The 57,671-nt window shown below is 44.4% G+C and carries 57 protein-coding genes (2 of these 57 running past the window's edge); 24 read left to right on the top strand and 33 right to left on the bottom strand.

Annotation, left to right across the window (positions count from 1 at the left end; all coding sequences use genetic code 11):
* On the top strand, positions 1 to 936 hold the end of the coding sequence (locus JMA39_RS02115; RefSeq protein WP_202720182.1) for a translocation/assembly module TamB domain-containing protein. Its footprint begins 3,108 nt before the window's first position; only the last 936 of its 4,044 coding nucleotides appear in the window; its start codon lies off the left edge, out of view; the stop codon is at positions 934 to 936.
* Between the two features lie 72 nt (positions 937 to 1,008).
* Here JMA39_RS02115 and fadR read toward each other — a convergent pair whose 3' ends face one another.
* Positions 1,009 to 1,728, bottom strand: a complete 720-nt coding sequence (gene fadR, locus JMA39_RS02110) for a fatty acid metabolism transcriptional regulator FadR (protein WP_202720181.1) — start codon at positions 1,726 to 1,728, stop codon at positions 1,009 to 1,011.
* 296 nt (positions 1,729 to 2,024) lie between these two features.
* Here fadR and nhaB point away from each other — a divergent pair, with 296 nt between their 5' ends.
* Positions 2,025 to 3,611 carry a sodium/proton antiporter NhaB gene (gene nhaB / locus JMA39_RS02105; RefSeq protein WP_202720180.1) on the top strand — a complete coding sequence of 529 codons (1,587 nt, stop codon included), beginning with the start codon at positions 2,025 to 2,027 and terminating at the stop codon, positions 3,609 to 3,611.
* Positions 3,612 to 3,703: 92 nt separating this feature from the next.
* Entirely contained in the window at positions 3,704 to 4,213 is a 510-nt protein-coding gene (gene dsbB, locus JMA39_RS02100; protein ID WP_202720179.1) for a disulfide bond formation protein DsbB, read from the top strand.
* A 120-nt stretch (positions 4,214 to 4,333) separates the two neighbouring features.
* Here the strand turns inward: dsbB and JMA39_RS02095 are convergent, their stop codons facing one another.
* From JMA39_RS02095 to JMA39_RS02085, 3 genes are all read right to left on the bottom strand, one after another.
* Positions 4,334 to 4,774, bottom strand: a complete 441-nt coding sequence (locus JMA39_RS02095; protein ID WP_202720178.1) for a YcgN family cysteine cluster protein — start codon at positions 4,772 to 4,774, stop codon at positions 4,334 to 4,336.
* A 208-nt stretch (positions 4,775 to 4,982) separates the two neighbouring features.
* Complete coding sequence (locus tag JMA39_RS02090; protein WP_202720177.1) at positions 4,983 to 5,978, bottom strand: lytic murein transglycosylase; 996 nt, start codon at positions 5,976 to 5,978, stop codon at positions 4,983 to 4,985.
* A gap of 43 nt (positions 5,979 to 6,021) precedes the next feature.
* Complete coding sequence (locus tag JMA39_RS02085) at positions 6,022 to 6,303, bottom strand: YcgL domain-containing protein (protein ID WP_202720176.1); 282 nt, start codon at positions 6,301 to 6,303, stop codon at positions 6,022 to 6,024.
* A 120-nt stretch (positions 6,304 to 6,423) separates the two neighbouring features.
* Here JMA39_RS02085 and minC point away from each other — a divergent pair, with 120 nt between their 5' ends.
* From minC to minE, 3 genes are read left to right on the top strand one after another with little or no spacing between them, the layout of a single operon-like run.
* A complete protein-coding gene (minC, locus tag JMA39_RS02080) occupies positions 6,424 to 7,089 on the top strand; it encodes a septum site-determining protein MinC (RefSeq protein WP_202720175.1) in 666 nt (221 codons plus the stop codon).
* A 30-nt stretch (positions 7,090 to 7,119) separates the two neighbouring features.
* Positions 7,120 to 7,929, top strand: coding sequence for a septum site-determining protein MinD (minD, locus tag JMA39_RS02075; RefSeq protein ID WP_202720174.1), 810 nt, complete (start codon positions 7,120 to 7,122; stop codon positions 7,927 to 7,929).
* Between the two features lie 3 nt (positions 7,930 to 7,932).
* A complete protein-coding gene (minE, locus tag JMA39_RS02070) occupies positions 7,933 to 8,193 on the top strand; it encodes a cell division topological specificity factor MinE (RefSeq protein WP_202720173.1) in 261 nt (86 codons plus the stop codon).
* A 92-nt stretch (positions 8,194 to 8,285) separates the two neighbouring features.
* Here minE and rnd read toward each other — a convergent pair whose 3' ends face one another.
* The 7 genes from rnd to tsaB all read right to left on the bottom strand — a co-directional run bounded on the left by rnd (position 8,286) and on the right by tsaB (position 14,939).
* Positions 8,286 to 9,395 carry a ribonuclease D gene (rnd, locus tag JMA39_RS02065; RefSeq protein WP_202720172.1) on the bottom strand — a complete coding sequence of 370 codons (1,110 nt, stop codon included), beginning with the start codon at positions 9,393 to 9,395 and terminating at the stop codon, positions 8,286 to 8,288.
* Between the two features lie 95 nt (positions 9,396 to 9,490).
* Positions 9,491 to 11,158, bottom strand: a complete 1,668-nt coding sequence (gene fadD, locus JMA39_RS02060) for a long-chain-fatty-acid--CoA ligase FadD (protein WP_202720171.1) — start codon at positions 11,156 to 11,158, stop codon at positions 9,491 to 9,493.
* Between the two features lie 186 nt (positions 11,159 to 11,344).
* Complete coding sequence (locus tag JMA39_RS02055) at positions 11,345 to 12,220, bottom strand: alpha/beta fold hydrolase (protein WP_202720170.1); 876 nt, start codon at positions 12,218 to 12,220, stop codon at positions 11,345 to 11,347.
* A gap of 8 nt (positions 12,221 to 12,228) precedes the next feature.
* Positions 12,229 to 13,053, bottom strand: coding sequence for a class I SAM-dependent methyltransferase (locus tag JMA39_RS02050; RefSeq protein WP_202720169.1), 825 nt, complete (start codon positions 13,051 to 13,053; stop codon positions 12,229 to 12,231).
* A gap of 74 nt (positions 13,054 to 13,127) precedes the next feature.
* Positions 13,128 to 13,871 (bottom strand): M50 family metallopeptidase, encoded by a 744-nt coding sequence (locus JMA39_RS02045; RefSeq protein WP_202720168.1) that lies wholly within the window; start codon positions 13,869 to 13,871, stop codon positions 13,128 to 13,130.
* A complete protein-coding gene (locus JMA39_RS02040) occupies positions 13,864 to 14,172 on the bottom strand; it encodes a hypothetical protein (RefSeq protein WP_202720167.1) in 309 nt (102 codons plus the stop codon). Before JMA39_RS02040 ends, JMA39_RS02045 begins: the two co-directional genes overlap by 8 nt.
* 50 nt (positions 14,173 to 14,222) lie before the next feature.
* Positions 14,223 to 14,939, bottom strand: coding sequence for a tRNA (adenosine(37)-N6)-threonylcarbamoyltransferase complex dimerization subunit type 1 TsaB (tsaB, locus tag JMA39_RS02035; protein WP_202720166.1), 717 nt, complete (start codon positions 14,937 to 14,939; stop codon positions 14,223 to 14,225).
* A gap of 360 nt (positions 14,940 to 15,299) precedes the next feature.
* Between tsaB and JMA39_RS02030 the strand changes: the two genes are divergently transcribed.
* Positions 15,300 to 15,725 (top strand): hypothetical protein, encoded by a 426-nt coding sequence (locus JMA39_RS02030; protein ID WP_202720165.1) that lies wholly within the window; start codon positions 15,300 to 15,302, stop codon positions 15,723 to 15,725.
* Here the strand turns inward: JMA39_RS02030 and JMA39_RS02025 are convergent.
* On the bottom strand, positions 15,718 to 17,643 hold the full coding sequence (locus JMA39_RS02025; RefSeq protein ID WP_202720164.1) for an ATP-dependent DNA helicase: 1,926 nt from the start codon (positions 17,641 to 17,643) through the stop codon (positions 15,718 to 15,720). The genes JMA39_RS02030 and JMA39_RS02025 overlap by 8 nt on opposite strands.
* 341 nt (positions 17,644 to 17,984) lie before the next feature.
* A complete protein-coding gene (locus tag JMA39_RS02020; RefSeq protein ID WP_202720163.1) occupies positions 17,985 to 18,230 on the bottom strand; it encodes a hypothetical protein in 246 nt (81 codons plus the stop codon).
* Between JMA39_RS02020 and hisG the strand changes: the two genes are divergently transcribed.
* From hisG to JMA39_RS01975, 9 genes are all read left to right on the top strand, one after another.
* Positions 18,229 to 19,128, top strand: a complete 900-nt coding sequence (gene hisG, locus JMA39_RS02015; protein WP_202720162.1) for an ATP phosphoribosyltransferase — start codon at positions 18,229 to 18,231, stop codon at positions 19,126 to 19,128. The genes JMA39_RS02020 and hisG overlap by 2 nt on opposite strands.
* Before the next feature lie 5 nt (positions 19,129 to 19,133).
* Entirely contained in the window at positions 19,134 to 20,465 is a 1,332-nt protein-coding gene (hisD, locus tag JMA39_RS02010) for a histidinol dehydrogenase (protein ID WP_202720161.1), read from the top strand.
* Positions 20,462 to 21,529, top strand: a complete 1,068-nt coding sequence (gene hisC / locus JMA39_RS02005) for a histidinol-phosphate transaminase (protein ID WP_202720160.1) — start codon at positions 20,462 to 20,464, stop codon at positions 21,527 to 21,529. Before hisD ends, hisC begins: the two co-directional genes overlap by 4 nt.
* A 99-nt stretch (positions 21,530 to 21,628) precedes the next feature.
* The gene (gene hisB, locus JMA39_RS02000; RefSeq protein WP_202720159.1) at positions 21,629 to 22,708 is read left to right on the top strand and encodes a bifunctional histidinol-phosphatase/imidazoleglycerol-phosphate dehydratase HisB; all 1,080 of its coding nucleotides are present in this window, start codon (positions 21,629 to 21,631) and stop codon (positions 22,706 to 22,708) included.
* Positions 22,705 to 23,448: an imidazole glycerol phosphate synthase subunit HisH gene (gene hisH / locus JMA39_RS01995; RefSeq protein ID WP_202720158.1), complete on the top strand. Its 744-nt coding sequence runs from the start codon at positions 22,705 to 22,707 to the stop codon at positions 23,446 to 23,448. The genes hisB and hisH overlap by 4 nt, the downstream gene beginning before the upstream one ends.
* Positions 23,445 to 24,182 carry a 1-(5-phosphoribosyl)-5-[(5-phosphoribosylamino)methylideneamino]imidazole-4-carboxamide isomerase gene (gene hisA / locus JMA39_RS01990; protein WP_202720157.1) on the top strand — a complete coding sequence of 246 codons (738 nt, stop codon included), beginning with the start codon at positions 23,445 to 23,447 and terminating at the stop codon, positions 24,180 to 24,182. Before hisH ends, hisA begins: the two co-directional genes overlap by 4 nt.
* Positions 24,164 to 24,937: an imidazole glycerol phosphate synthase subunit HisF gene (hisF, locus tag JMA39_RS01985; protein ID WP_202720156.1), complete on the top strand. Its 774-nt coding sequence runs from the start codon at positions 24,164 to 24,166 to the stop codon at positions 24,935 to 24,937. The genes hisA and hisF overlap by 19 nt, the downstream gene beginning before the upstream one ends.
* 51 nt (positions 24,938 to 24,988) lie before the next feature.
* On the top strand, positions 24,989 to 25,630 hold the full coding sequence (gene hisIE, locus JMA39_RS01980; protein WP_202720155.1) for a bifunctional phosphoribosyl-AMP cyclohydrolase/phosphoribosyl-ATP diphosphatase HisIE: 642 nt from the start codon (positions 24,989 to 24,991) through the stop codon (positions 25,628 to 25,630).
* A gap of 241 nt (positions 25,631 to 25,871) precedes the next feature.
* Positions 25,872 to 26,975 carry a phosphoribosylaminoimidazolesuccinocarboxamide synthase gene (locus JMA39_RS01975; RefSeq protein WP_202720154.1) on the top strand — a complete coding sequence of 368 codons (1,104 nt, stop codon included), beginning with the start codon at positions 25,872 to 25,874 and terminating at the stop codon, positions 26,973 to 26,975.
* Between the two features lie 152 nt (positions 26,976 to 27,127).
* Here the strand turns inward: JMA39_RS01975 and lpxM are convergent, their stop codons facing one another.
* The 4 genes from lpxM to pheS all read right to left on the bottom strand — a co-directional run bounded on the left by lpxM (position 27,128) and on the right by pheS (position 31,832).
* Positions 27,128 to 28,066, bottom strand: a complete 939-nt coding sequence (lpxM, locus tag JMA39_RS01970; protein WP_202720153.1) for a lauroyl-Kdo(2)-lipid IV(A) myristoyltransferase — start codon at positions 28,064 to 28,066, stop codon at positions 27,128 to 27,130.
* A gap of 77 nt (positions 28,067 to 28,143) precedes the next feature.
* Positions 28,144 to 28,440, bottom strand: a complete 297-nt coding sequence (gene ihfA / locus JMA39_RS01965) for an integration host factor subunit alpha (protein WP_012142935.1) — start codon at positions 28,438 to 28,440, stop codon at positions 28,144 to 28,146.
* Between the two features lie 4 nt (positions 28,441 to 28,444).
* Positions 28,445 to 30,832, bottom strand: a complete 2,388-nt coding sequence (pheT, locus tag JMA39_RS01960) for a phenylalanine--tRNA ligase subunit beta (protein ID WP_202720152.1) — start codon at positions 30,830 to 30,832, stop codon at positions 28,445 to 28,447.
* 16 nt (positions 30,833 to 30,848) lie between these two features.
* Positions 30,849 to 31,832 carry a phenylalanine--tRNA ligase subunit alpha gene (gene pheS / locus JMA39_RS01955; protein WP_202720151.1) on the bottom strand — a complete coding sequence of 328 codons (984 nt, stop codon included), beginning with the start codon at positions 31,830 to 31,832 and terminating at the stop codon, positions 30,849 to 30,851.
* A 442-nt stretch (positions 31,833 to 32,274) separates the two neighbouring features.
* On the opposite strand from pheS, the gene JMA39_RS01950 reads away from it, so the two are divergent.
* Together JMA39_RS01950 and JMA39_RS01945 are read left to right on the top strand one after the other, a co-directional pair.
* The gene (locus JMA39_RS01950; protein WP_202720150.1) at positions 32,275 to 33,771 is read left to right on the top strand and encodes a methyl-accepting chemotaxis protein; all 1,497 of its coding nucleotides are present in this window, start codon (positions 32,275 to 32,277) and stop codon (positions 33,769 to 33,771) included.
* Between the two features lie 192 nt (positions 33,772 to 33,963).
* Entirely contained in the window at positions 33,964 to 36,573 is a 2,610-nt protein-coding gene (locus JMA39_RS01945) for a PDC sensor domain-containing protein (RefSeq protein WP_202720149.1), read from the top strand.
* A gap of 81 nt (positions 36,574 to 36,654) precedes the next feature.
* Here the strand turns inward: JMA39_RS01945 and JMA39_RS01940 are convergent, their stop codons facing one another.
* The 8 genes from JMA39_RS01940 to speA form a co-directional block, all read right to left on the bottom strand.
* Positions 36,655 to 37,530 carry a putative ATP-dependent zinc protease gene (locus JMA39_RS01940; RefSeq protein ID WP_202720148.1) on the bottom strand — a complete coding sequence of 292 codons (876 nt, stop codon included), beginning with the start codon at positions 37,528 to 37,530 and terminating at the stop codon, positions 36,655 to 36,657.
* Positions 37,531 to 37,718: 188 nt separating this feature from the next.
* Positions 37,719 to 37,991: a hypothetical protein gene (locus JMA39_RS01935; RefSeq protein ID WP_237732531.1), complete on the bottom strand. Its 273-nt coding sequence runs from the start codon at positions 37,989 to 37,991 to the stop codon at positions 37,719 to 37,721.
* Positions 37,992 to 38,114: 123 nt separating this feature from the next.
* Positions 38,115 to 38,468, bottom strand: coding sequence for a DUF3802 family protein (locus JMA39_RS01930; RefSeq protein ID WP_202720146.1), 354 nt, complete (start codon positions 38,466 to 38,468; stop codon positions 38,115 to 38,117).
* Positions 38,469 to 38,715: 247 nt separating this feature from the next.
* On the bottom strand, positions 38,716 to 39,300 hold the full coding sequence (locus JMA39_RS01925; RefSeq protein ID WP_202720145.1) for a YceI family protein: 585 nt from the start codon (positions 39,298 to 39,300) through the stop codon (positions 38,716 to 38,718).
* 197 nt (positions 39,301 to 39,497) lie between these two features.
* Positions 39,498 to 40,136: a pyridoxamine 5'-phosphate oxidase gene (gene pdxH, locus JMA39_RS01920; RefSeq protein WP_202720144.1), complete on the bottom strand. Its 639-nt coding sequence runs from the start codon at positions 40,134 to 40,136 to the stop codon at positions 39,498 to 39,500.
* Positions 40,137 to 40,278: 142 nt separating this feature from the next.
* The gene (gene speB, locus JMA39_RS01915; RefSeq protein WP_202720143.1) at positions 40,279 to 41,208 is read right to left on the bottom strand and encodes an agmatinase; all 930 of its coding nucleotides are present in this window, start codon (positions 41,206 to 41,208) and stop codon (positions 40,279 to 40,281) included.
* 24 nt (positions 41,209 to 41,232) lie between these two features.
* On the bottom strand, positions 41,233 to 42,153 hold the full coding sequence (locus tag JMA39_RS01910; RefSeq protein WP_202720142.1) for an adenosylmethionine decarboxylase: 921 nt from the start codon (positions 42,151 to 42,153) through the stop codon (positions 41,233 to 41,235).
* A gap of 287 nt (positions 42,154 to 42,440) precedes the next feature.
* Complete coding sequence (gene speA, locus JMA39_RS01905) at positions 42,441 to 44,354, bottom strand: biosynthetic arginine decarboxylase (RefSeq protein ID WP_202720141.1); 1,914 nt, start codon at positions 44,352 to 44,354, stop codon at positions 42,441 to 42,443.
* A gap of 624 nt (positions 44,355 to 44,978) precedes the next feature.
* Here speA and JMA39_RS01900 point away from each other — a divergent pair.
* The 4 genes from JMA39_RS01900 (at position 44,979) to JMA39_RS01885 (ending at position 48,424) form a co-directional block, all read left to right on the top strand.
* Entirely contained in the window at positions 44,979 to 45,812 is an 834-nt protein-coding gene (locus JMA39_RS01900) for a CvfB family protein (RefSeq protein ID WP_202720140.1), read from the top strand.
* A gap of 119 nt (positions 45,813 to 45,931) precedes the next feature.
* Positions 45,932 to 46,588: a YceH family protein gene (locus tag JMA39_RS01895; protein ID WP_202720139.1), complete on the top strand. Its 657-nt coding sequence runs from the start codon at positions 45,932 to 45,934 to the stop codon at positions 46,586 to 46,588.
* Positions 46,589 to 46,712: 124 nt separating this feature from the next.
* A complete protein-coding gene (locus tag JMA39_RS01890) occupies positions 46,713 to 47,522 on the top strand; it encodes an ABC transporter permease (protein WP_202720353.1) in 810 nt (269 codons plus the stop codon).
* Positions 47,519 to 48,424: an ABC transporter ATP-binding protein gene (locus tag JMA39_RS01885; protein WP_202720138.1), complete on the top strand. Its 906-nt coding sequence runs from the start codon at positions 47,519 to 47,521 to the stop codon at positions 48,422 to 48,424. The genes JMA39_RS01890 and JMA39_RS01885 overlap by 4 nt, the downstream gene beginning before the upstream one ends.
* Before the next feature lie 771 nt (positions 48,425 to 49,195).
* On the opposite strand, the gene JMA39_RS01880 is transcribed toward JMA39_RS01885, so the two are convergent.
* Complete coding sequence (locus JMA39_RS01880; RefSeq protein ID WP_011865413.1) at positions 49,196 to 49,402, bottom strand: cold-shock protein; 207 nt, start codon at positions 49,400 to 49,402, stop codon at positions 49,196 to 49,198.
* A gap of 304 nt (positions 49,403 to 49,706) precedes the next feature.
* Positions 49,707 to 50,513 carry a 23S rRNA (guanine(745)-N(1))-methyltransferase gene (gene rlmA, locus JMA39_RS01875; RefSeq protein ID WP_202720137.1) on the bottom strand — a complete coding sequence of 269 codons (807 nt, stop codon included), beginning with the start codon at positions 50,511 to 50,513 and terminating at the stop codon, positions 49,707 to 49,709.
* A gap of 552 nt (positions 50,514 to 51,065) precedes the next feature.
* On the opposite strand from rlmA, the gene sbcB reads away from it, so the two are divergent.
* Together sbcB and cdd are read left to right on the top strand one after the other, a co-directional pair.
* On the top strand, positions 51,066 to 52,478 hold the full coding sequence (gene sbcB / locus JMA39_RS01870) for an exodeoxyribonuclease I (protein WP_202720136.1): 1,413 nt from the start codon (positions 51,066 to 51,068) through the stop codon (positions 52,476 to 52,478).
* A gap of 96 nt (positions 52,479 to 52,574) precedes the next feature.
* On the top strand, positions 52,575 to 53,465 hold the full coding sequence (gene cdd, locus JMA39_RS01865; RefSeq protein WP_202720135.1) for a cytidine deaminase: 891 nt from the start codon (positions 52,575 to 52,577) through the stop codon (positions 53,463 to 53,465).
* Positions 53,466 to 53,548: 83 nt separating this feature from the next.
* On the opposite strand, the gene JMA39_RS01860 is transcribed toward cdd, so the two are convergent.
* The 6 genes from JMA39_RS01860 to fabG all read right to left on the bottom strand — a co-directional run.
* Positions 53,549 to 54,424, bottom strand: a complete 876-nt coding sequence (locus JMA39_RS01860; protein ID WP_202720134.1) for an NAD(P)-dependent oxidoreductase — start codon at positions 54,422 to 54,424, stop codon at positions 53,549 to 53,551.
* A 137-nt stretch (positions 54,425 to 54,561) separates the two neighbouring features.
* On the bottom strand, positions 54,562 to 55,053 hold the full coding sequence (locus JMA39_RS01855; protein WP_202720133.1) for an acyl-CoA thioesterase: 492 nt from the start codon (positions 55,051 to 55,053) through the stop codon (positions 54,562 to 54,564).
* Positions 55,054 to 55,118: 65 nt separating this feature from the next.
* Positions 55,119 to 55,487: a hypothetical protein gene (locus JMA39_RS01850; protein WP_202720132.1), complete on the bottom strand. Its 369-nt coding sequence runs from the start codon at positions 55,485 to 55,487 to the stop codon at positions 55,119 to 55,121.
* Positions 55,488 to 55,726: 239 nt separating this feature from the next.
* A complete protein-coding gene (gene fabF, locus JMA39_RS01845) occupies positions 55,727 to 56,965 on the bottom strand; it encodes a beta-ketoacyl-ACP synthase II (protein ID WP_202720131.1) in 1,239 nt (412 codons plus the stop codon).
* A 242-nt stretch (positions 56,966 to 57,207) separates the two neighbouring features.
* Positions 57,208 to 57,441 carry an acyl carrier protein gene (gene acpP, locus JMA39_RS01840; RefSeq protein ID WP_011496723.1) on the bottom strand — a complete coding sequence of 78 codons (234 nt, stop codon included), beginning with the start codon at positions 57,439 to 57,441 and terminating at the stop codon, positions 57,208 to 57,210.
* Positions 57,442 to 57,597: 156 nt separating this feature from the next.
* Positions 57,598 to 57,671, bottom strand: the end of a protein-coding gene (fabG, locus tag JMA39_RS01835) for a 3-oxoacyl-ACP reductase FabG (protein ID WP_220741554.1). Its footprint extends 673 nt past the window's final position; the window shows 74 of its 747 coding nt (coding positions 674–747); the start codon falls outside the window, past its right edge; the stop codon is at positions 57,598 to 57,600.

The following is a 57,671-nucleotide window of genomic DNA, read 5'->3' as shown; positions in this document are numbered from 1 at the left end:
GCCGTGATCCAGCCGCCACTTGCTATCTTAAATGTAGCAACAGATTTACAAGTCAAGTTCACCGAAAACTCTGTTCATATTGGTGGTGATATTAATGTCCCATCAGGTCACATCACCATAGTACAACTACCAGAGGGCGGTGTTGCACTTTCTAAAGATGTTGTGTTTACCGACAGTCAAGCGTCTGAACAAGTTAAAGTGTCACCACTTGCCGTATCTGCAGAAGTAAACCTCAATGTCGGTAATAACCTACGCGTCGATGGCATGGGATTAACGGGTAAGCTGCAAGGTCAGCTAGAGTTAAAGCAAGAGCCATTTAGGCCACCTTTACTCTTTGGTGAAATAAAAGTTGTTCAAGGTAATTACAAGTTTATGGGGCAAACCCTAGACATTCGAGCTGGTGAATTACAATTTGTCGGCCCTGTTGACGTGCCTAACTTGAATATTGAAGCAGTACGTGAAATTAAAGATGAAGATGTGGTTGCTGGCGTACGCATTACAGGTACCCCACTGAAGCCCGTTGTTAACCTTTTCTCCAATCCAGCCAAAGAGCAGGCAGAAATTCTCAACTATATTGTCAGAGGTACTGGACTGAGTAATAACAGCATAGATCAAAATAGCGGTTTAATGATGGGAGCAGCATTGTCATTAAGTAGTCAAATTGATGGTGGTGCTATTGGCAACTTAGGTAATACTGCCGCCAATATGATTGAGAAGATCGGTTTCTCTAATGTGCAGCTCGATGCAAATGATGATGGCCGTTTCGCCATCAGTGGCTTTATTGGTGACAAACTCATGATTAAGTATGGTGTGGGTGTCTTTAACCCAGGTTATGAGATGACAGTCCGATACTACCTGTTATCGCAACTGTACCTTGAAAGTGTATCCGGCTCTATTGAGCAGTCTCTAGACCTCTATTACCGCTTTGATCTCTAGCTAACGATGGCTCAGAGCTGAAAACAAAAAAGCCATCTTTACGATGGCTTTTTTTTAACACTAACTGCGCATTTAGGTATCTGAATGACCTAACTCGACTGGCATATCGTCACGCAGACTTTGCCACATCACACCGCTATTAATGCCATAAGTTCGCATTAACGCTGGAACATCTAGATAGTTTTTATCAATAGCAAGTTGTTGTAGCTGCTTATAAAAATCCATTGCCAACGCGCGTGCTTCCGCACTAGAGAAATAGTAACGCCCCACTCGGCTATATAAGCCTTTAAATCCATTTAAGATCAAAACATAAAGTGGATTACCTGAAGAGAAGGCTAAGGTATGCTGTAATTGATAGTCAAACTCAGCATACGCCAGAGCGGTATCTTCAAGCTCATCGAGATGAGATAAAGCTTCTATCGCTTCCTCAGGATTATTGCGGATGGCACCTCTGAAATAGATGGCACTAACACTGCTTCTTGCCGACAATAACTGATCCACTAATTCAGGGAAACCATCTGGATTCAACTCGGCAATCGTCTCTAAGATATTTAAACCTGAAGTTTCCCAGAAATTATTCACCCTAGTTGGTTTACCATGTTGAATTGTCAACCAGCCATCACGGGCGAGACGTTGTAACACTTCTCGCAATGTCGTACGGGTTACACCGATCAGTTCTGAAAGCTCGCGTTCTGCGGGCAGAATAGAGCCTGGCGGAAACTTATTTTCCCAGATGGATCGTACAATATACTTCTCTGCGAAACTCGCAGGACCTTTGGCATTGATGATCATTAACCTACTCTATCCAATTATTAGTGTTGTTCTTCGACAGATCATACCAGAGCGGCGAAAAATGAAAACCAAAACAGACAGATTCAATGCCCTCTATATGAATAAATCTATAAAAGTGCTCATTTTTCACGCTAACAATGGGTTTTAACTGATATTTTTTTGATATAGATAGCTGTTTCGTCATAATGGGCGGCTTAAGTCATCAAAAAAGCTTTTACCTTTTCATTATCGCTAGTAGCATACGGTGCAAATTTGTTTGCTACTCGTAAATATAGAAAATCAATAGAGAGGATTCCATGCCTGTGACAATGAGTCGGGCGATTCTTGACAACTTCCTGGGTAATTCACCGAAGTGGTTCAAACTCGCGATCATATCGTTTTTGGTGATCAACCCAATCGTATTTTACTTTAATCCGTTTATTGCAGGCTGGCTATTAGTTGTCGAGTTTATCTTCACCTTAGCTATGGCTCTAAAATGTTACCCACTGCAACCCGGTGGTTTATTAGCGATTGAAGCTGTGGCTATCGGCATGACGTCGCCAAGCCAGGTGCTACATGAAATTGAAGCAAACTTAGAAGTAGTACTGCTGCTGGTGTTTATGGTCGCCGGTATCTACTTTATGAAGCAACTGTTGCTGTTCGTCTTTACCAAGATGATCACTAAGGTCCGCTCAAAAGTTGCTGTTTCTCTGCTGTTCTGTATGGCATCTGCATTCCTATCGGCTTTCTTAGATGCACTGACAGTTATCGCGGTTATTATTACTGTTGCAGTCGGTTTCTACTCGATTTACCACAAAGTCGCATCGGGCAAGACCTTTGGCGAAACTCACGATCACACCTCTGACGGTCACCCTCAGCTATGTGAAGAAGAGCTTGAATCATTCCGCGGCTTCTTACGTAACTTGCTAATGCATGCTGGTGTGGGTACTGCGTTAGGTGGTGTGTGCACCATGGTTGGTGAACCACAAAACCTAATTATTGCAGCACAGGCAAACTGGCAATTCGCTGAATTTGCGATTCGCATGTCTCCAGTGACAGTTCCTGTATTCTTTGCGGGTATTACAACCTGTTTCCTTGTCGAAAAGTTTAAAGTTTTTGGCTACGGTCAACAGCTACCTGAAGCCGTTCATAAGATCCTATCTGATTACGATGCTCATGAAGATGCAAACCGAACTAAACACGATAAAGTAAAGCTTCTAGTCCAAGCTTTTATCGGCGTATGGTTAATCGCAGGTCTTGCGCTGCACTTAGCTTCTGTTGGTTTAATCGGTCTATCAGTGATTATTCTAGCCACTGCATTTAACGGTATCACTAACGAACACGCACTAGGTAAAGCCTTCGAAGAAGCCTTACCATTCACCGCGCTACTGGCTGTATTCTTTGCCATCGTAGCCGTGATTATCGATCAGCAGCTATTTGCTCCGGTTATTCAGTGGGCACTAAGCTATGAAGGTAACACCCAGTTAGTGATCTTCTATATCGCAAACGGCCTACTTTCGATGGTCAGTGACAACGTATTCGTAGGTACCGTTTACATTAACGAAGTGAAAGCCGCGCTACTTAACGGCCAGATCACTCGTGATCAGTTCGATCTACTTGCCGTTGCCATTAACACTGGTACTAACCTACCTTCTGTCGCAACACCAAACGGTCAGGCTGCGTTCCTATTCCTGCTAACATCGGCGATTGCTCCACTCATCCGTCTTTCTTACGGAAGAATGGTATGGATGGCGCTACCGTACACAATCGTATTGTCTATCGTTGGTGTTCTCGCTATCCAGTTAGGCGCACTCGAGCAGATGACTCAATACTTCTATGACAGCCAAATGTTAATCCATCACTCTGCTCAAGCAGCGGTAGATGGTGTAGTATCATCACATTGATAAGCATTTTGTGAACTATTTAACACATAGTTAGTCATATAAAACGCCCTATTCAATAGGGCGTTTTTTTATTTGCAATGGAGACACTGTCGTTGAATGCACTAATTCGTTTTTCCCACTCTAGAGCCGCTTGGCTAACCTTGATGCTCTCTGCACTCGCGCTTGAACTCGCGGCGCTTTTTTTCCAGCACATCATGAAGCTAGATCCATGCGTTATGTGTATCTATCAGCGCGTAGCAGTATTTGGTTTACTCTTTGCAGGTATCCTTGGTGTCGTGGGTTACCGCTCTCGCATCGCTCGCGCTGCAGGTGTTATCGTATGGGGCATAAGCGCTATTTGGGGATTAAAGCTTGCACTAGAACTTGTCGATATGCAGATGAACCCATCTCCGTTTGCAACCTGCTCCTACCTTCCTGAGTTCCCAAGCTGGCTCCAGCTACATGAATGGCTACCCTCTATCTTTATGCCTACAGGTATGTGCACAGACATCCCTTGGGAGTTTATGGGCGTGACCATGGGCCAGTGGATGATTGTCGCCTTTAGCGGTTACCTGCTCGCTTTAGCCATCTTCTTCATTCCAGCGCTGAAGAAGTCTATTTAACCCCTTGCCATTGAATCAGTACAGCTATAAAAAACGCCCTATTAGATAGGGCGTTTTTTATATATAACAGACTCAAATATCTAATGAGTTATTTAAGTCTGTCATGAGATCAGTAATTGATTATTCAATATCTTTCATTGGCCAGAGTACAATATGATCTTCAATATCTCGGATCTTGGTTTCGCAGGTCACCTTACCCGCCACCGACATGCCAGCTAAGATCATCGCCTCTTTTGATCCCGTTCTCAGCGGATGCCAACTTGGCAGCTCTCGCCCCATAAATAAACGGCGGTAAGCGCAGCTATCTGGCAACCAAGTCAATGACGCGATATTTTCAACCGTGACCTTAGTGCAAGATGGCACAAAGCTAAAGCGCTGTAGATAGTTCTGACAGTGACCCGCTTTATTATCGAGTAACTGACAAGCGGCATTTGTGTAGTACAGTTGCTCAGTTTCATCATCGATTAATTTATTTAAACAACACTTACCACAACCATCACATAACGACTCCCACTCTTGGGTGCTCATCTGTGCTAAGGTTTTTTCATTCCAAAACGCCATGCTTAAAATCATCTACTCATATAAACCGATTAGCCGAGCATTATACAACGCACACGCCACTTGGTGCACTAGTGCCAAGGCGGTCGATATGAATCGTATTGAAATTTGTGACCTTGATGGTCAAAATTACATCATCAGCAAGTTGTCGAAACAAAAATAGCGACCAAGGCCGCTATTTATTTTTACTTGCACTCACCAAAACGGAAAATTAGATGATCGGAGGATACTTAATTCTTTCTGAAAGATAAGTTACTGAAATGGCAAAATAGTCCGAAGCGTTCCATTGCAGTAGCCCCCGATAATTATCATAAACTAAGTATTTGCGGCCACTTATGCCATCGGGCATCACCATAGAGATCTGCATATCTTCACGCTTAGGTAAGTCACTGCCATCAAAACGTCTCACGCCCATAGCCTGCCACTCATTGAAAGATTTCTTGATGCTTAGACTAGCAACTGTTGGCTCAAACTGCTTGGGAACCCAGACTTGTCGGCCCCAGGTTTCGGACGCCTTCCAGCCTGACTGCTGTAGATAATAGGCCACAGACGCTAAGGCGTCACTGCTATTACCCCAGATGTCCTTCTTACCATCCCCATCACCATCTTGAGCATAGGTAAGGTAGGCGCTAGGTAAAAAAAGTGGCTTCCCCATCGCTCCCATCGAGTTACTTTTCAGCTGCGCAAAACTGCTCTCGCCTTGCTCGACAATCTTTAACGCAGCAAAAAACTCTTTACGAAAATATGCTTCTCGATGCCCTTCATAGGCAAGGGATGCGGTGACCGATAACACGGGATAGTTTGCAGGAGACTGACCAAAATTAGACTCTATGCCTAATAACGCCACAATAAAGCGTGGCTGCACTCCATAACGTTTGCCAATTATCTCAAGCTCAGCGTCATGCTGTTTATAGAAGGCTCGAGCCAGGTCAACCTTAGATTGAGGCACGACCTGCGGAAGGTAAGTTTCAAGGGTAATAGGGACTTCGGCGGGGTTATTATTTGCAGCCTGCGCCTTTTTAAACATTTTTATTTTAGGGAAAACCGCATCGATGGTTTGCTGACCGAAACCTTTATCCATTGCTTCTTGTTTTAACGCCGCAACATAGTCAGAAAAGCTTACCTGAGTGTCACTTTGCGCCATCGTTGTGGTTGGCCATAAACTTAAACAACAGGCTAAAGCCAGAATCTGTTTCCCTAAAACCATAAATCCCCTTATCCGAGACCTCTTTATAGACTTAATCGCTGACTTACTCAGGGTTAAAGCCGATCTCTTTCTTATGCTGTTCTAATAAATTAACAACAGGAGGTGGTAACTGTAAATAGAATCCTTTTTCTTTCAGTTCAGATCTCACTTTTTTAATATCAGCAAAACCCAAATGATCTCTTTTATCAATCGGCAACATCATTACTAATTGTGGCTCACCAAACATCGCCATTAATGCTTCAGGAACACGCTCAAAATCGTTGCGTTTTTCAACGAAAAGGTAACTTTCAGCCTTTCTTAGGCTTTTATATACTGCACAGATCATATACGACTCAATTTCCAAACTATTCAACTTGCCAGCTAAGGGAGCACACTATACCATGGTCCGTTAGGAATATAATGGATATCGGCCCTCGGCTGACTTTTTCTAGAGAGCAATACAGGAATGCAAACACCTAGCCTCGAATTAAAAGGCTCTTCTTTTACTCTTTCTGTACTGCATATCAACAGTGATGATATGGCAGTTATTGCGGCGGAGTTAGATGCTAAGCTCGCTATTGCACCGCAGTTTTTTTTAGGTGCACCTTTAGTGGTCAACCTGAGCGCCATTCAGACGAGTAATTTTGACATACTTGGCTTAAAAGAGATATTAACCAGTCGTCAATTGATCATCGTTGGGATCACAAGTGCGTCAGCTGAACTCACTAAACAAGCTAAGGCTATTGGTCTTGCCACAGTAAAATCGGGCAAGGAATCCAATTCACAACCTCAACTGCCTAAGACCACCAAAATCGTTAAGCAAAATGTCCGCTCAGGACAACAGATCTATGCTAAAAATGCCGATCTAATTATTGTTGGCGCAGTAGGAAATGGGGCAGAAGTGATCGCTGATGGCAGTATCCATATATACGGAACTTTACGTGGTAAAGCGATGGCTGGCGCGTCGGGCGACAGACATGCCGTTATCATGGCAAAAAAACTTGAAGCAGAACTGGTGTCGATTGCAGGTCAATACTGGTTAACTGAGAACCTTCAGCAAAACGGAGCCGCACCAAGCGGTTGTATTCGTCTAGAAGGCGAGTCGCTTACGGTTGAATCATTGCCTCTTTAAAGAGCGCAAATATAGAAAGGATTATAATAAATGGCACAAATTATTGTTGTCACATCGGGTAAAGGTGGCGTGGGTAAAACCACCTCAAGTGCTGCAATTGCCACAGGTCTTGCAATGAAAGGCCATAAAACGGTTGTTATCGATTTTGATATTGGTCTGCGTAACCTAGACTTAATCATGGGCTGTGAACGCCGAGTGGTCTACGACTTTGTCAACGTAATTAACGGTGAAGCTAACCTTAATCAAGCCCTTATCAAAGATAAGCGCTGTGCAGATCTTTTTGTATTACCCGCCTCCCAGACTCGTGATAAAGATGCCTTGACTAAAGAAGGTGTGGGGAAGGTTCTTGAAGATTTAGCCAAAGATTTTGAATACATCATCTGTGACTCACCTGCGGGTATCGAAACTGGCGCTATGATGGCGCTTTACTTTGCCGATATCGCTATCGTTACCACTAATCCAGAAGTCAGCTCTGTGCGTGATTCAGACCGAATCCTTGGCATGTTACAGAGTAAGTCTAAGCGTGCAGAGGAAGGTTTGGAACCTGTTAAGGAGTATCTACTGCTGACACGTTACTCACCTGCCCGCGTGACAACTGGCGAAATGCTAAGTGTACAAGATGTCGAAGAGATCTTAGCGATTCCACTGCTGGGGGTGATCCCGGAATCTCAAGCCGTATTAAAAGCCTCTAACTCTGGTGTACCTGTGATTATCGATCAAGAAAGCGATGCAGGTATGGCCTACAGCGATGCTGTAGAAAGGTTATTAGGTGAAGAACTGCCTTTCCGATTTCTTACGGAAGAGAAGAAAGGTTTCTTAAAACGAATTTTTGGTAGCTAACTTATGTCCCTTCTTGATTATTTTAAAACGAAAAAGGAACCAAGCACTGCGGTCACAGCAAAGGAACGACTGCAGATTATCGTCGCACATCAACGAGGTGAGCGTGATGCTCCTGATTACTTTCCTCAAATGAAACAGGAAATTATCGAGGTGATCCGTAAGTATGTTCAAGTAGGACCAGACCAAGTCTCGGTTCAACTCGAGCAAACCGACGACCATTTTTCAGTGCTTGAGCTGAATGTGACTTTGCCAGAGCAAAATTAATCCTCTGTCGATATTGATACTGACATTTACGCCATTCATAAAAAATGCCCGCTTTTGCGGGCATTTTTATCGATATATTAAGGGTAAAGGTGTTACAGCTTTAGCTCTGACAAGGGCTGAGCAACAATCGCTTCTCTCCACCCCGTTAAAATAAGCGGCTTATCCCCCTTTTTAGCATCCCAAATCCACTGAAGGTATTCATGAATGTACTTCTTAGAACCTAATAATTCCAAGGGGACATTATTCGCTTCAGCCTGCTCTGTTATACAGTTTTTAATGCTCTTAAATGCATTTTTATAACCCGTTTTAAGGGCGATGACATCGAGTGGCTTAGGCGGATTATCGTAACTCACATTACTGATAATTTTGATGATCTCTTTACCGTGAATACGCTTTTCCTGCTCGGTAAGCTCAGTCATCTTAAATAGTTCATTCGTCGACTTCGGCTGCTTCTTGGCCAAGCCAATCAGAGCATGATCTTTAACGACAAAACCCAAAGCTAAGTCTTTTTGTAGGGCACGCTTTAGGCGCCACTGAGATAAGTCTCTTAATACTGCAAGCTGATTTGAGCTAAGCTGGAAGGCATTCTTCACCTTTAAATAAGCCGTTTCTGGATCGGGAGTCTCTAAACGCCCTTGCGTCATACGCGCGCCTTCTTCATAAACCCAATCGAGTCTACCCTGCTCTTCTAACAGCTTAACCAGCTGCGGATAAAGCTTATAAAGATAGTAAACGTCATTAGCGGCGTAATTAAGCTGCGCCTCCGTTAGTGGACGTTTTAACCAATCGGTACGTGACTCACCTTTATCAATGCTGACTTGCAGAGTCTGCTCGACAAGCTTTGCATAGCCTAAGCCATGCCCCATTCCAGCGAGGCCCGCTGCAATTTGACTGTCGAATAGATTAGCAGGCTGACACTGACCATAACGCGCAAAGACCTCTAAGTCTTCACTGCATGAATGCAGCAACTTTACACAGCCCTCTTTACTAAGCAGCTGCCAAAATAAGTCCAGGTTATTGACTGCTAAAGGGTCAATCAATGCAAGCGTCTTTCCATCATAGGCTTGGATTAAGCCCAATCGTGCATAGTAGGTACGAGTACGAACAAATTCAGTGTCTAGCACCAATAAATCAGCTTCTTGGTATTGCTCCACAAGCGCCGCTAAACTGGCATCATCTTCAATATATTGAAACGCTAACAAAGTTGTCTACTCCATAAATATGCAAAAGCCGGCAATTGCCGGCTTTGGTTTTATCAAAAGTGGCAATCACCACTTAATGACTGATGAGGCTGCTCTTACTTGGCCTCATCTCTCAATTCCCTACGCAGGATCTTACCTACGTTGGTTTTAGGCAGTTCATCTCTAAATTCTACCAGCTTAGGGATCTTATAGCCCGTCAAATGCACTCGACAATGCTTGATTACGTCCTCTTTGGTTAAAGATTTATCGTTTGCAACGACAAATACCTTAACCAACTCTCCAGACACTTCATGAGGTACACCAACAGCAGCGACTTCAATCACTTTAGAGTGCAATGCAACCACTTCTTCCACTTCATTAGGGAACACGTTGAAACCTGATACTAAGATCATGTCTTTCTTACGGTCAACGATGTAGAAGTAACCTTGCTCATCCATATAACCGATATCACCAGTGGCTAGATAGCCATCTTTATCGATAACCTTACTCGTTTCTTCAGGACGCTGCCAATAACCCGCCATAACCTGAGGGCCTTTCGCAAATAACTCGCCTGTTTCACCTTGAGCCAGTACATTGCCTTCATCATCACGCACCTGCATATCGGTGTTAGCAACAGGGAAACCAATTGAGCCATTGTAGCCATCGAGGTTGTAAGGACAGCAGGTTACCAATGGTGCCGCCTCTGTCAGACCATAACCTTCAAGAAGACGGGTCTTAGTTAATCCCTGCCATTTGTCAGCAACGGCACGCTGCACCGCCATTCCGCCGCCAATCGATAACTTGAGTTCTGAGAAATTAAGCTTCGTGAAATCTTCGTTGTTAACCAGCGCGTTAAACAAGGTATTTACACCCGTTAGAACAGTAAACGGATGCTTGTCTAACTCACTAATGAATGCTGGCAGATCTCTAGGGTTGGTGATCAACAGGTTGTTCGCCCCCTTATGGATAAACAGCAAACAGTTAACCGTCAATGCAAAAATATGGTATAGCGGCAGTGCGGTCACCACAAACTCTTTACCATTATCAAGCATAGGCCCGTATGCGGCGTCAGCCTGTAAAAGGTTGCTCACAACATTACTATGACTAAGCATGGCACCTTTAGAAACGCCAGTTGTACCACCGGTGTATTGTAAAAAGGCTAAATCATCTCTTTTCACACTAGGCTTAACGTACTGTAAACGGCGACCTTTATAGAGTGCCTTCCGCATAGAGATAGCATGTGGCAGATGGTACTTAGGCACCATCTTCTTGATGTACTTAACGACAAAGTTAACCACGGTACGCTTAGGCGCACTTAACAGATCGCCTAGCCCTGTCAAAATAACGCTTTCAACAGGCGTATCGTCAACCACTTTCTCTAGGGTATGAGCAAAGTTAGATACGACAACAATTGCTTTAGCGCCAGAGTCTGTTAGCTGGTGCTTGAGTTCGCGTGGAGTATACAGAGGGTTGACGTTCACGACAACCATACCGGCACGTAAGATACCAAACAGGGCGATAGGATATTGCAGCAGGTTTGGCATCATAATAGCGACACGGTCGCCTTTATTTAGCTTTAACTCATTTTGGAGATAGGCTGCGAAAGCTCGGCTACGTTCTTCCAGTTTACGGTAAGTTAAAGTTGCGCCCATATTAACAAACGCAGGCTGGTCCGCATATTTCGCCACTGAAGTTTCAAATAGATCAACAAGTGATGCATATTGTTCTACATCAATTTCAGAAGGCACATCATCTGGTAGATTATTAATCCAAAGTTGGTTCACAAAAATCTCCTAATATCTCCACCTGCGGTGGAAACAATACCGCAATGGTCGTTAGCAGCTTGCCAATAAGCAAGCTAAAACACTGTCTATTCATTATATTTATTGCAAACGCCAATAAATCATACAAGCGTTTAAATTTTGATTATCATCACATAAATGAAACAAAAAACCTAGTCTCTTTTTCGCTTACGTTTTTAGGAAAGCACGAATTAGCTTTGACACCTTTTCCGCACTCCCCATATGAAGATGGTGATCTCCCTCCACCTCTATATTTTGTAACCGCTCAAACCAGCGATTAGCCATAGGGATCGCCTCTCGCAACTGAGCAAAACCTCGGCTACCAGAAATTAATAGGGTATTGACTTTATGGGCTTGCATTAAGGCATCGACTTGCGAAAAAGTCAGTCTTAAAGGGGAGTCTAATTTTAAACGAGGATCACTGCGCCAGCATACCCCAGAATCGAGGGTTTGCATATTGCGCTGTGTCAATAATTCGCACCATTGCAGCTCTAGTGCGGTTAATTTGTGCCGTGCTTGCGCGGCAACAGCCATATCACGATAGATACTGACAGGTTTTGCCATAGAGGCAAGAAAACGCCGATGACCGCGAAAGCTATTATCTAATCTATTTTTGGCTTTAGTCTCATCTTCATATAACGGTGACAAGGCCTCTATCAAGATTAAATTTTGCACTTCATCTGGGAATGCAGCCGTATATGCAGACGCTATAATCCCGCCGAGGGAGTGTCCTAAAATGGCCACAGGGGCTTGGCTCCTCGAGAGCACCGATAGCAAGGCATCGAGATCGTAGAGATAATCTATCCAATGTAGTGGATAAGCGCCGGGACGATGCTCAGAGCCACCATGACCCGGCCAGTCGATAGCCAAAATTTGATAATCGGTTAAATAGTCACTCAAAGGCTGAAAGCTATTAGCGTTATCTAACCAACCGTGTAGTGTCAATATAAGCGGTTTGTCGGCCGCCCCCCATAAACGCCCAGCTAACTTAATATGAGGTAACTGAATGCTAACTTCATCGCCAAATTCATGCACTAAGCTCATCTATGCTCTTACTTTTTAACAAATTTCAGCGTCATTCTATCGCTTTCACCGATAGCGAGGTACTTTTCTTTATCTTGTTCTTCAAGGGCCAGCCTTGGCGGCAGTGTCCACACCCCTTTGGGGTAATCTTTTGTGTCCTTAGAGTTGGCGTTCACCTCTGAACTCGCGACAAAGGTAAAACCCGCTTTCTCGGCTAATTTAATCACTTGATTTTGGTCCATATAACCCGTTTTAGCATCCATTCCAGGCTCGCCTCTGTGTTCAACAATACCAAAGATACCACCAGGCTTTAGCACCTTATAGGCCGAGTCAAATACAGGCGCTAAATAACCTTTCATCGCCCAGTTATGCAAATTTCTAAAGGTCAGTACCACATCGGCGCTGTTGTCAGGGCCCATAGCATAATAATTTGGTGGATCGAAGGTCACCGTGGTTGCGGCACCAAGCTTTGCTTTATTATCTGTTAACCAAGCTTCAAACTTCTTACCCACTGTGGGGCGATAACCGCTACGTGCCTTTTCATCGGCAGGTTCGGTATCGAAATTGCCCGCAATATAATGGCCCTCTTTAGCTAAATAAGGCGCCAAGATTTCCGCATACCAGCCTCCACCTGGCCAGAGCTCAATAAGGGTATCGCTAGGCTTGATATCAAAGAAGTTAAGAGTTTGCTCTGGATGGCGGTACTGATCACGGGCGCTATTTTTTGCTTGTCTAAAATCACTACTCACTGCGGCTTCTAAGGCATTATTCTCATGAGCATTGACCGTGGTCGTTAACGCTAGGCTACAGGTGCTTGCAAGCATGACGCTTGCCGCTAACATTGTCTTTTTCATTGTAATTCCCCTTTTGATGACAGGCATCAACCTAGCAGTCGGTTAACAAAAAACCAACCGCTATAAACAGAGAGTTACATTTTAATCTTGTTACTGCGCCTTTCTGCCGCCCCATCGACTCTGCGCCAACATAGGTAGAGCATCAAAGCGCTAGTAGCAAGCCATATAGCAACCCAAAACCAAGCTGGCAGCCAACTCTGCTGAGCCAGCATATTGGCATCACCTTGACCATCGAGTCCAAGTAGTACAACTGGGCTTGCAAGTGCATTTAGAATTATCATCAAGGCGATGACTCTTAGGCCACTGGCGAGAAATCGGTTTTGCTTAAGTTTTAGCGGTAATAAAAACAACACCGCTAACGTAACAAGGATGGAAATAGTAAGCAGATCTCGCGCCCAAAGCAGAGTTGTCAGCACCACGGCACCGCCCAGTATCGCGAAACTCACTCGAATACCCCGGGGCCAAGTTGCAAACATAAAGATAAGGTAGCCCCACAGCGCGGCACCAAAGTAACCTGCAAACCCTATCAACAATGGCCAACCACCTTGACTAAAACATAACCCTGCGCCGTTGGGAAACAACTCAATATGGCTAACGGCACCTCCGCTTATGATGGTTGCTAGGCCATGGGAAAGTTCGTGGAAGTAACTTTCTAACCATTTAAACGGCACACTGATAACAGGCAAGCGAGTGACTAAGAAGGCGATAAAGAGTTCGACTAAAAAACGGGTACGACTGGGAGCGCCTGAGGCAGCAGGTACTGTCGTCGAGTGGCTTAAGCTACTATCTAGGCTCGAATTAGGCTGATATCTAGGCATAAGTATCTATGCCTACCATTTGCTGGATCTCGTCACGTTTTGCGGCATGTTGGTTAATCAGATATTCCGCAACGGCCCCACGTTGGCCACCCGTTTGGTTTTCATACTCAATATGGGCGCCAAGACGGGACTTTAGGGCTGCTGCATCTTCATGATAATCATTTAAAACAAGCGCTTGTTCAGCCTTAGCAGGCAATACAGATTCAACACTGTCACGAACAACGGTTTGCGCCTGTACCGAGGCTGTAGCCTTGTTGCTATCAAGCTTGTTAGCGACAACTTGATTGGTGTTAATCTGCATTCAATCGTCCTTAATTAACTCGATATAGGCTTGCTTTCTACCTAGTAATACTACTCTCTACCCGGCAATTTTTGCCATGTGACCGTATCACGTAAATAGACGGGGGCTAAGTCATCAACGCAAGTGCTATGACCTTGATTTACGCCATCTTGAGCCAACGCCAGCATAAATTTAGCCTCAGGGAATTTAGCCGCTTCACAAAGCTCCATAACAGGCACTAACTCAAGTAGCTGCGGATAAGCATCAAATCCAGTTCCACAGGCAACAATAGCTGAAGACTCATCTAAGCTTAGCACTATCGCCTCAGGCGCACTAACCACTTCTTCATTAACTAAGGTAGCTAATCCATCGACAGCAATATATTGGCCCCAATACACTTCCCCCATACGAGCATCGATAGCGGCTAAAACTTGTTTTGCCCCTTTATCGATAGCCGATTGAGCCATGGCTGCTAGAGTGGAAATGCCAATGACGGGAAGTTCCTGACCGAGGGCTAGACCTTGAGTGATACTGGTACAGATGCGGATCCCGGTAAAACTTCCGGGGCCTCGACCGTAAGCAATTACATCGACATCTTGCAGCTTTAACTGAGCTTGAGCCAAAACCGACTTAACCATTGGCAACAAGCGCTGGCTATGTTCACGCGGAGCATCGGCTTGCTCACTATAGACAACACCTTGATGGATAACCGCTGCAGAACACGACTCAGTGCAGGTATCGAGCGCAAGAATACTCAGCGGTGTCGTATCGTTAGATTCTTTTGTCATGAATTACTTACCAAACCTATTATTTATCTGATTTACCATCGCAACGAGGTGTAAAGTTCACGTAGTAAAAAGGCGATGATTAAAGAACCAAGTCAATTCGCTTCAATGCACGACTTGGTTAATGTCAATTCTGGCAATTATACCTCAACTTAAACCAAAGCATTAAGCCTTAAGACCAAATTACTGACCTTGGAGTCTAATCTCTGCACTAGCTCAACTGATAAACTTCATAATCAACATTATTCACTCAAAATTAGCTGCACAATTTACAGATAAACCTAGGCTAAAAGCGAAGAACTAATCTAAATTTAATTAACTCCTCCAAGATAAAATGTATGGGCATGCGTGAAGGGAGGCTCAATGAGGCAGATCACCATAGATTGGTTTCGTCTATTTCGTTACTCACTGCTGTTTGTCATTTTTTCCATGTTAATGACCATTTTTATACTTATCTGGTTTTCAAACAGCCTTGAGGAAGCTTGGCAAAGAGGCTTGATGTTAACCTTTTCAGAGTATGAGATGAGCGTCGAACTGACACTAACACTGCTTATATACATTAGCTTTCCCGTGTTACTGTTTCGATTCCTGTACTACTTCTCTAAAATGCTCTATCGCGGTCGCAACCCAGGAGTTGCAATCATTAGCCACAAAACATTATTTAACCCATTAAATTTTTTGCTGTTTCCAAGCTTACTCAATCCGCAGGGACTCACTTATCGTCGGCGCTGTTTATTGGCACTCATCTTACTGATCGCCATCTACTTAACTATTTTGCTGATCACTTGATCTGCTCTAAAAATGCGGTCGCCTTATCAAGATCACGGGTTCTGGCCATGGGTGGTAAAGAGTTTAAAAAAGCTTGCCCGTACGGTTTATTAACGATTCTGTTATCACACAAAATAAGTACGCCTCTGTCTTTCTCGTCTCGAATCAAGCGCCCTACTCCCTGATTCAAGGTAATCACCGCCTGAGGTAGCGAGATTTCACTAAAAGGATCTTTGCCCTCCCGCTCGATACTTTCACTGCGCGCACGAAACAAGTTATCATCGGGTGAGATAAAAGGCAGTTTATCGATGATCACGCAGCTAAGCAGTCGGCCACGTACGTCGACTCCCTCCCAAAACGCGCCAGTACCAAGCAGCACCGCATTGCCAAGCTGGCGATACTTTTTCAATAGACTCTGCTTACCCGCTTGCCCTTGCACCAACAGTGGATAGGCTACTCGTCTTTGCAGCGCAGGAGCCACTAGGTTGAGCATTCTATGGCTCGTAAACAAGATAAAGGTGCGCCCTTTCGCGGCATTAATAGCCTTAACGCAGACATCGACAAACTGTGACAGCGCCGCATGATGGTTACTCACACTGGCTAGGTGGCGAGGCACACAAAAAAGCGCGTTATTGGCGTAATCGAACGGACTCTCCAATAGCATCTCTTGGCTCTGAGTTAAACCGAGTTGTCTAGTAAATAAGCTCAGATCGCGATTAATCTGCAGTGTCGCGGAGGTAAAAATCCACGAAACGTTAGAGTCGAACAGTTTACGACACTCCTTTGCCACATCGATTGGCGCAATACGCAGCACCAAATAACGATGGCCATAGTCGATACTGTAAGCAGCCTGATTGTTCTCACATAAGAAAAATAGCTCTAACTTATTGGTCACAACTTCAAGTTTTTCGATGACCTCATCGAGGTTATCGCTGCGTCCAGCATGACCAATCAACAGGCTCTGAAGCACTTTAATCTCTTTGATTAATGACCAAGACAGAATCGACAACGCTTTATTACCTAACAAACGTCGCCAATCGCCATCACCTAACTCAAATAGCACTTGATGCCACTCATTTAAAAGCGCTGCGCAGCGAGCACTGAGCGCCTCGATCTGCTTGGCATCCCTAAGCTCTAGACGGTAAATATCAATTAATTTATCGAACAGCTCTGATAGTTGCCTTGTCGAACACTGCTGACCAAAATAGGTCACGGCGATATCGGGTAACAGGTGCGCCTCATCGAAGATCACCACATCTGAGTCTGGTAATAACTCGGCAAAGCCCGTTTCTTTAATGATTCGATCGGCCATAAATAGATGATGATTGACGACGATAATGCGTGCATCCATGGCACGATTGCGGGCCTTACGGGTAAAGCACTCATCGTAATAATCACAGCGCTGACCGATACAGTTTTCTTTGCTACTGACAATTAACGGCAATGCGGGAGAGTTTTCAGATACCGCAGTTAAGCCACCAATATCTCCATCCGTTGTCTGCCCCGCCCACTGGTTGATCCGCAAAAGATCATCTAATACCTGAGTCTCCATCGAACTTGCGCCCGACAGTTCCCTCTCCATAAGGTGTTGGCACAGATAGTTATTGCGCCCTTTCAAGAGAGCCACCTTAGGCGAGAGCCCAAACATAGACAATAAGGCTGGTAAGTCTTTGTAAAACAGCTGCTCTTGAAGGTTTTTACTGCCAGTGCTGACTATCACTTGCTTGCCACTTAATAGCGCAGGAATAAGATAGGCAAATGTTTTACCCACCCCTGTACCCGCCTCAACCACTAAGTTATTGCGGCTATGTATAGACTCAGCGACAGCCTTGGCCATCTTGGCCTGCACAGCTCGGTGACTAAAGCCTTTTATCGACTGAGCCAATACACCTTGGCTTGAAAATGCAGCAGCAACTTGTTGTGTTAATCTAACGCTCAAGAGGTAACGAACCTTTAATTTTGCCAACTTGGCTTACTTTATGGAGTGAGGTGCAGTTTATCTCAATTAGCTTGGCAAGATTAGCTTTAGTTTTATTTGCTCCTAGGCAGTGAAGTTTCAAACCTCACTGCCGATTGTCTTTTATTTAGAACAAGCTTCTTAAAACCCTCATTTTTGCCATCAAATTTCAGTTAAAAATGACATTTAGATGAAGTTTACTCATCTGCCGAAATAAGAGGTTGCAATCATTTTTAAAACTGATTAGTTTAAATACTAAGTTATACGAGCAGGCACTACGAACAGCTTAGCTATTGGGCAAGCCGCAATTCACTACCGCTCAGTTACTGACCATCAGGTCCCTTTGATAAAGATAGAGAGAAACGAACATGACACAGCTTTTGAACACTATCCATCATCACCACCATATGCGGTAGCCTTCGGAAGCTCACTGCCGAAGGACTATTTCCTTCCGGCGGTTGATTTAAAAATATCAAAAACCCTTGGAAGGAATTCCAAGGGTTTTTTGGTTTTATCTTAACAAATTGTTTTATAAGAATTTTTGAATCAACTAATAGGAAGTTATCCATGTCAGAGTCAAATAGATTACGCATCGCCATCCAAAAATCGGGTCGTTTATCGAAAGAATCACAAAAGCTATTAAAGACCTGCGGGGTTAAATTTAACGTCAATGAACAGCGCCTTATCGCTCACTCTGACAACATGCCAATCGACCTTCTGCGGGTTAGAGATGACGATATTCCAGGTCTAGTGATGGACGGTGTTGTCGACCTTGGGATCATCGGTGAGAATGTGCTTGAAGAGGAACAGATTGAGCGTCAAAGCTTAGGCAAACCAGCAGAATGCATTAAGCTTCGAGAATTAGATTTTGGTGCTTGCCGCCTCTCTTTAGCTGTGCCAAATGAGTTCGATTACCAAGGCGTGAGTTCACTAGAAGGCTTGAGGATCGCCACCTCCTACCCAAACCTGCTACGCCGCTACATGGAGCAGAAAGGCATCAACTATCGTGATTGTATGCTTAAAGGCTCAGTCGAAGTCGCGCCAAGAGCCGGGCTTTCAGACGGGATCTGTGACTTAGTATCAACCGGTGCAACCCTTGAGGCAAACGGCCTCTACGAAACCGATGTGATCTACCGCTCTATGGCCTGCATCATCCAATCCACTCAGTCGCAGCCTGATGATAAACAGGCGCTCATCAATAAAATCTTATCTCGGATCAATGGTGTGGTCCGTGCAAAAGAGAGCAAGTACATCCTGCTCCACGCACCAACCGAAACCCTAGAGCAGATTGTTGCTCTCCTACCTGGTGCAGAGAACCCGACTGTGTTGCCACTAAATGACGATACTAACCGCGTCGCCATCCACGCGGTCAGCACCGAAGATCTATTTTGGGACACCATGGAGCAACTGACACAACTGGGTGCTAGCTCTATTCTCGTTATGCCTATTGAAAAGATGATGGGGTAAAAGCCATGCAGATCCTCAACTGGCAATCACTCTCCCCACAAGCGCAGTTAATGGCACTTAAGCGCTCGCCATTAATTGGCGATAGCACTCTTGAGCAAAGCGTGGCGAGGATCATCGAAGCTGTCGTCGCCAATGGCGACAATGCGCTAAGGGATTTTAACCGTGAGTTCGATGGCATCAGCCTAGAGACGCTAAAGCTGACTGCAACAGAAATTGAGCAAAGCTGCCAACAGCTTCCCGATGAGCTAAAACAGGCTATCGCTCAGGCTAAGGCCAATATCGAACGTTTTCACCACGCGCAGCTGCAACCCAAGGTGGATATTGAGACTCAAGCGGGGATCCGCTGCGAGCTGCGCTGCGAGCCTATCGAGCGCGTTGGCCTCTATATTCCAGGCGGCACTGCGCCGCTGATCTCTACCGTGCTCATGTTAGCGCTGCCAGCTAAAATTGCGGGTTGTGCTAAAAGAGTATTAGTGAGCCCGCCTCCAATCAATGATGCCATCATCTACGCCGCTAATGCTTGTGGCATCGATGAGATCTACCAAGTCGGCGGCGCTCAAGCCATCGCCGCATTGGCATTTGGTACCGAGTCTGTTCCACAGGTGGATAAGATTTTTGGGCCAGGTAACCGCTTTGTCACCGAGGCAAAGCGCGCCGTGAGCCAAGATAATCGCTGCACGGTCAGTATTGATATGCCAGCCGGACCGTCTGAAGTGCTTATCATCGCAGATGCTCAAGCGAACCCCGAGTTTATTGCCGCGGATCTTTTATCTCAGGCCGAACACGGTGCGGACTCTCAGGTGATGCTTGTTACTGACTCTAGTGAGCTGGGTGATGCGGTCAATCGCGCACTCGCAACACAGCTTAAGCAGCTACCGCGCTCTGAGATTGCAACGATTGCGCTTGAAAGCAGCCGTACTCTAATCGTTGAAGATCTGCAGATGGCAGCAAAGGTCTCAAACCTTTATGGGCCTGAGCACCTTATCATTCAAACCGAAAATCCCAGAGCCGTTTTAAATGATATTCGCGCCGCAGGTTCGGTATTTTTAGGCGCATACACACCCGAATCGGTGGGCGACTATGCCAGCGGGACTAATCACGTACTGCCTACCTATGGCTATAGCAAAACCGTTTCGAGTCTCTCTCTCGCAGATTTTAGCCGCAGATTCACGGTGCAAGAGCTCACCGCTCAGGGGCTAGAAACTATCGCTGATAGCGTGATGATACTGGCAGCAGCTGAACAGCTCGAGGCCCATAAGAATGCCGTGGCAGTCCGTCTAGCAAGCCTTAACGAAGGGAATGTAAGCACAGATGACACCAATGAGGAGAGGTTATGAGCACTGCAACCAATAACCAAACGAGTGAGTTAAATTTAGCTCAACGCCTTGCAAGACCTGAGCTACTCGAACTACAGGTTTATCAGTCGGCCAGACGAATCGGGGGGCAAGGCGATATCTGGATCAACGCGAATGAGTCGCCCTTTAACAATGGAGCGCTTGAGGGCTTAAACCGTTATCCAGAATGTCAGCCGCCAGAGCTTATTGCAGCCTATAGTCGCTATAGTCAGGTTGATGCCGACAGCATTATCACGAGCCGCGGCGCAGACGAAGCCATCGAGTTACTCATTCGCGCCTTTTGTGTACCGGGACAAGACAGCATAGCCAGCTTTGGTCCTACCTATGGTATGTACGCCATCAGCGCTAAGACCTTTAATGTCGGAGTAAAAGCGCTATCGTTGACAGCTGATTTTCAGCTCCCCACTGATTACCTGACTCAAGTCAGTGGCGCTAAGCTGGTGTTTATCTGTAACCCTAATAATCCGACGGGCAGCGTGATCCCACGAGATAAAATCATCGAGGTTATCGAGCGCTGCCAAGATGCTATCGTGGTTGTCGATGAGGCGTATATCGAGTTTAGCCCAGAGTACAGCGTCGCCGACTTAATCGCTAGCTCAGCTAATCTCGTGGTTTTGCGCACCTTGTCTAAGGCTTTTGCATTAGCTGGTGCTCGCTGCGGCTTCTTACTGGCAAACCCCAATATTATCGACATTTGTATGCGAGTGATTGCCCCTTATCCGGTGCCCCTTCCTGTCAGCGATGTCGCCATCAATGCACTGAGCGCAGCTGGACTCGAGACCATGGTAGAGCAAGTGAGTGAAATGAAGCGCCAAGGCCTTAGGTTAGCAGCCTCATTGCAACAATATGGAGCCAAGGTGGTAAAGGCGCACGGTAACTATGTGCTTGCCCAGTTTGATGACAAACAAGGTGTACAGCAAAAGCTTGAGGCCGCAGGCGTTATTGCTCGATGTTATAACGACCCGCGCCTTAGCCAAGCCATTCGCTTTAGCTTTACTAACGAGGCGCAAACTAATTACCTCATAGAGCTATTCCAGAATGATTAAGCGCTAAGGCCACTAAGCATTTAATTAGCTGATATATAAGAATAACAAAAGCTTTGCTGATTTTAGTTAGCCAAGCTAAAACTGAAAGGTAGTCACACAATGAAGCAGAAAATATTATTTATCGACCGCGATGGCACAATTATCGAAGAGCCAGTCACAGACAAACAAGTCGATAGTTTAGCCAAATTAGTGTTTGAACCCAATGTGATCCCCGCGTTACTCAGACTACAAAACGCTGGTTTCCGTTTAGTGATGGTCAGTAACCAAGACGGTTTAGGCACGCCCTCATTTCCGAAAAACGACTTTGACGCTCCGCAAGATATGATGATGCAGATCTTAAACAGCCAAGGGGTGTTATTTGACGATGTGTTGATCTGCCCTCACTTTGATGATGAAAACTGCAGCTGCCGCAAACCAAAACTGGGGTTAGTCAAAGAGTACCTCATCTCAGGCAAAATAGACTTTACCCAATCTGCAGTCATCGGTGACCGTCATACCGATCTAGGCCTAGCCGATGCCATGGGTATTTTAGGCTTGCAATATAACCCACAAACTTTGAACTGGAACGCCATCGCCGACAAGCTACTTAATAAAAACCGTAGTGCAACCGTCACCCGTACCACCAAAGAAACGGATATTCGTGTCACGGTGGATTTAGACTCAAGCGACAAAGGAGTCATCAACACTGGCATCGGTTTTTTTGACCACATGCTTGAGCAAATATCCACCCACGGCAACTTTAAGATGGATGTACAAGTCGATGGTGACTTGGAAATTGACGATCATCACAGTGTTGAAGATACCGCTCTTGCTATCGGTGATGCGCTGCGTCAAGCCTTAGGTGACAAACGCGGTATCGCCCGCTTTGGCAATGCGTTTGAACAAGCGATTCCTATGGATGAAGCCAGCGCAACCTGTCTTTTGGACTTATCTGGTCGGCCGTTTATCAAGTTCGATGGTGAATTTGAACGTGAACTCGTTGGCCAAATGGCAACGGAAATGGTACCGCACTTCTTCCGCTCTTTTGCCGATGGCCTGCGCTGCACCCTACACATAAGCACTCAAGGTGATAACGATCACCACAAGGTTGAGAGTTTATATAAAGTACTAGGTCGTACCCTACGACAAGCCGTTGCGATAGAAGGCGACGCGCTGCCCTCAAGTAAAGGTGTGTTATGAGCCAACAAGATAAAACAGCCTTGAGCGAAAATTCAGCCTTGGGCAATGAAAATGAGATTGTCGGTAACACCGTTATCATCGACACAGGCTGCGCCAATCTAAGCTCGGTGCGTTACGCCTTTGAGCGCTTGATGTCCGATCTTGATCGGGAACGACTGTTTGTTACCGATGACATTGAGATGATTAAAGCCGCCGAGCGAGTAGTCTTGCCCGGTGTTGGTACCGCCGCAGCAGCGATGACATCACTGCAAGTCAAAGGCTTAGATAAGCTTATTCCCACGCTGACACAACCGCTATTGGGCGTGTGTTTAGGCATGCAGATGTTAACCCGAGTATCTAAAGAGCGCGGCAACCAAAGTGATGATTGCCCATGCCTTAATATTATTCCCGTCGATATTGACTTGCTCGACACTCAAGGTTTGCCGTTGCCGCACATGGGCTGGAATCAAATTAAGCCCAATACTCACCCTATTTTTGATGGGATCGAAGCGGGTAGCTATGTTTACTTTGTTCACAGCTATCGCGCCCCCATCAGCGACGACAGCATCGCAACTGCGCAGCACGGGGAAACATTTAGCGCCGCAATCGCCAAAGATAACTTTATCGGGCTGCAGTTTCACCCAGAAAAGAGTGCAAAAGTAGGTGCTAGAATGCTGCAAAATTTCCTGATGATGGATAGAACAACCTTCAAAAAAACCAATAGTAAACTGGCTAATAGCCAGCAAGAGGCGCAGCTATGATTATTCCAGCAATTGATCTTATCGATGGCCAAGTTGTTCGCCTCTATCAAGGTGACTACGCTCAGCAAACCACCTTTAACTTAAGCCCGTTAGATCAGCTTAAGTCCTATCAGCAGCAAGGAGCCAATCTACTGCATATCGTCGACTTAACCGGTGCAAAAGATCCCGCTAAGCGTCAGACAGCGCTAATCTCTGAGCTGGTCAAAAACCTTGAGACACCGATTCAAGTTGGCGGAGGAATTCGCACCGAAGCGCAGTTAAGCGAGCTTCTAGAGATAGGCGTTGCTCGGGTGGTGATTGGCTCCTTAGCCGTTAAAGAGCCAGAGCTGGTAAAAAGCTGGTTTGTTAAATATGGCAGTGATGCCATCTGCCTTGCATTAGATGTAAATATTAATGAACAAGGCGAAAAGATTGTTGCCGTATCCGGTTGGCAGTCTGGTGGCGGCAAGAGTTTAGAGTCGCTGGTAGAAGAGTTTAAATCGGTCGGATTAAAGCATGCTTTAGTCACAGATATTAGCCGTGATGGCACACTCCAAGGAGCGAATACCGAGCTTTACAAAGAGATCGCCACACGCTATCCAGATATTCAATGGCAGGCCTCTGGCGGTATTGCTACCTTAGAGGATGTTAACGCCGTAAGGGAAAGCGGCGCCTCGGGGATTATCATAGGTAAGGCTTTATTAATTAACCAGTTTAGCGTTGAGGAGGCTGTTACATGTTGGCCAAACGCATAGTCCCCTGCCTCGATGTTAAAGAGGGTAAAGTGGTAAAAGGGGTGCAATTTCGAAACCACGAAATAGTCGGTGACATTGTGCCCCTCGCCCAACGCTACGCCGATGAGGGCGCTGATGAGTTGGTCTTTTACGATATTACCGCCAGTGCTCATGATAGAGTCATCGATAAATCTTGGGTTAGCCGAGTTGCTGAGCGAATCGATATTCCTTTCTGTGTGGCTGGCGGGATCCGCACCATAGAACAAGCGCGAGAAAAGCTTGCCTTTGGCGCCGATAAGATCTCTATCAACTCCCCCGCTCTAACCGACCCGAGTCTCATCAGAAGATTACAAGATGAATTTGGTCGCCAATGTATTGTGATCGGTATCGACTCTTACTATAACGCTAGTAGCGATAGCTATTGGGTCAAACAGTTTACCGGAGATGAGGCGGCAACCAAGGACACCCAATGGTTCACTCAAGATTGGGTTGAAGAGGTGCAGAAACAGGGCTGCGGCGAAATCGTGCTTAACGTCATGAATCAAGATGGAGTACGCCAAGGTTATGATATTAAGCAGCTGTCGATGATCCGTGCTATTTGTGATGTGCCTTTAATCGCATCGGGTGGCGCAGGTACCATGGCGCACTTTAAGGATGTATTTAGTCAAGCTAATGTCGATGCGGCACTCGCAGCAAGCGTGTTTCATAAAGGGATCATCGATATCCAAGAGTTAAAACAGTATCTTAAAGATAACCAGATTGCAGTTCGTGTTTAGGCTTAATCAAATAGATTTATTTATACGAATTAATCAAATTAGGAACGTAATATGACTAAGCTCGACCAATCAAAGCCTGTAGACAGCAATCTTATTAGTCTATTGGACTGGGAAAAAACGCAAGGGTTAATCCCTGCCGTAGTGCAAAACTTCCTCACGGGTAAAGTATTGATGCTCGGCTACATGGATAAAGCCGCATTAGATAAGACGCTATCGACTAAGCAGGTGACCTTTTTTAGCCGAAGCAAACAAAGGCTCTGGACTAAGGGCGAAACCTCAGGCAACACCCTCGAGTTAATCGCAATCGATACTGACTGCGACAACGACAGTCTGCTAGTACAAGTGATCCCTAATGGGCCGACCTGCCATAAAGGCACACAGAGCTGCTGGAAAGAGGGTAACGCTCACAGCTTTATCGATAACCTTTCGGGGCTTATCGCATCACGCAAAGGCCAAGATCCTAAGTCGAGCTATACCGCCCACCTATTTGAACGAGGCACTAAGCGTATCGCTCAAAAAGTCGGTGAAGAAGGGCTAGAAACGGCATTAGCTGCGGCAACTCATGACAAAGCAGAGCTGATAGATGAAGCATCGGATCTTATCTACCACCTATTGGTTTTATTAGAGGATCAAGATTTAAGCATGCAAGATATCAACTTAAACCTGATGCAAAGGCACAACAAAGCTAAGTAACCTAATCGAAGGGGTGTAGGCTAAGTTTACGCCCTTTTCTTTTGACGATAATTAATCGGTAGCAATAAGGTGTAACAGCATAATATTTCAATTACGCCCCACTTTAACCCGCTATTTTGCACTATAGAAAACACTGTTTTTACAAAGGGTAAAACCCTTGTTGTCCTAGTGTTGCGCTCCACAACTTCTGATACAATCTGCGCCACTAAAATTAAGCTTCTCAATTATAAAAGTGTGCCCTATGAATCTTGCAGATAAAGTTTTAGTCGTAAATGACAACCTCCCTATTCGTACCAATAAGCCTGTTCACTCAGGTAAGGTGCGCAGTGTTTACTGGTTAACCGAAGAAGATAGCGCGCGGTTAATCAAGGACAAAGGTTACGATGTGCCAGCCGATGCACCGCTTGCCATTATGGTTATTAGTGACCGTATCTCGGCATTTGATTGTGTTTGGCAAGGTGAAAATGGTCTAAACGGTGTACCAGGTAAAGGTACGGCGCTTAATGCCATCTCAAATCACTGGTTTAAACTTTTCAAAGATAAAGGACTTGCCGATAGTCACATCCTAGACATCCCGCACCCACTAGTCTGGATTGTGCAAAAAGCTCGCCCAGTGATGATTGAAGCGATTGCACGCCAGTATATCACTGGCTCAATGTGGCGCGCTTACACCAAAGGCGAGCGTGAATTCTGTGGTATCACAATCCCTGAAGGTCTTGAGAAAGATCAGAAGTTACCAGAGCTACTGATCACACCTTCAACCAAAGGTGTATTAACGGGTCTTGAGGGCGTACCAGAAGCCGATGATGTGAACGTCTCACGTAGCGACATTGAGCGCCACGTAGAGGGCTTTAATTTTAGTCGCCTCTCTGATATCGATCTTTATGAAAAGTTACTTAGAGAAGGCTTTGATGTGATTAGCGATGCTTTAGCGGAGCACGATCAAATCTTTGTCGATACCAAATTTGAATTTGGCTATGTTAACGATGCCGCAGGCAACGAAAAGCTTATCTATATGGATGAAGTTGGTACACCTGATAGCTCACGTATTTGGGATGGCTCATCACACCGTGATGGTAAGATCATCGAGCAATCTAAAGAAGGCTTTAGACAGTGGCTACTTAACCACTTCCCGGATCCAGATATCTTGTTAAACAAGAATCGTATGGAAGAGCGCTTCGCCCTTGCAAGGGATAACAAGCTACCAGAATCTGTGATGATGGATATCTCTAACACTTATGTGGGCATTGCTGAGAAGATCATTGGTCAGAAGCTACAGATCAGTGACAACCCTAAGCAGGAAATCATCGATATCTTGCGTGACGAGTACCAACTTATTGTCTAGTCGAGTGCTTTCTTAAGTAGCTGAAGTTACCGGCTTAGATTGATAACTACAGCTAAACAATAAAAAAGCCGCAATATCGATTGCGGCTTTTTGGTGAGTCGATGTCTCATCCTAAGATAAAATATAAACAATATCGAAATGCTTAACTCAGACTAGTTATAAATGGATGCTTCACCTTCAGGCCGAGTCTTAAGCACCTTTAAGAACCACATATACTGCTCGGGGTAAGCTAAGATAACCTGCTCAACCGCCTTATTTAAGGCAATGGCTTCATTCTCTTTACCCTGCATGGTATCTGGTTCGATTGCAGGCATAACGGTTAAATCAAAATGACGCTTAGTTTGATCATATCCAATCTTTACCGGCATCACTTGTGCGTTACCCGCTTGTGCTAAACGCCCCACGACTGGCAATGTCGCCTTAGTGGTACCAAGAAATGGCGCAAACACACTCTTATCACGCCCAAGATCTTCATCGGGTAGATAAAAAAAGCTGTTATCTTGCTTAAGCTCTGCAAGCAATGCTCGAATACCGGCTTCACGCATATAGATATTGCCCCCTTGGGAGCTTCTCATACGGTTATTGAACCAGTTAAACAGCTCATTTTTATGGGCTTTCGCCATAGAAACCATGGGTAAATCGAGGTTAAGCCTTAAACCTGCATACTCAATGCCCCAAACATGCGGCATAATAAAAATGACTGGCTGACCTGCTGCTCTTGCTTTTTCAACATGTTCAAAACCATGTAGCTGCACCCTGCGTCTCATATTGGCACGAGACTTGAGTAACAACTCTGACTGAGCAAGCAAGATCATCACAAAGTTTTCGACATTCTCTTTAACTAACGTTTCAATGTCATCAACCGATTTGTCAGGAAAACAGGTGGTCAAATTTGCTCTAGCAACCTTAATTGGCTTCTTTGCAATCTTCATGACCAACTTAGCTAGCACTCGAGCAATCGGATCCCTTAGCCATGCGGGCATAAGACCAAATACCACCAGCACTAGAATGGCCCCCCAAGTTAGCCAATATCTTGGATGCAACAGACTAAGCTTAAAACGTCGGTCAAAATACTTCGGCTTTCTAGACAAGAATAAAACCTCTACAGCAAATGGAAACAGAAAAAGCCACTCAATTGAGTGGCCTCTTCATTACAGTGCTAAAGCAATTACTTCTTTGCGTTAGCCTCTTCGACGCGGCTTTTGAGTTTCTGTCCCGGACGGAACGTCACTACACGGCGTGCCGAAATTGGGATATCTTCTCCCGTCTTTGGGTTCCTTCCCGGTCTTTGATTCTTGTCCCTCAGGTCAAAGTTGCCAAAGCCAGATAGCTTGACCTGCTCACCACTTTCAAGAGCTTGACGAATTTCTTCGAAAAACGTCTCTACCATCTCTTTCGCTACTCTCTTGTTGATGCCTAGCGTTTCAAAAAGATGTTCTGCCATTTCGGCTTTGGTAAGTGCCATACTTTTAGTCCCTCAACGATGCGTTGAACTCGTCTTTCAGAGCAGAAACCACAACTTCTACCATCTCTGCGATCTCTTTCTCTTCCAGTGTACGAGCGTTGTCTTGTAATAAGAGTGCTATTGCAAGGCTCTTTTTGCCTTCCTCTACACCTTTACCTCGGTATACATCGAACAAGTTTATGCCAACCAACTGATTTTCGCCAACTTTTCTTATCAATTTTACAACATCATTCGCTGCAACAGCGTCATCAACTACGATAGCGATGTCACGGCGGTTAGCTGGAAACTTAGACACAGTCTGGGCTAGCGGCAAATTAGCGTGCAATAAAGCGTCTAATTCTAGCTCGAAAATAATTGTCTTCCCGTTTAGGCCAAATGGCTTCTCTAGGCTCGGATGAACCGTACCTATGATACCAATTACGCGATCATCTCTTAAGATTTCAGCACATTGCCCCGGATGAAGTGCTGGATGAGTTGCTGCTCTGAAACTAAATTCAGCGTCAGCAACAGTCAAACCGATGACAGCTTCTAAGTCACCTTTAAGGTCGAAGAAATCAACCGTTTTTGACTCCATTGCCCAATGCTCGTCATTCTGATTACCGGCAATGACCGCAGCAAGCATAGGTTGCTGTGATACGCCCGATTCAGCAGACTCATTTGGTACGAAACGTAGGCCCGTTTCGAATAATCTTACGCGGTTTTGTTGGCGGCTTTGGTTATAACCTACCGCAGTTAATAGACCGGTAAACATCGACAGACGCATCGCTGACATCTCAACCGAAATTGGATTCGGTAGAATCATAGCTTCAGCACCTGGGTGAACCAGCTCCTGCTGCTTAGGGTCAACAAAACTATAGGTCACAGCTTCTTGGAAGCCACGTGCCACTAGCATGCTGCGCACACGCTTAATGTTGATGTTCGACTCTTTGTGATCAGACATACTTAACTGCGCAACAGGTGCAATATTTGGAATATTGTTGTAACCGTAAATACGGGCAACTTCTTCAATCAAGTCTTCTTCAATTGCCATGTCGAAACGGTAAGTTGCGGTAGTGACATTCCACTGACCTTCACTCACTTCAACGATGAAACCTAAACGCTCTAGAATTTCTTTCACTTCGGCATCTTCGATATGATGACCCAAAGTTTTATCTAGCTTGTTACGACGCAATACGATCTGTACAGGCTTAGGTAGATTCTCTTCAGATTTAGCTTCAACAACTGGGCCAGCTTCACCGCCACAGATCTCAAGCACTAGACGGCTAGCACGATCCATAACCTTATGTTGCAGCTCAGGGTCAACACCACGCTCGAAACGGTGCGATGCATCAGTATGCAGCCCAATCTTACGTGCTTTACCTAAAATCGCTAACGGTGCAAAATAAGCACACTCAAGCACGATATCAGTGGTTTCAGTAGTGACACCGCTGTGCTCGCCACCAAATACACCCGCAAGGGCTAATGGCTTAACTTGGTCAGCAATGATCAACATACCTTCTGGAATGGTAATTTCATTGCCATCAAGCAGAGTCAATTTCTCTTCGCCTTTAGGCTTACGAACCTGAATGCCACCCTCTAACTTCGCTAAGTCAAACGCGTGCATTGGCTGACCAAATTCGATCAACACGTAGTTAGTAATATCAACAATTGGGTCGATAGAGCGAATACCGCTACGACGCAACTTCTCTTGCATCCACAGTGGCGTTTCAGCTTTTACGTTTACGTTCTTGATAACGCGGCCCAAGTAACGACCACACTCTTGCTCGGCTTGGATATCTACAGTCACAGCATCATCGATGCTTGCTTCTACCGCATCCCAAGTAGGCTCAGTAACCGCTTGACGGTTTAATACGCCCACTTCACGAGCAAGACCAGCCATACCTAAACAGTCTGCACGGTTAGCCGTTAAATCAACATCGATAACCGCATCGTTTAGCTCTAGGTATTCACGTACGTCTTGACCAATCGGTGCATCAAGTGGCAGTTCGATGATGCCATCGCTTTCGATGTCAACACCGAGTTCACCGAATGAACACAACATACCAAATGATGGCTGACCACGTAGTTTGGCTTTCTTAATTTTAAAATCGCCAGGTAGTACTGCCCCAACCATAGCCACAGCCACTTTTAGACCAAGGCGGCAGTTTGCTGCACCACACACGATATCGATTAGCTCTTCGCCACCGACATTAATTTTGGTGACACGCAGTTTATCTGCATCAGGGTGTTGACCGCACTCAACGACTTCACCGACGATAACGCCGCTAAAATCTGCTGCAACGGGATCAACGCCGTCTACTTCAAGACCGGCCATAGTAATTTGGTGTGCTAACTCTTCGCGATTTACGCTTGGGTTAACCCACTCACGAAGCCAAGATTCACTAAATTTCATGCTATTACAGCTCCGTTTATTTAAATTGCTTCAGGAAGCGTAGATCGTTTTCGAAGAATGAACGTAGATCGTTAACGCCATAGCGCAACATTGAAAGACGCTCAACACCCATGCCGAATGCGAAACCTGAGTACTTCTCTGGATCGATGCCAACACTACGCAATACGTTAGGGTGTACCATGCCGCAACCTAACACTTCTAACCACTTACCGTTCTTACCCATCACATCCACTTCAGCAGAAGGCTCTGTGAATGGGAAGTATGAAGGACGGAAACGCACTTCTAAATCTTCTTCGAAGAAGTTACGTAGGAAGTCGTGCAAGATGCCTTTAAGTTCAGCAAAGTTAACGTTTTCAGCAACCAGTAGACCTTCCACCTGATGGAACATCGGCGTATGAGTTTGGTCGTAGTCGTTACGGTATACACGGCCTGGAGAGATGATGCGTAAAGGTGGCTTCTCGTGCTCCATAGTACGGATCTGCACACCAGAAGTTTGCGTACGTAACATGACTTTCGGATTAAAGTAGAAAGTATCATGGTCAGCACGTGCTGGATGATGCTCAGAGATGTTTAACGCATCAAAGTTATGAAAATCATCTTCGATCTCTGGGCCATCTTTAACGGTAAAGCCAAGCTCACCAAAGAAAGCTTCGATACGCTCAATGGTACGAGTAACTGGGTGTAAACCACCGTTCTCGATACGACGACCCGGAAGACTCACGTCAATGCTTTCAGCCTTCAACTGAGCTTCAAGCTCAGCAGCTTTCAAACCATCGATGCGAATAGATAATTGCTTTTGAACCGCTTGCTTAGCTTGGTTTACGGCTTGACCAAAAGCAGGTTTCTCTTCTGGAGGAAGTTTCCCCATCATTTTCATCATGTCGGTGATTTGACCTTTCTTACCAAGGTAATCGACACGGAGGTCATCGAGAGCTTTTAAATCTGTAGCTCCTTCGATGGCGGCTAAAGCCTGTTCTACGATCTCTGTTAACTGTGACATCATCTCTTCCAGTGCAAGTAAGTCTTAGACCTACGACTTTTGGGCTAACGTATTTTCTTAGCGAAAATAGAAAAAGACTAAAATTTTACGTTAGACAGCGACATTTGACTAGGACTAATTCACCTTTTTACGCGCTAACTGCCTATTTTGCTTAGTCCTTATACAAGCAGACACTAAATCAGTGATAGATTAACCTAGAGCTTAACTTATAAGCGGTCAGGCACAGAGATTAGTTAACCTTCAAGTGACTGGATTTGTAGCCCTACGTGGATTGTTTTTCTAACAAATCGATATCACTCAGAGGCATTATCATTCAATAACTTAAGAAGGTCATGGGGTAAAAAGTCATCAAATAGACAGCGTATCGTAAAAAAATAGTTAAGGAACGCCCTGACCTTCCGATAAATAACTAAGTCGCCGCTAAATATAAAAAGAGAATACGATGAAAGAAGTGAAGTTCCGTTGGGTCGATAAATACCTTATCCATATGACCCTTAAATCAAAGTTTGCATTATTAGCGATTATTCCCATTATTACCCTTCTCGGACTTTCGGCGCTGCTCAACAGCGAGTACAAGCAGAACTTAGTCGAAAACCAAGTCGCACAAACTCAAGATTTCAACCAAACGCTGAGTCATACCCTCGATACCGCCTATCAATATATTCCAGAAGAAAATAGAGACGCATTTCTTAGTGCATTAAACGGTCAAGTCACCGTCTATAAGCAACAAACTGCAAGCCATCAAGTCTCGGCCTTAGCCGCAAAAGGCGGTGAAGCTAACATTCAAGGCAATAAAATCCAGAGTGTTAGCCCATTGAGTTCTCAGGGGCTAATCACAGTGTTAACAACAGGGCAAAATAGTGAAAGCCATAACGAATACCTTGCCTATATTGCAATAGCCCTATTGATCTGCATTATCCTTATCTTCAGTTACTATATTTCAAGTTTTGTTGGCGGAGCGCTTTACACCAACGTCATGGCACTGAAAAGAGCGGCTGAAGGCGATCTCACTGGGCGCCTTAATTTTTTCGAAGTTAAAGATGAGTTCAGCATTCTAGCAATTAGTATCGATACCCTAGTCGAACGTCAGCACAAACTGGTTAGTGAGATGACCAATGCCAGCTTACAGATCCGTAATGTCGTTCAAGCCTTCAGAAACACGGCACAGGAAGGACAATCTTTAGCGATGAATCAACGCCAGCATATTGACTCATTGGCAACCGCCATGGAGCAGATGACAGCTGCCGTTTCAGAGGTCGCCCGCAATGCCGAGGTATCGTCAACTGAAACTCAAGAAGCTAATGTTCAGGTCGATGCGGGCTCTCGTGATATCGCGATCACGGTAGAAGCGATTGGTGGCCTTTCAATTGAGATTGGTGATGCTTCAGAAGCTGTGAATAACCTCAATGACAATGCAGCTAAAATCGATGAGGTCGTCACCACTATTAATGCTATTTCCGAGCAAACAAACCTACTCGCTTTAAATGCTGCAATTGAAGCGGCCCGAGCAGGTGAGCAAGGCCGAGGCTTTGCAGTGGTGGCCGATGAAGTGAGAACCCTTGCTGGTCGCACGCAAGCGGCAACGGTAGAGATTAAAACCATGATTGAGGCACTGCAATCTGGCGCTCGTAACTTAAAGCAGGTGATGAGCCGTACCGTAGAGAAAGCCGAAGAAGGTAAGAAGCACGTACTAGACACAGGTAAAGATCTCCAAGGGATAGCTCACCACAGCGCCAAGGTTTATGAAATGAGTGTACTGATTGCCACCTCTGCCGAGGAACAATCTGCAGTTGCCAATGAGATTGCCACCAACCTGATGGACATTCGCAATCAATCTCATGATGTAGAACAATCGGCAAACCAGTCGGTATCGGGCTGTGACGAATTACATGCAACGGCAGAGCAATTAGATAAACTGCTTATCGGCCTAAAAATATAATTCAGTGCTACGACAAAAAGCAGCCTTTTGGCTGCTTTTTTTTGATTTAAAAGAAATTTATGCCTCCAATTAGCCGCATTCATTTACAAAAAAACAACAGGCCATATATAATTAGCTCTGAATAAAAAACATACCTTTTTTAGTACGGATACCAAATGAGGGGAATATTCATTACCTGAGCAGATAACTATCATGGTAAAGCCTAATAGACAGAGTTCAAAATTAACCGACTGGCGCACAAACTTACCGATGAAGTTTATGTTGGTTCAACTTCTCGTGGCTGCGGTCATCATTATCGCCAGTGTTGGGTTTCTAAAATCCATTGAAACTGACCGCTTAATCGATAATCAAGAGTTTTTAAGTATAAACCTCGGTAAAACCATCGTTGCGAAGCTACAGCAAAAAACCAATAAAATTGAAAACCTCGCTGTTTCTATTGGTGCGTTAGGCGAGCTTTACCAACATGATCCTAAGCAATTAAACGCTGCTATCCCTGCGCTTCTAGAACAGCCTGGACAACAAGAGGTGATACTAGGAGGGGGCGTTTGGCCTGAACCCTTTGCATTTGACCCAAGCAAACGAAAAGACAGCTATTTTTGGGCGCGAAACTCTGCTTCAGAACTGATAAAAGTCAACGACTATAACACTGATAATATCTCCCCCTATTACCAAGAAGCCTGGTACGTGCCTGCTAAATACTACCCGACAGATACAACATACTGGTCTAAGTCCTATATCGACCCCTATACTCAGAATGCGATGCTGACGGCATCGGTTCCAATGTGGCTGGAGCATCGCTTAATCGGCGTATCCACAGTAGACATCGCCCTATCGAGTCTAGATAACTTCTTTAACAGCGCAGTATCAGGCCACGGCGGTTATGTCTTCGCACTCGATCAACAAAACCGTTTGCTATCCTATCCAGACACAGATTTAGACAGTGGTGAACCACTCAATAGTCAAACCCTGTTTCAGCCCTTTAGTGCATTTACCAAAGAACATCCCTCTTTCGCCCCGCTGCAACAGACTATTAAAAAACTCGATACCGACTTTATCCGTCAGGCTGATCTCAAAAAGGCCTATGAAGATACACAACTCGCTGATGTGATAAAAAATGCCCCCGAACATGAACGCGCTAAGCTTATGGCCCTGATTAACCAAAATGCCAATAATAAACTCAAACAAGTAGAGCTTGTTGCTACCCAGCGTTTGACTAGCGACCCTAGGCTTAAAGAACCCGTTATAGTCACAGTTTTCTTAATGCCGGGAACCTACTGGAAAATCGTCTTGGTGACGCCAATGTCGAGTATTACCTATAATGCTCAGTCATTGGCAAGCTCCGTCGGTATTTATTTAGTTAGCATACAAATATTTGCCCTAATGCTACTTTTTATTGTGCAGAATAAGCTGTTTATCACGCCGATTAGCCGTATGGTTCGCGCTTTGAATGACTCCAATCCAGCCAAAATAGAGCTCATGGCAACAAACCGTAATGATGAAATTGGCATGCTGGCCAAGGCCTTTAGCTCTCGGACACACCAGTTAGAGGTCGCCCTCGCAAGCCTAGATGCGACTAACCTCGCACTAGAACAGCAATTGGATGTTCAGCAGCAGTCAAAAACTGAGTTACAAGAGAAAAAAGAGCAACTTAACTCAGTATTAAACTCTGCTCATAATTTAATTTTTATCAAGAATTTAAACGGAGAGCTCACGCTAGTAAACGACCAGTTCTGCCAGACGCTATCGCGCAAACGAGAGAATATTTTAGGGTTAAAAGATCACCTTGTTATGCCAAAAGAGATCGCCACGCTTAACCAAGAGAAAGATCGACTGGTGATTAAAGATAAAATTGAGTTAAGTTATGAGCAGAGCTTCCCTGTTGAAGGGAAACAACATATCTATCTCGTGACTAAGTTTCCTATTTTCAACGATAAGCAACAGCTGACTTCTGTAGGAACAATTGCATTTGATATCAGTGCAACTAAAGAGGCAGAACTTAAGAAGCGAGCGCAATTTGAAATACTTAGACAAGAGACCTCTGATAATATCCGCTTTATCGAAAAGCTAGAGCAGACGAATAAGCGCTTACAGAACGAGAGTCTGCAAGCTAAATTAGAGAGCAATCGGCAAAACAGTTTTGAGAAAGTGAAACATGAAAATCAAACTATTTACCCCTCTTTAGTCGCGGCAATAGTAAAACCGATTTTTAGAAAGCAAGATGATTTAGCGGCCAGCGCATATCGTCTGGCCAGTGGCGAGCTGAGTATCGCCGACTTCAACAGTAAATTAGCCAATCAAACCGAGCGACTCAGACATCTAGAGTACCTGTTATCTGCCCAAGACTATATCGCTAAACCTATCGACTTAGTGTCGCTGCTTGAGCATGTTGTCGCCCTATTGCAACCCAAGTTAACAGCTAAAAATATTGAACTAGAAATTAAGAGTGATAGCCGCCTCATTGTTGAAGGGATCCATTGGCACTACCTGCTAATATTTTACCGTGCCATCAGCAACACCATTACCGATGCGTTTTACCAACAAGGTTCTACGCAAAAGATGAAGGTCAGCTTAAACAAAGAGACTCAGCAAGTCGTAATGAAAATATATGATAACGGTAAAGGCTTTAATGAAGAGCAATTAGCCGTGCTGCAGAGCACACTCGATTGTGGCAAAGTGACGGGCACCCTATCGGCGCTTTCGGTCTGGTTAAAAAGTGAGTTCCAGGGGGAGCTTAGCGTAGAAGAGCTACCGAAAGACTCTGGTTTTAAGACCTTGGTAAACTACCAATTATCACATCGCTAGAATAAAAAAAGCACCTGCACGATACCAATTCGTGTAGGCGCTTTTATGATGACAGTAAAAGCTTGGCTCTTATACTAAGGCCTATTTCGACACATCGACAATATAGTGCCCTTGTAGCCAGTTGCGACCAATCAAGAGTTTATAAGACATCTTACTTCTGTCTCTTAGATTAACCTTAACTTTGTATTCTTGACCTGGTTCACCAATTTTGAGTTCGACCATATAACGGATCTCACTTCCTTGTGCATTTCTAATCAATGACGTTTCCACAATACGAGACTTCACCACATGGGACTCACCCTTCTCATTTTCAGTGGTAAAATGAATCACTTTGCCGACATTTTTCTCCATGTCGGGGTCTTCATTTTCAATCTTCATATCATAGGCATGTAAGGAGTTTTCAACTGCGCCGGTATCGATACGGGTTTTAAAAATTAATCCTGACTCAACAACGCTAATCGGCGCAGTTGGGCCAATAAGCTTCTTCTCTGATACATCGACAACATAACGGCCCTTAAGCCAATTTCGGCCTATCAAGAGCTTGTAATCCATGTGGCTGCGATCTCTTAAGTTAACGCGAACCTTTCGCTCTTTGCCTTTAAAGCCAACATCTAGATCGACCATATAGCGAGTTTCAGTGCCTTGGGAGTTACTCACTGTAGAGGTCTTAACTATCTTAGCTTTTAGGCGTTTTTTGTCACCGGCGTTATTCTCAGTTGTAAAAGAGACCATCTTGCCAATGTTATCTTTCATATTCTTAGCACTGCCCCCCTCAACCTCTATGTCATAGGCGTGCAGTGAGGTATTAACCGCTCCAGTGTCGATGCGCGCAACATAAGAAAGGTCGGCATGGGCCACCGACATCTTGGCCGTTGAACCTATTACCGCTTTTTCACTCGCGATGACGGAGAAAGAAGATGTGAGAATCAATAAGCACAATCCTGCTTTTTTAAGCATGGTGTTTCCTTAATATGAGAGTCATAAACCTAGACTAGTTTAGGTTTATGATAGCAAGAATTAGAGGTGAATAAAGACTGAGGTACTATGACATAAGATAGCTGTACGAATACTGGTGTAAAAGAAAAAATCATCACAAATATTCATTACTACCGATCAATATAATGACGAATTCTAACTCACTGCATTTAGTAAATAAACTGCAAAACAAACAGGCTAAACAGAACTGAAGTACAGGTGCAATGGCATGCATGCCACTTTCGATTAAAGTGGGTATTAAATAGTCTTAAGTGTCGATAAAACTGCACCGCTAACCAGACTAAAATAAAGGGCACGAATGGCAAGGACACCACTAACGGAAAAAAACCCCAGCCAAAATCGAAAGCGTTCTCACTAAAAAGCCTAATAAAAAACCAAAACAGCAGTAGACAGGCATATACAAACATATGCTGTCTATCCATAGGTTTTCCTAGCTCATTTAGCATTACAATCCCTCATTTCAATAATGCAACATTAGGCCTTTAAGCCACAGCTAACAAGTTGATAGCAAGAGAGAAATGTAACCAAATATAAAGCAACCGACATTATGCAGCGGTTAATCGAGCGACTTCTTGATCGAACAGATTCTTAATTAAACCCGAGAACTCAGTAATAAACCGAGTTTGCTCAACGGTAGCCTTATGATCGGCCACTCGAGCTAAGATCTCCTCAAGATCGTAAACAATAGCGTCGACTTCGCGGATCACCAAGTTTCTTTGGGTAAATGTCAGTGAAGGATTTTGGCCACAAACCATGATAATTTGTGCAGCTAGTTGCTCTTCAAATAGCTCCATAACCGTCTCTTCACTGGCGCTATGTTGCTGTGAGTTTTCAAATATTCCTAAATGCTCAGTTAAGTACTGGATCAGGTGTATATATCCGTCTTTATCGGTAACCATAGTCAACCTAAAATACGCAAACCTATACGCACAGCAATTAATACCGTCAGCACAAGGTGCGTAGTCAATTTATTATTTATCTTGTTGCAAGGATAGTATCTGAGTTTGTTTCTAATTGAAATCGTTCCAATTTAACCGACACGGCATTTCCCGCAACACACGCCACACTTTACAAAATAACTTAAGCGCACCTCTCCCGCTCAAACGTTTAAAGCCATTTGGAATTAACGTTATCCCCTTTAGGTTATCATTTAGGCTGCTGTTTAAGATTAAGCATAAATGAAACAGGCACCGCTTTACTAATTGCCGATAAGCCTGCAATTTCACGTAATTTATCTACTCCTGCAGACAGGCCAAAACTGTCAGCCATGACGATGATAGGCGCAACACTCGCAACAAGGATGTGAGACTCTGATAGCTTTGCGATACTCACAATAAACGCCATCTTCTGCTTCTTGCCATGTAAGCTGACTTCGGCATCAACCGTTGCAACCTTCACCGAGCCGACAGCAATGCTATTAAGCATCTTAGGATCAACGTATGCTTTTAATATCAATTTCGGATACTTATCGACTTCGAATAGTAAAGATTCCATGCGCTCATCACGAATATCGATGTTTGTTGCCACACTTGCCAAGGCGATTGAGAAATTAAATTGTCCCTTATCAGTCAAGGTTCCGGCGATGGAGTTAAAATGATGAACCTCAGCAATATCCCCCTTCTTAATGGATATAAAGTTAACTTCAGAACTGTCACTTTCAACAGTCCAAGTGCCAGCCGACGCCATCAGCGACAGAGGTAGCAATAATATGCCGATAATTAAACTTTTCATCTCCATTCCCTCTCGTGATCTAGTTTTTCATCTTAATAGTTAAGCTTAACCTAATTCAAGAGTCTGCTATCCACAGACGGCAAATTTTATACTTAAGCCCTATATTGATTCTTTATACCTATATTCATTCTTTATATTAGGACGGATCGCCAAAAACACAAAAGCCGCAAACAATGCGGCTTTTATCATAGAGATAATTAGGGAGCTAAACGGCTGTGTTGCCAGCTATCTGCGACCTTGGTATAGATAAATCGGTCATGCAGACGGTGTTCGCCTCCCTGCCAAAACTCAATACTCTTTGGCCTAACAAGATAACCGCCCCAAAACTTAGGCAGCGGTACATCCCCTTTGGAAAACTTGGCTTTCATCTCAGCAAACTTACTCTCTAGTGCTTTTCTTGCACTAATAGGACTCGATTGCTTAGAGACCCAGGCTGCAATTTGGCTCTCTTTAGGACGGCTAACGAAATATTTAAGTACCTCGGTCTTTGATAAAGGCTCGGCTACACCTGTCACTGCAACCTGTTTATCTAAACTGTGCCAGGGAAATAGAATGCTGACCTGTGCATTATTGGCAATATGCTGAGCCTTACGGCTTTCAAGGTTTGTGAAAAATACAAAGCCATCATTGTCAAAGCGTTTCAACAGTACTATTCGTTGAAAAGGTTGACCATTTTCATCAACCGTAGCCACCGACATGGCAGTAGGATCTTTGATGTTAGAATCTCGAACGACTTCGAGCCACGCGGTAAATAACTCCATAGGATCACTCGGCACCTCTTCACTATGCAATTCACCTAATGTGTACTCACGTCTAATATCACTAAGCTCCGACATCTATTCATCCTTTTATTGCGCATAAAAAAAGAAGCACTCACTGAGTGCTTCTTTAATCATAACAATCTTAGCCGTTAGACGGGAGCCTTTTAATCGACTTCCTCGACTAGATATTCTCATCTAGCATGTAAGCTCAGATGACCTATTTGATTTTGCCGTTTGATTCAGCCCAAACGTGCAGCATCTCTAGGCCTAGGGTTGCCCCTGCTAAAGCCGTGATCTCAGCGCTATCGTAAGCTGGTGCGACTTCAACCACATCCATACCTACAATCTTCATGCCTTTTAGACCGCGAATAATCTTCATCGCCTTATCGCTTGTTAAACCACCACATACAGGTGTACCTGTACCTGGTGCGAAAGCGGGATCTAAACAGTCGATATCGAAAGTCACGTATAGTGGCATATCACCAACACGCTCACGAATTTGCGCAACAATCTCATCAGCAGTCAAATCATTTGCGGTAGCCGCATCGATCACTTTAAATAGGTGATTAGCTGTATCGAACTCAGTACGAATACCCACTTGGATTGAATTCTCAGCCGCAATAAGACCTTCAATTGGAGCATGGTAGAACATGGTGCCATGATCATACTTGCTACCTTGACTATATGTGTCGGTATGCGCATCAAAGTGCAATAATGCCATCTTACCGTGCTTCTTATAGTGGGCACGTAGCAGAGGTAGTGTCACGAAGTGATCACCACCAAAACTTAGCATCGCCTTGTCCGCTTCTAAGATCTTAGTGGCGAAGTCTTCAACACGTTGAGTAAAGTCTGCAGAGTCACCACAGTTATAAACTAAGTCACCCGCATCGACGATTTTTACATGCTCGCTCAATTTGAACTGATAAGGCCAGCGAGTCTCTTCCCAAGCTAGGTTCACTGAAGCGTTACGGATAGCGCCAGGGCCCATGCGTCCGCCTGAACGGCCCGTAGTTGCCATATCGAAAGGTAAGCCTAATACAACAACGTCCGCATCACCTTCTAATGGTTTAAAATCCAGCGGCTGTCTTAAGTAACCAAATGCATTTGAATAAAGCGAATAATCAGGCTTATCTGCAATAGTGGTCATAAATACTCCATAAAGTGTCTAGAGTCACAAAACTTCGGCGAACAGGGTTTCACTGTCGGCTTGAGTATAGTGATTGTAATTAAATTCATTGAGCGGATTTAACTGTAGATCACAATTGGCAATCCTTCGATGGCAAGGAAAGTCATTATTGTTAACCTGCATATTCATCCCAATGATGTCCCAACTGCTGGGGTTCAATATTTTCAACAACTCGGCAAAAATATTGAACGAATACTGTAAAAAATTCAAGTTTGTTTCAATACTCACATAAGAGCTGTGCTCTTGAGGAGTGATATGTATGGTCAGAAACTTATCTTCAAATATGCCATTAACCGAATAACCACAGGGCTCAAATAGGTAATCATCGAAGTCAAACTCAGGCAATAATCGCTCTAGTTGCAATCGTTTGCGGATCTCATCACTCGATTGATTGTTACAGCGTAAATACTCAGCTAGCTCACCTTTTATGTGATACATCAACAAGCAGGTACTCGCATCGCTCTGTACGAATTGCTCACTACAAAAAAGGTAGTGATGATGATTATCTAAATGGCCGACTCGATAGGCGGTACCCGGAAGTTGAGCCCTTAACCTTGCAACATCATCTTCAAAACGACTTGCTTGCAAATGAGATAGAAACTCACTCTTACGCTGATAACTTAAGCTTGATATGACTTCGGTACCGATCTGCTCGATCACATGGTTAACCGCATCGATTAGACGAGTGTTACCACAGGTGATTAATAAAAGCTTACGCTCCCAAACCAACAGGCTCGACTCGCTCAGCACATAAGCATCACAAGCTTGGTTAGAAAGCTGTGATAAGATCTCAGCTCCGGCTAACGATAGTGTTTGTTGCCAAAAATTCAGTGGCAAAGATCGCAATGAAACAGCACTACAATTAACCTGTAGCTCTATTTTCTTCTCCGACCCTTCAAAAAACATCTTATCGCGATTCCTTCAATACCAGCTAAGTAATACAAGCTACTAACTTATAAAGATGAACATAACTTGTTTGAGCTGCAAGCCTGCAATTAAGTTCCTAGCTTCTTACTAAACCGAAATCTAGCAAGTAGTACTTAATAACTCGGGCTGACTTTTAATGGCTGAAAAACAAAACCAGCTTCAAGCGAACTTAAAGCTGGTTATACATATCAAGCTCGGCGGTTAGCCTTAGTTAAAACACTTAGGCTTCAACAAACATCAGGCTAACTCCCCAGCTAACAATCTGCTTATGAGAAGTCTTCTAGATAAGTGTAACCTTTTAGACCTAACTGTAGCTCTTCAAGAATGTTAGCACGCTCATCTTCTGCAATATGCTTATTTACTAACTCTTCATAGGTTCTCATAAATGAAACCGCGTCCAAGTTCACATATCTCAGTACGTCAGCAACCGTATCACCGGCTAAGACTGACTCAACATTAGTGCGCGCATCTTCGTCCAAACGAACGACCGCAGAGTTAGTATCGCCAAACAGGTTATGCATATCACCCAAAATCTCTTGATATGCACCCACTAAGAAGAATCCGATTAAATATGGGCTCTCTTGTGTCCAAGCTGGAACTGGTAACGTTGTTTCAATACCTTGACCTTCTACGTACTGATCGACAGTACCGTCAGAGTCACAAGTAATGTCTAGCATTACTGCTCGGCTTTCTGGCGCCTTATCAAGACCCGATAATGGCATCACAGGGAACACCTGATCGATACCCCATGCATCTGGTAGTGACTGGAACAGTGAGAAGTTAACAAAGAACTTGTCCGCTAACTTTTCATTTAGCTCATCGATAATCGGTCTATGGAAACGATACTTTGAACTCATGCTGCCTTGAAGTTCGTAGCAAACACGCAAGTTTACCTGCTCAGCCCACGCACGTTCTGCCAAACCTAACTGACCTACCGCAAACAAAGAATGCACTTCTGTTAGATCGCTTTGACAATCGTGGAAGATCTCAATCAAGGCGCGCTGATCGGCTTTACCGCTTACTTCAACCCATGACTGCCACATGTTGTGCAGTAGCTGAGGCGCATCATCCGCAGGCGGCTGAATATCTTCTGGTTTGTAGGCTTCAGTACCAATCACGTCTGTAAGCAGTACAGCATGATGTGCAGTCAAGTAACGGCCAGATTCTGAGATAATTCTCGGCATCGGTTGCTCGTACTCTTTACACATATCGGTCAATACACTGACGATATTGTTAGCATACTCAGTTAAACCGTAGTTCATTGAGTGGCTGCTTTGACTACGAGTACCATCGTAATCGACCGCTAAGCCACCACCAACGTCGAAACATTTAACGTTAGCGCCAAGCTTCATCAATTCACAATAGAAACGACCAGCTTCGCTAACACCTTGTCGAATGTCACGAATGTTGGCGATTTGCGAGCCTAGGTGGAAGTGCAGCAACTCTAATGAATCAAGCATATCTTCTTGCTTGAGCGAGTTAATTACCTGTAACACCTGTGCAGCACTTAAGCCGAACTTAGACTTTTCGCCACCGCTTGCTTGCCACTTACCTTTACCTTGGAACGCCAAACGAACTCGTAGACCAAGACGTGGTGTCACGCCTAGCTCTTTAGCTTGCTCAAGCACAACTTTAAGCTCAGACATCTTCTCAAGGACGATATACACCTTGTGACCAAGCTTCTCGCCGATTAGGGCAAGTCGGATATATTCTTTATCTTTGTAGCCGTTACAGATAATAACCGAGCTGGCTTTTTGTGCCATCGCTAACACTGCCATCAGCTCAGGCTTACTGCCCGCCTCTAGACCTAACTGCGGCACTTCTTTTGCCACCTGACTGGCTAGGATCTCTTCAACAACCGTTTGCTGTTGGTTTACTTTAATCGGGTATACCAGTAAGTAATCATTTTCATATTGATACTTTTGAATTGCCTGATTAAATGCCTGACAAACACTATTTACTCTATGATGTAAAATTTGTGGGAAACGCACCAAAACGGGTAAAGCCACACCTGACTTAACCATATCTTTCGCCATTTCATTCAAACCAATTTTACAATCTGGGCGGCTTGGATCCGGTGACACTGTCACCTCACCTTCATCGCTAATGCCGTATAGTCCTTGGCTCCAGTGATTTACGTTATAACTTGCGCGTGCATCATCAATAGACCAATTGCTCATATTTGTCCTAACCTGTCTATTTAACTCAAATAAGCTGATCGAATCTTTATCATTTCAATCAACTTGCGATTATTTAAATCAGTAACATCCCGATTCATCTACAAAGTACAAATTGTCTGGATCAACACTCGGTAACATCGCAAGCGCTACCCTCAATAAGTATTAACTATACCCAGTAAAATCGCCTACTAAAATTGAAGCGACTCACTTCTTTTATGGTTACTAATGAATGTATGCTGTTAAAGCTAACATGTAAAACCTAATCCATAAAAAACTATTTGTGACTTTAAATATTACCTAACCGCAGTTCGGTATTTTTTATTCAAAAGATGAGAGCACGAACGACGCACTTTTCTCACTGAATTTTTGCGGCGCAATTAAACCTTGAGACTGTTGAGAATGCAAGACTCAGATGCGCATTTAGTGCTAATTTATTATCACCTTATAATAGGGTGGTAACATAACGTACCATTTATGGCCCTAATCGTGATAAATCCCCCATTTTAATTACAGTGACTCGGTCACTTTGAGCCATTAGTTTCAACGGGCTAAAGCATATTGAAACGTTTTCCACTATAATCGCAGCTGAATTTAATCGTTACTGTTTTTAAAGTAGAGAACATCATGATCCAGATAGGCAAAACCTGTAAGCTAGAAGTCGTCAAACAAGTTGATTTTGGTGTCTATTTAGACGCTAAAGAGATGGGCCAGGTACTTCTTCCTCGCAAAGCCGTCCCAAAGGATTGCCAGGTTGGAGATATGGTCAATGTGTTTCTCTATTTAGACTCAGAGGATATGATCATTGCCACGACTCGTCGCCCCTATGCACAGGTCGGACAATTTGCTTATCTTGAAGCGACGGCCAATGGTCCATACGGTGCCTTCCTAGACTGGGGATTAGACAAAGATCTACTGTTACCGTTCGGTGAGCAGCACCGCGAGATTGAAGTGGGTAAGTCATACCTCGTTTATATCTACACCAGCCATGTCGATGACCGCATTGTTGCTTCATCTAAAGTTGAGAAGTTCCTCGATCTGACTGAGCCAAAGTTCAGAGAGGGTGAGGAAGTTAACCTTATCATCGGTGGCAGCACGGATCTGGGCTATAAAGCAATTATCAATAACACCCATTGGGGTGTTCTGTACAAGAACGAGGTTTACACTCGTTTAAGCTTCGGTCAAAAGCTCAAAGGCTTTATCAAGCGCATGAGAAGCGACGGTAAAATCGACCTGATTTTACAAAAAGGCGCCAAAGAGGAGCTGGATAAGCATTCAGTGACGATTATGATCAAGCTTAAGCAAGCTGGCGGTTTCCTGCCACTCAATGATAAGACCGATGCAGAGGTAATCTACTCTCAATTATCTATGAGCAAAAAAGCCTTCAAAAAGAGTATCGGCGGCCTTTATAAAAGCAAGCAGATCACCATATCTCCAGATGGAATCCGTCTAGCAGACTAAACTAAATGCAGATATTGCTTATAAACCCAGCAACTGCATAAAGAAGGCTTCTAAACCACCTTTGCATTAAAGCATGGCTCTGTTATAACAAAGCCATGCTTTTTTATTAAGAGGTTAATATGGAACTGACTCCACATGAAGCGCGCGTTATCGGGGTTCTACTCGAAAAAGAGATCACCACCCCTGAGCAATACCCCCTATCCCTCAACAGTTTAACCTCTGGCTGCAATCAAAAAACCAGTAGAGAACCCGTCCTCAATCTGAGTGAGTCAGAGGTACAAAATACCTTAGATACATTGACAAAAAAACGACTGGTCTCAGAGCAATCAGGTTTTGGTAGCCGAGTGGTTAAATACAAACACCGTTTCTGTAATACTGAGTTTAGCGATCTACAGCTTAAATCTTCAGAGCTAGCCGTTATCTGCCTTTTACTGTTAAGAGGCCCTCAAACTCCCGGTGAACTAAGAACTCGCAGTAATCGACTACATGAGTTTCACGATGTTAGTGAAGTCGAGGCCACATTAAACGATCTACACAGACGAGAGTCACCGCTTGTTATGCAATTGGCAAAAGAGCCTGGCAAGCGTGAGGCTCGCTATCGTCAACTTCTTAGCGAAGTCGATGCCAACTTAATGCAAGCTATGTCGACTCAGTCAAGCCAAGAAGCTGAAACGTCTAGCCAACAACAAAACAGCGAGCTGGAAGCAAGAGTCAGCAGCCTTGAGCAAGAAGTGGCAGAGCTAAAGGCGCAACTGCAAAGCTTACTTAATAATTAAGCCCCAATAACATCCTTTTACAAGGTTAAGATTAACGCCTAGCAACAATAGGTGTTAATCTGGCTTCTACACAATATCTAACGATTAAGGGATTAGTTTGCAAAACAGCTCCCCAAAAAATAGCATGCTTAAAAATACGCTATTACTCGCTCAGTTTGAGTTAAAAAAAATGCTATTTAATCCAAGAGGATTAATCGCACTCATCGCTTTTTCACTCGTTTGGCTACTTATTTTGCTCTATCCCATTAGTGGTGCATCAAGCTTCTTGCTTAATCCTGACTTTAGAGGGCTTATCGAAGGGATCTTTGGCCAGCAGGCCGTAAGTGAACTGTTTAAATGGCCTGTAGCCGAAATGGCTGTTTACTGGATAGCAGCGCTCTATATCTTCCCGCTATTTAGTATCTTTGTATCTGCCGATCAGTTTGCTACCGATAAGTCACGGGGAACTTTTCGATTCTTGACCCTTAGGGTCAGTCGAGACAGCCTATTTTTTGGTCGCTACCTTGGTCATATGGCACTACAGAGCCTGCTACTCGTGCTGACGGTTATTGCAACTGTAGTGCTTGCAGTAAGCCGAGATGCAACTCTGTTAATTCCAGCCCTGTTTTCAGGATTGATTGTCACCCTTAATCTCATCATAGTGTTACTGCCCTATACCGCGTTGATGGCGCTGTTATCGCTTTATGCTACTTCGGCCCGTCAAGCGACTATCTATGCCATCTTAGTTTGGGCTTTGATGTCAGTGAGCATCGCGATTATCAACAACTATTTACCTATTATTAGCGAACTGAAGTGGATCCTTCCTGGCTCCCAGATCTCCTTAATGATAAATACCCAAGGGTTAGGCAGCTTTGTCTATGCCCCAGTGCCTTTATTCCAAGCCATTTTGTTGCTGGTACTCGGCAGAATGTATATCAATAGGAGCGCACTATGAGTTTAGTTAGTTGCAAGGGCTTATCTAAGAGCTATGGCAGTAAGCAGGCATTAAAACAGGTCACTATAACCCTTGAAGCCGGCAGCCCTATTGCACTAGTTGGCCCGAATGGCGCAGGTAAAACCACGCTATTTAGTCTCTTGTGTGGCTACATTAAGCCATCAGCTGGTGAAGTATCTTTATTGGGAGCAAAACCTGGTAGCGCAGAACTATTGGGAAGAGTCTCATCTCTGCCACAAGATGCAGCGCTAGATCCAAACCTTGATATCATCACTCAGTTAACCCTGTTTGCCACCCTGCAAGGGTTTTCGACGAAAGCGGCAAAAGCCGAGGGGATACGAGTCTTAGGTCTGGTCGATTTGGCCGATAGCGCCCAACAAAAGCCAAAATCGTTGAGCCACGGTATGTCTAAACGTGTCTCTATCGCGCAGGCGCTTATTGGTTCACCTGAGCTGGTGTTACTCGATGAACCAACGGCAGGCCTAGATCCAGCCAATGCAAAAAAAATTAGAGAGCTAGTAAAGACCCTTTCAGGCAAAACAACCTTTATTATCAGCTCACATAATTTAGATGAACTGGAAAAACTGTGTGATCAAGTGCTCTACCTTGAGCAGGGGCAGTTAAGTCAATCAGTATCGGTGAAGGAATCGCAGCATGAAGATTACCTGACACTGACCATGCAACAATGTGATGCAGGTGAACTAGTCTCTGAAGTGATGCAGCTTGGCGATATTAGTTCTATTGAGGAGCGTCAGCCCAATGAGTTCTTAATTAAGCACAATAGCGGAGAGAACTATGCCATTGAGATTGCTCTACTGAGCTTATTTAAGCAGCACAACTGGCAGTATAAGGCGGTCTTAAAGGGAAGAACATTAGAAGAGAAACTATTCTCAAAACCTTAACCCCTGCTTTTTGGTATTTATCTTAAGGTATCCTCTTTACCTTGAGACCAAGACATAAATGGCGCCTATAGGCGCCATTTTTATTGAGCCCCTCGCATTGATACCAATTGCATTAAGCATCAGTTCACTGGGTGAGAATTCAAAGCACTGACGGCAAATTATAAACTTGAAGCTCATCGCGATTTCCGGATCTTAGCCTCAGCTTCCCCCTTACCAGCTAAACCCATTTAATTTTATATCAATCGTTCCCGGCGTAGCATACTGAGCTTTGCTGCCTTGACTGTAATACCAATCAGTATAAGCAGTTGATCTACTCAGAACGTTTTTTGGCAAACTAATTCAAGGCGAATAACTGAAAGAATGGTGCTCCCTTGTGAAGTTGTTCAACGCAGAAGTAGGCAGCCAAAAACGCTCCAGAATGGCGACCTAATCTTTATACTGATTGGTATAATTCAGTGCTTACTGATAGCCCTATTCACTCGTTCGGCAAACGACTGAGCACAATTTTAGAGAGGTAATGACTAACAATACTTGAGGTGGATTTAAGAGTAAGTGAAGCATGTTTAGCTAGTGCTGCAACTTTAACTTATGGCAGGGCTGTTTAGATGGGTTTTGAGCTTTAGTTCTGCAAGTGAGTTTTGAGCTGAGCTAATATTAATAAGCTGATGTCTAAAGCTAACACCCTAAGCTTTAAACGAAAAAAGAGCCGTGGTAAAAACCACGGCTCTTCAAAATTCTGTGTGATTAGCTAGTGCTAATCAAGCTGGTAACTTAGATAACAGTTACGTTCTCAGCTTGTGGGCCTTTTTGACCTTGAGTAACAGTAAACTGAACTTTTTGACCTTCGTCAAGAGTTTTGAAACCGTCAGAGTTGATAGCGCGGAAGTGTACGAATACGTCTGGACCAGACTCTTGCTCGATAAATCCGAAACCTTTATCAGAGTTGAACCACTTAACAACGCCAGTAACTTGAGACATAATATTGAATCCTGTAAATATAAATTAAAGCCTTAACGGCAGTAGAGCTGGAAAATGCCGGTTTACTTAATGTTAACAGGACGAACGTTGTCGTATTGAACACATAAAAATAAGCCTAACCTTCAAGCTGCAAACACTATAAACCATTCTCACCATAAGTCAACACACATTAGCATCGATATTTTGAGTCTTTTTACTTATATTTCTGCAGCTTGCTAAATAGATCAAAAAATTAAACTCTATCCGTTCAAACTTAAGCCACAACAACTGCTTAAAAAACAACCGCCAAGCTGCAACCTTTGATTTATAAGGCGCGGAAGACTTCTACTTTAAAATCTAGCTCACAGCTCAAACCTGAATTAGCCAATGCTAATTTTTGTTCTTCTGTTAATTTCCAGTTATAGGGTGTCATTTTTAGGAAGTGCCCGATGTCATCAGAATCACTGAGTGTTAACACTTGTTCAATCCGCTCCTGATGGATCAACTCAAAGCCCTCGATTCGAGATGCCTCTTGAGTGTGCTCTTTCGGGTTATCATAAATAAGCTCTTTTAGGGCGAAATGGTGTCTCGGTCCTGCACATACGGTTATCAAGATCCCACCAGACTTAATCACTCGCTTAAGTTCTACATCTAATGACGGCGCATAGATCCGCAACATAAAGTCGAAACTATCATCAGGGAAAGGCATATCGAACGCACTGGCGACACTAAAGGCAATCTTAGGGTAACGTTTCGCTGCATACTTAAGCGCGGACTTACTGATATCGACACCATAAAGCGAAAACGCTTCAGGTAAACTCTCAACCAAACGGTTAGAGTAGTACCCTTCCCCACAACCTATATCCAATCCAAAGCGTGCATCATTCAGATACTCATTGGCTAGCAGGTTGACCTTATCACTAAGTACTTGGTAATACCCCTTATTGAGGAACTCACGCCTAGCGAACATCATCTCTTTATTGTCACCAGGATCGTTCGACTTCTTCTTTTGTACAGGCAGTAAGTTCACATACCCTTCTTTGGCACAATCGAATCGATGATTTGACGGGCAACACCAAGTCTTATCTTGCTTTGTTAAAACCTGTTCACATAATGGGCAGCGGTAAATCATTTTTCAATCTCCAAAAAATGCCCTGCTTTGAAATGACAAGCTCAGGCTTACACTTTTAATTAGCATCCAAATCCGATAAGAGCAGTGCTATTTTATTGGGCTATCAACATCGTACCCGACTATCCAAGAGTGGGGGCTGATGACTCATGAACATTTAATAGAGAGCGCTTCAGAAGAACCGAACTCATTATATAGGATATAGGACTTGCGAGTATGCCTGAAAAGCAAGGTAACCTAGATAACCAATTACAACCATCACCATCAGATTGTCTGGTTCTGTTGGGTACAGATTGTTTGATAAAATTTTGCTAGACAAATGCTTACCAGCCCCTTGCAGCATGACTCAATAAACCGCAACGAGTATAAAGCGCTTCAAACGCCCCCTTCGCCCTAAAAGGGGCGGCTATTCTACTTTGCTTAGCTTTTTCGATCCAGTCAGTAAACAGCACTAACTCAAGTAAATAGGGCTATTGCGCTTAAGTAAACTAAGACATTCAAATCACTCAAGTGCTATGATAAGCACAATTATTATTTGTGATAGCCAATCAATATATGTCTACCAATAACCAACCCACCCTCTTTTGGCACGATTACGAGACTTTTGGTGCTAACCCAGCAAAAGACCGGCCTTCTCAGTTTGCTGGCGTGCGCACGGATATGGACCTTAATATCATTGGTGAGCCAGAAACCTTTTACTGTAAGGTCGCTAATGATTATTTACCGTCACCAGAGGCTATTCTTATCACGGGTATTACTCCGCAACTCGCTAACCTAAAGGGTATGCCAGAAGCTGAGTTTATGGACAAGATTAATAGTCTGTTTAGTCAACCTAAGACCTGTGTTGTGGGTTATAACTCATTGCGCTTTGATGATGAAGTGTCGCGCTACGGCTTTTACCGTAACTTTATCGACCCTTATGCCCGTGAGTGGCAAAACGGTAACACCCGCTGGGATATTATCGATCTCGTTCGTGCTTGCTATGCTTTTAGACCCGAGGGCATTAACTGGCCTGAAAAAGAAGATGGCTCTCCTAGCTTTAAGCTTGAGCAACTGACTGTAGCCAATGGCTTAAGCCATGAAAAGGCTCATGATGCGATGTCTGATGTGTATGCCACCATCGACATGGCAAAGCTGATAAAAACAGTGCAACCTAAGCTGTTTGATTATTACTTTAGCCTGAGACAGAAGCAGCAAGTATCCAAGTTCATCGATGTGCTTGATATGAAGCCACTTGTGCATGTTAGCTCGAAAATCAGTGCACTTAATGGCTGCACCACAATTATCGCACCGGTCGCCTATCACTCTACGAATAAGAACGCGGTTATTTGCGTTAACCTTGCTATGAACCTCTCTCCGCTTATTGAACTTAGCGTTGAAGAGATCCGTGAGCGCATGTATACCCGCCGCAGCGATTTAGCACCCGATGAGTTGCCTATCGGTATTAAGCAGATCCATATCAACAAGAGTCCGTTTATTGCAGCTGCTAATACGTTAACTGATGAGAATGCTGCCAGACTCGACATTGACAAGGCGTTTGCCAGAGAGCAATACCGAAGGCTTAAACAACATCCAGAACTGCGCGAAAAACTGGTTGCAGTGTTTGATGTAGAACATGAAGAGAAAGCTATCGACCCTGATCAGGCATTATACAGCGGCGGTTTCTTCAGTTCGGCGGATAAAGCTAAAATCGAGATCATCCGCAACACTAAGCCAAGCAACTTGGCAGCACTTGAACTGGACTTCGATGACTCAAGACTGGCAGAGATGCTGTTTAGGTACCGTGCACGTAACTATCCAGAAACCCTCGATGATAGTGAGCAATACCGCTGGCGCGAATTCTGTCAGTCTAGACTCAACGATCCTGACTATATTATTCGTTTGGAAAACTTGCTTGAAGAGACCGAGCAAGATGAATCTAAGCAAAAATTATTACAGGCTTTATGTCATTATCTTAGAAGCCTATAAGCTTTATCGGCGACAACTGAGATCTTCGTCTCATTCTAGTTGTAACAAGATTACTAGAATGATACTTCTTTAGTGTTAATAAAAAGGAAATAGCATATGCAGGACAGGTTCTTAAAAAGCGTAGCCAAGTTACCGGAGCCACTAGCAACCGCTATCGTACCAATACTGAATAAAGATTTTGCCGGCCATATTGATGCTCAGCAACTAGAACAGCTTCAAACGGCAAGCAAGATGGAGCTAAACGAACTACTTTTAGCCCTACTTCCCATTGCTGCAGCTTTAGCTAGACCGCCTATCAGTGATTTTCATGTGGGTGCCATCGCTAAGGGTAAGAGCGGCGATATCTACATGGGCGCGAATATTGAACTTCCAGGTGAAGCACTATTTCATTCTGTTCACGCCGAACAGAGCGCCATTAGCCACGCATGGCTAAGCGGTGAAAGCATTATTGAAGACATCATTGTCAATGCGTCTCCTTGCGGACATTGCCGTCAATTTATCAATGAGCTCGTTGAAGGTGCTAAAGTTAACATCCACCTACCACTGCAGAAAGTTGAGCCACTATCTCATTACCTACCTTATGCATTTGGTCCAAGCGATCTCAATATCACAGAGCCTTTGCTCACTAAGCAGCAGCATACGCTGACATTAGATTCTAACGACCCGATGATCATTGAAGGACTCGATCATGCGGGGCTAAGTTATGCGCCGTACACCAAGACCTACGCTGCTGTCGTGTTAGAAACAAAAGATGGTGCGACCTATTGTGGTCGTTATGCTGAAAACGCAGCATTTAATCCATCGATGCAGCCAATGCAGATGGCACTGTCTACCATGGCGCGTCATAACCGCGATTTCAGCGAGATTAACCGCGCCGTATTGATAGAGTCTTCTAAAGGGGTGATCTCACTCGTTGGTGCCGCTATGGACGCTCTACACAGTGTTGCGGCAGTCGAGCTTGAACATATTGTGGTTGAGCCAGAATAGTCTCCAATCTGTTCAACGAAGAAAAGGACCACATTTGTGGTCCTTTTTTATTCTGGCTGTTTATCGGCTAAAGCTAAGGTCGGTTAACTGCGATTCTTCTCAAGCTTTGCGAATAAACTCGATGTATCCCAGCGCTTACCACCGATGGACTGTACTTCTGAGTAAAACTGATCGACTAAAGCCGTTAGCGGTAAGTGCGAGCCATTGCGACGTGCCTCATCTAGCGCAATACCTAAGTCTTTACGCATCCAATCGACGGCAAAGCCAAAATCATATTCGCCTTTCCACATGGTTTGATAACGATTTTCCATCTGCCATGATTGCGCCGCGCCCTTACTGATCACTTCAACGACTTTTTCACCGTCTAAACCCGCGCTTCGCGCAAAATGCAGTCCTTCAGCGAGTCCCTGAACCACACCAGCAATACAAATTTGGTTGACCATCTTAGTGAGCTGCCCCGCACCAACCTCGCCTAATAACTCAGCGCAGCGTGCATAAGAGTCAATTACAGGCTTAGCGCGCTCAAACGTTGCTTGTTCGCCGCCGGCCATCACTGTTAGTACGCCGTTTTCGGCGCCCGCCTGTCCGCCCGATACCGGTGCATCGATAAAGCCAATATCCAATGGCTTAGCAATATCTGCGATCTCTCGAGCCACATCGGCGGATGCGGTGGTATGATCAACCAAAATAGTCCCTGCACTCATTCCCGCCAATACACCGTTATCGCCCAACGTCACTTGACGCAAGTCGTCATCGTTGCCGACACATACAAACACCATATCTTGGCCGATTGCGGCCTCTCTAGGGGTAAGCTGATACTCACCGCTGAACTCTTCCGTCCAAGCCTTAGCTTTTGCTTCAGTACGGTTATAAACCGTAACCTGATGACCATGCTTAACTAAGTGACCAGCCATGGGATAACCCATCACACCTAAACCTATGAACGCAACCTTAGCCATTATATTTCCTATTGTAGGGAGTATTTTTTGCCCCATTCTAAAGGCTAGAAGTGATAGAAAACAACTTTATTGAGGCAATAAAAAAGCTAGCCCGATGGCTAGCTTTAATGAACATAAACTTTAACAGAGCTAAATCACTAAACCTGCGGCTGCAGATCCAGATGGGCCTGCATCTCTGCACCAATCTTCTTACGCATCTCCATCAATCTAATGGCAGACTCTCGTAATTCGATATCTGCAGCTGACGTAGGCTTCCAGTCAGGCACTTCTGTCGGTTGGCCTTCATCATCAACCGCAACCATGACTAGGACACAGTGCGTTGTTAGGGCTCTTTCAGTTACCTTAGGATCGCCAGCTCTTACATCAATGGCAAGGTGCATAGAAGTTCTACCCGTATAGATGATCTTCGCGCTGACTTCGACGATATTGCCCACATGAATAGGCTTAACAAATCGAATACCGCCAGCATAAGCAGTAATACAATACTTACCACTCCAGCCCGCAGCGCAGCCATAACCAGCGAGGTCAATCCACTTCATTACGGCGCCGCCGTGTACTTTACCGCCAAAGTTCACATCTGCCGGTTCTGCTAAGAACCTCAGTGTTAATTGTCTTTCTGTGCCTGCCATATCTGGTCTCAATAATTTTGCCATCTATTGAGTATTTTACGTCAAATTCGGCCTTGCGGCACGCTTTAACCAAACTGACTGACGAAAAAGCTACCAGCTAACACGGTCGGTAATGCTAAACGATAAAGCCAAAGCTGTGATTTCTCACCTAGCAATCTACCACCATTAAATAAAGTGTAGGCTCCAATACCTGCAAGAAACAATGCCATCACTTCAATGCCTGCAAGGACGCTGTTGGCGTTACTCACATCGATCGCGGCAATCAGTAGCGCAAACCAAACCACAGTAAATGCAGCGACAGCTAAGTTGAAGGTTTTAACTCCCAATTGCAACTTGGGAAAGCGTACTAATGACTCACCTCGAATAAGCTCATTAATATTGGCAGTGATAATGCCTAGAATTGGCATGATAGGAATAACAATTGGATTAAGCACTTTTCGTGTCCCTTAGGTATGACCTACATTGAGCCCATCTTGCGTGAGCTGAGAGCTGCAGTATCTGCCTATTGAGATCCGAATTCTAGAGACTTATCACCACATTAAACAAGGTTAATCTGGCCGATATATTGATTTAATATTTGGCTGAAATTGTGTGAATCACTTCAAATTTCAAGCTGCTCCAAACACAAAAAAGCGCCCTTGGGCGCTTTTAAATGTTCGGTCAATCTAGCTGACTACACTTTTTTAAACAGTAGTGAGCCGTTAGTGCCACCAAAACCGAATGAGTTACACAATCCGTAATCAAACTTATAATCACGAGCAGTGTGAGCTACAAAGTCAAGGTCACAGCCTTCATCAGGGTTATCTAAGTTCAGTGTTGGCGGTACGACTTGATCTTTAAGAGCAAGAATCGTCACAATCGCTTCAACTGAACCTGCAGCGCCTAACAGATGACCTGTCATAGATTTTGTTGAACTCACTAACAAGTCGTAGGCATGGTCGCTAAATACAGACTTAACCGCGGCGGCTTCAGCCTTATCACCCGCGGGTGTTGAGGTGCCATGAGCGTTGATGTAACCGATCTCTTCACGGGCAACTTTGGCGTCGTTAATTGCATTAACCATTGCCGCAGCAGCGCCAGCACCATCACTTGGTGGTGATGTCATGTGGAACGCATCACCGCTCATACCAAAACCCACTAATTCAGCATAAATCGTCGCACCGCGCGCTTTTGCATGCTCGTACTCTTCCATCACCATCACACCTGCGCCGTCACCGATAACGAAACCATCACGATCTTTATCCCAAGGACGACTTGCCGCCTCAGGATCGTCATTACGGGTAGACAATGCTTTAGCTGAGCCAAATCCTGCCACAGCTAATGGACACGTCACATCTTCAGCGCCGCCAGCAACCATCACATCAGCATCGCCATAAGCAATCGTACGCGCAGCAAAGCCAATATTATGCACGCCTGTTGTACAAGCAGTAGTCACAGCAAAGTTCGGGCCTGTCATGCCGTATTTAATCGAAAGGTGTCCAGCAATCATGTTGATGATCGTGCTTGGAACGAAGAAAGGCGATACTTTACGTGGACCGCCCTTTAATAGTGCTGCATGGTTTTGTTCAATTAGTGGCATACCACCCATACCAGCACCAATAGCGGTACCGACACGAGCAGGGTCTAACTTATCCATCTCAAGACCTGAGTCTTCAACGGCTTGAATGCCTGCAGCCATACCGTATTGAATAAACAAGTCCATCTTACGTGCGTCTTTGCGAGGCATGTACTGCTCGACATCGAAGTCTTTAACAGAACCGCTAATGCGAGTCGAAAACTCACTAGCATCAAATTTAGTTATCGGCGCGATACCACTCTTACCAGAAACCAGGGCTTTCCAAGAAGAGTCCACTGTATTTCCCACTGGGCTAACTAAGCCTAAGCCCGTTACGACTACTCGACGTTTAGACACGCGGTCACCTTTTTACTTTAAAAATGAATAATGATGATAGCTGCAAAGAGATTGAACTACCAATACCTACACCCTGTACTTGAAAACACGGTTTCAAAGGGTATGTGCCAGTTCTGGTTGGAATAATACTTACCTAGGTTAATAAGTATTGATAATGCGAAGATAAAAAAGTTTACTCAACCAGTGGCTTTTACAAACAAAAACAGGCGGCAAAAATGCCGCCTGTTTTCAAGAATTCTAGATTACTGATTCTTAGAAACGTAATCGATCGCTGCTTGAACAGTAGTGATCTTTTCAGCTTCTTCATCAGGGATCTCGGTGTCAAACTCTTCTTCTAGAGCCATAACCAACTCAACAGTGTCTAGAGAATCTGCACCCAAATCGTCAACGAAAGATGCTGCTGATTTAACGTCTTCTTCTTTAACACCTAGTTGCTCGATGATGATTTTCTTTACACGTTCTTCGATGTTGCTCATTAGTTTTCTTTCCTATTCAAATTACGCACTTGCGCAAGATTGCGAGTAGTTTATTGAATTTGGCAGACATTGCAAGCTTAACTTTCGTGGTCTAACCACAATCGAGCCTACAGTTGATGCAGATCACCCTAGAGTGATCACAGCCTGCCGCTCCCTTTAAACCATGTACATGCCACCATTCACATGGAGAGTTTCCCCAGTAATATAAGCAGCAGAGTCTGACGCTAAAA

Origin of the sequence: Shewanella schlegeliana, from assembly GCF_016765635.1 — a bacterium.
GTDB lineage: Bacteria > Pseudomonadota > Gammaproteobacteria > Enterobacterales > Shewanellaceae > Shewanella > Shewanella schlegeliana.
Note: the sequence above shows the minus strand (reverse complement) of the source record. Positions and strands in the feature narration are given on the sequence as shown.

What these genes read in the sequence shown, in the direction of transcription:
- fadR (WP_202720181.1), bottom strand. Translation starts at nt 1,728, where the DNA reads ATGATCATCAATGCCAAAGGTCCTGCGAGTTTCGCAGAGAAGTATATT.
- nhaB (WP_202720180.1), top strand. Translation starts at nt 2,025, where the DNA reads ATGCCTGTGACAATGAGTCGGGCGATTCTTGACAACTTCCTGGGTAAT.
- JMA39_RS02095 (WP_202720178.1), bottom strand. Translation starts at nt 4,774, where the DNA reads ATGGCGTTTTGGAATGAAAAAACCTTAGCACAGATGAGCACCCAAGAG.
- JMA39_RS02090 (WP_202720177.1), bottom strand. Translation starts at nt 5,978, where the DNA reads ATGGTTTTAGGGAAACAGATTCTGGCTTTAGCCTGTTGTTTAAGTTTA.
- JMA39_RS02085 (WP_202720176.1), bottom strand. Translation starts at nt 6,303, where the DNA reads ATGATCTGTGCAGTATATAAAAGCCTAAGAAAGGCTGAAAGTTACCTT.
- minC (WP_202720175.1), top strand. Translation starts at nt 6,424, where the DNA reads ATGCAAACACCTAGCCTCGAATTAAAAGGCTCTTCTTTTACTCTTTCT.
- minD (WP_202720174.1), top strand. Translation starts at nt 7,120, where the DNA reads ATGGCACAAATTATTGTTGTCACATCGGGTAAAGGTGGCGTGGGTAAA.
- minE (WP_202720173.1), top strand. Translation starts at nt 7,933, where the DNA reads ATGTCCCTTCTTGATTATTTTAAAACGAAAAAGGAACCAAGCACTGCG.
- JMA39_RS02055 (WP_202720170.1), bottom strand. Translation starts at nt 12,220, where the DNA reads ATGAGCTTAGTGCATGAATTTGGCGATGAAGTTAGCATTCAGTTACCT.
- JMA39_RS02050 (WP_202720169.1), bottom strand. Translation starts at nt 13,053, where the DNA reads ATGAAAAAGACAATGTTAGCGGCAAGCGTCATGCTTGCAAGCACCTGT.
- JMA39_RS02045 (WP_202720168.1), bottom strand. Translation starts at nt 13,871, where the DNA reads ATGCCTAGATATCAGCCTAATTCGAGCCTAGATAGTAGCTTAAGCCAC.
- JMA39_RS02040 (WP_202720167.1), bottom strand. Translation starts at nt 14,172, where the DNA reads ATGCAGATTAACACCAATCAAGTTGTCGCTAACAAGCTTGATAGCAAC.
- tsaB (WP_202720166.1), bottom strand. Translation starts at nt 14,939, where the DNA reads ATGACAAAAGAATCTAACGATACGACACCGCTGAGTATTCTTGCGCTC.
- JMA39_RS02030 (WP_202720165.1), top strand. Translation starts at nt 15,300, where the DNA reads ATGAGGCAGATCACCATAGATTGGTTTCGTCTATTTCGTTACTCACTG.
- hisG (WP_202720162.1), top strand. Translation starts at nt 18,229, where the DNA reads ATGTCAGAGTCAAATAGATTACGCATCGCCATCCAAAAATCGGGTCGT.
- JMA39_RS02020 (WP_202720163.1), bottom strand. Translation starts at nt 18,230, where the DNA reads ATGGATAACTTCCTATTAGTTGATTCAAAAATTCTTATAAAACAATTT.
- hisD (WP_202720161.1), top strand. Translation starts at nt 19,134, where the DNA reads ATGCAGATCCTCAACTGGCAATCACTCTCCCCACAAGCGCAGTTAATG.
- hisC (WP_202720160.1), top strand. Translation starts at nt 20,462, where the DNA reads ATGAGCACTGCAACCAATAACCAAACGAGTGAGTTAAATTTAGCTCAA.
- hisB (WP_202720159.1), top strand. Translation starts at nt 21,629, where the DNA reads ATGAAGCAGAAAATATTATTTATCGACCGCGATGGCACAATTATCGAA.
- hisH (WP_202720158.1), top strand. Translation starts at nt 22,705, where the DNA reads ATGAGCCAACAAGATAAAACAGCCTTGAGCGAAAATTCAGCCTTGGGC.
- hisA (WP_202720157.1), top strand. Translation starts at nt 23,445, where the DNA reads ATGATTATTCCAGCAATTGATCTTATCGATGGCCAAGTTGTTCGCCTC.
- hisF (WP_202720156.1), top strand. Translation starts at nt 24,164, where the DNA reads ATGTTGGCCAAACGCATAGTCCCCTGCCTCGATGTTAAAGAGGGTAAA.
- hisIE (WP_202720155.1), top strand. Translation starts at nt 24,989, where the DNA reads ATGACTAAGCTCGACCAATCAAAGCCTGTAGACAGCAATCTTATTAGT.
- JMA39_RS01975 (WP_202720154.1), top strand. Translation starts at nt 25,872, where the DNA reads ATGAATCTTGCAGATAAAGTTTTAGTCGTAAATGACAACCTCCCTATT.
- ihfA (WP_012142935.1), bottom strand. Translation starts at nt 28,440, where the DNA reads ATGGCACTTACCAAAGCCGAAATGGCAGAACATCTTTTTGAAACGCTA.
- pheT (WP_202720152.1), bottom strand. Translation starts at nt 30,832, where the DNA reads ATGAAATTTAGTGAATCTTGGCTTCGTGAGTGGGTTAACCCAAGCGTA.
- pheS (WP_202720151.1), bottom strand. Translation starts at nt 31,832, where the DNA reads ATGTCACAGTTAACAGAGATCGTAGAACAGGCTTTAGCCGCCATCGAA.
- JMA39_RS01950 (WP_202720150.1), top strand. Translation starts at nt 32,275, where the DNA reads ATGAAAGAAGTGAAGTTCCGTTGGGTCGATAAATACCTTATCCATATG.
- JMA39_RS01945 (WP_202720149.1), top strand. Translation starts at nt 33,964, where the DNA reads ATGGTAAAGCCTAATAGACAGAGTTCAAAATTAACCGACTGGCGCACA.
- JMA39_RS01940 (WP_202720148.1), bottom strand. Translation starts at nt 37,530, where the DNA reads ATGCTTAAAAAAGCAGGATTGTGCTTATTGATTCTCACATCTTCTTTC.
- JMA39_RS01935 (WP_237732531.1), bottom strand. Translation starts at nt 37,991, where the DNA reads ATGGATAGACAGCATATGTTTGTATATGCCTGTCTACTGCTGTTTTGG.
- JMA39_RS01930 (WP_202720146.1), bottom strand. Translation starts at nt 38,468, where the DNA reads ATGGTTACCGATAAAGACGGATATATACACCTGATCCAGTACTTAACT.
- JMA39_RS01925 (WP_202720145.1), bottom strand. Translation starts at nt 39,300, where the DNA reads ATGAAAAGTTTAATTATCGGCATATTATTGCTACCTCTGTCGCTGATG.
- pdxH (WP_202720144.1), bottom strand. Translation starts at nt 40,136, where the DNA reads ATGTCGGAGCTTAGTGATATTAGACGTGAGTACACATTAGGTGAATTG.
- speB (WP_202720143.1), bottom strand. Translation starts at nt 41,208, where the DNA reads ATGACCACTATTGCAGATAAGCCTGATTATTCGCTTTATTCAAATGCA.
- JMA39_RS01910 (WP_202720142.1), bottom strand. Translation starts at nt 42,153, where the DNA reads ATGTTTTTTGAAGGGTCGGAGAAGAAAATAGAGCTACAGGTTAATTGT.
- speA (WP_202720141.1), bottom strand. Translation starts at nt 44,354, where the DNA reads ATGAGCAATTGGTCTATTGATGATGCACGCGCAAGTTATAACGTAAAT.
- JMA39_RS01900 (WP_202720140.1), top strand. Translation starts at nt 44,979, where the DNA reads ATGATCCAGATAGGCAAAACCTGTAAGCTAGAAGTCGTCAAACAAGTT.
- JMA39_RS01895 (WP_202720139.1), top strand. Translation starts at nt 45,932, where the DNA reads ATGGAACTGACTCCACATGAAGCGCGCGTTATCGGGGTTCTACTCGAA.
- JMA39_RS01890 (WP_202720353.1), top strand. Translation starts at nt 46,713, where the DNA reads ATGCTTAAAAATACGCTATTACTCGCTCAGTTTGAGTTAAAAAAAATG.
- JMA39_RS01885 (WP_202720138.1), top strand. Translation starts at nt 47,519, where the DNA reads ATGAGTTTAGTTAGTTGCAAGGGCTTATCTAAGAGCTATGGCAGTAAG.
- JMA39_RS01880 (WP_011865413.1), bottom strand. Translation starts at nt 49,402, where the DNA reads ATGTCTCAAGTTACTGGCGTTGTTAAGTGGTTCAACTCTGATAAAGGT.
- rlmA (WP_202720137.1), bottom strand. Translation starts at nt 50,513, where the DNA reads ATGATTTACCGCTGCCCATTATGTGAACAGGTTTTAACAAAGCAAGAT.
- sbcB (WP_202720136.1), top strand. Translation starts at nt 51,066, where the DNA reads ATGTCTACCAATAACCAACCCACCCTCTTTTGGCACGATTACGAGACT.
- cdd (WP_202720135.1), top strand. Translation starts at nt 52,575, where the DNA reads ATGCAGGACAGGTTCTTAAAAAGCGTAGCCAAGTTACCGGAGCCACTA.
- JMA39_RS01860 (WP_202720134.1), bottom strand. Translation starts at nt 54,424, where the DNA reads ATGGCTAAGGTTGCGTTCATAGGTTTAGGTGTGATGGGTTATCCCATG.
- JMA39_RS01855 (WP_202720133.1), bottom strand. Translation starts at nt 55,053, where the DNA reads ATGGCAGGCACAGAAAGACAATTAACACTGAGGTTCTTAGCAGAACCG.
- acpP (WP_011496723.1), bottom strand. Translation starts at nt 57,441, where the DNA reads ATGAGCAACATCGAAGAACGTGTAAAGAAAATCATCATCGAGCAACTA.